44 protein-coding genes and 1 pseudogene are annotated in these 48,344 nt (G+C 30.7%); 26 read left to right on the top strand and 19 right to left on the bottom strand.

Annotated elements, in window-relative coordinates; all coding sequences use genetic code 11:
- Nucleotides 1–553: pseudogene (locus B0A78_RS05905) on the bottom strand (hypothetical protein); the annotation flags it as partial.
- 67 nt (nucleotides 554–620) lie between these two features.
- Here B0A78_RS05905 and B0A78_RS05900 point away from each other — a divergent pair.
- The 5 genes from B0A78_RS05900 to B0A78_RS05880 are packed head-to-tail and all read left to right on the top strand — an operon-like array spanning nucleotide 621 to nucleotide 4,997.
- Nucleotides 621–1,349, top strand: a complete 729-nt coding sequence (locus tag B0A78_RS05900; RefSeq protein ID WP_065213257.1) for a Kdo domain containing protein — start codon at nucleotides 621–623, stop codon at nucleotides 1,347–1,349.
- The gene (locus B0A78_RS05895; RefSeq protein WP_065213258.1) at nucleotides 1,334–2,530 is read left to right on the top strand and encodes a glycosyltransferase family 87 protein; all 1,197 of its coding nucleotides are present in this window, start codon (nucleotides 1,334–1,336) and stop codon (nucleotides 2,528–2,530) included. Before B0A78_RS05900 ends, B0A78_RS05895 begins: the two co-directional genes overlap by 16 nt.
- Nucleotides 2,520–3,464: a glycosyltransferase family 2 protein gene (locus tag B0A78_RS05890; protein WP_065213259.1), complete on the top strand. Its 945-nt coding sequence runs from the start codon at nucleotides 2,520–2,522 to the stop codon at nucleotides 3,462–3,464. The genes B0A78_RS05895 and B0A78_RS05890 overlap by 11 nt, the downstream gene beginning before the upstream one ends.
- 2 nt (nucleotides 3,465–3,466) lie before the next feature.
- Entirely contained in the window at nucleotides 3,467–4,243 is a 777-nt protein-coding gene (locus B0A78_RS05885) for a polysaccharide deacetylase family protein (protein ID WP_097609467.1), read from the top strand.
- A 1-nt stretch (nucleotide 4,244) separates the two neighbouring features.
- Nucleotides 4,245–4,997: a glycosyltransferase family 2 protein gene (locus B0A78_RS05880; RefSeq protein ID WP_097609466.1), complete on the top strand. Its 753-nt coding sequence runs from the start codon at nucleotides 4,245–4,247 to the stop codon at nucleotides 4,995–4,997.
- Here the strand turns inward: B0A78_RS05880 and B0A78_RS05875 are convergent.
- Together B0A78_RS05875 and B0A78_RS05870 are read right to left on the bottom strand one after the other, a co-directional pair.
- Complete coding sequence (locus tag B0A78_RS05875; protein ID WP_065213260.1) at nucleotides 4,979–6,094, bottom strand: glycosyltransferase family 4 protein; 1,116 nt, start codon at nucleotides 6,092–6,094, stop codon at nucleotides 4,979–4,981. The genes B0A78_RS05880 and B0A78_RS05875 overlap by 19 nt on opposite strands.
- Nucleotides 6,095–6,124: 30 nt before the next feature.
- On the bottom strand, nucleotides 6,125–6,940 hold the full coding sequence (locus tag B0A78_RS05870; protein ID WP_065213261.1) for a 2,3,4,5-tetrahydropyridine-2,6-dicarboxylate N-succinyltransferase: 816 nt from the start codon (nucleotides 6,938–6,940) through the stop codon (nucleotides 6,125–6,127).
- An 85-nt stretch (nucleotides 6,941–7,025) separates the two neighbouring features.
- Here B0A78_RS05870 and ruvX point away from each other — a divergent pair, with 85 nt between their 5' ends.
- From ruvX to B0A78_RS05840, 6 genes are all read left to right on the top strand, one after another.
- Nucleotides 7,026–7,442 (top strand): Holliday junction resolvase RuvX, encoded by a 417-nt coding sequence (gene ruvX / locus B0A78_RS05865; protein ID WP_065213262.1) that lies wholly within the window; start codon nucleotides 7,026–7,028, stop codon nucleotides 7,440–7,442.
- A 57-nt stretch (nucleotides 7,443–7,499) separates the two neighbouring features.
- Nucleotides 7,500–9,035, top strand: a complete 1,536-nt coding sequence (locus B0A78_RS05860; RefSeq protein WP_225556195.1) for a malate:quinone oxidoreductase — start codon at nucleotides 7,500–7,502, stop codon at nucleotides 9,033–9,035.
- A 48-nt stretch (nucleotides 9,036–9,083) separates the two neighbouring features.
- Nucleotides 9,084–9,665 carry a peptide deformylase gene (def, locus tag B0A78_RS05855; RefSeq protein WP_014165330.1) on the top strand — a complete coding sequence of 194 codons (582 nt, stop codon included), beginning with the start codon at nucleotides 9,084–9,086 and terminating at the stop codon, nucleotides 9,663–9,665.
- A gap of 52 nt (nucleotides 9,666–9,717) precedes the next feature.
- Nucleotides 9,718–10,260 carry a DUF5606 family protein gene (locus B0A78_RS05850; protein WP_014165329.1) on the top strand — a complete coding sequence of 181 codons (543 nt, stop codon included), beginning with the start codon at nucleotides 9,718–9,720 and terminating at the stop codon, nucleotides 10,258–10,260.
- Between the two features lie 100 nt (nucleotides 10,261–10,360).
- Nucleotides 10,361–11,137: a nucleoside triphosphate pyrophosphohydrolase gene (gene mazG / locus B0A78_RS05845; RefSeq protein ID WP_014165328.1), complete on the top strand. Its 777-nt coding sequence runs from the start codon at nucleotides 10,361–10,363 to the stop codon at nucleotides 11,135–11,137.
- A gap of 57 nt (nucleotides 11,138–11,194) precedes the next feature.
- A complete protein-coding gene (locus B0A78_RS05840; protein ID WP_014165327.1) occupies nucleotides 11,195–11,908 on the top strand; it encodes a hypothetical protein in 714 nt (237 codons plus the stop codon).
- A 30-nt stretch (nucleotides 11,909–11,938) separates the two neighbouring features.
- On the opposite strand, the gene B0A78_RS05835 is transcribed toward B0A78_RS05840, so the two are convergent.
- The 5 genes from B0A78_RS05835 to B0A78_RS05815 form a co-directional block, all read right to left on the bottom strand.
- Nucleotides 11,939–12,631 (bottom strand): MBL fold metallo-hydrolase, encoded by a 693-nt coding sequence (locus tag B0A78_RS05835; RefSeq protein ID WP_065213264.1) that lies wholly within the window; start codon nucleotides 12,629–12,631, stop codon nucleotides 11,939–11,941.
- Nucleotides 12,632–12,731: 100 nt separating this feature from the next.
- Nucleotides 12,732–13,328, bottom strand: coding sequence for a Crp/Fnr family transcriptional regulator (locus B0A78_RS05830; protein WP_014165325.1), 597 nt, complete (start codon nucleotides 13,326–13,328; stop codon nucleotides 12,732–12,734).
- Between the two features lie 2 nt (nucleotides 13,329–13,330).
- Entirely contained in the window at nucleotides 13,331–15,346 is a 2,016-nt protein-coding gene (locus B0A78_RS05825; RefSeq protein ID WP_097609465.1) for a protein-disulfide reductase DsbD family protein, read from the bottom strand.
- A complete protein-coding gene (tilS, locus tag B0A78_RS05820) occupies nucleotides 15,343–16,650 on the bottom strand; it encodes a tRNA lysidine(34) synthetase TilS (RefSeq protein ID WP_014165323.1) in 1,308 nt (435 codons plus the stop codon). Before tilS ends, B0A78_RS05825 begins: the two co-directional genes overlap by 4 nt.
- 320 nt (nucleotides 16,651–16,970) lie before the next feature.
- Entirely contained in the window at nucleotides 16,971–18,257 is a 1,287-nt protein-coding gene (locus B0A78_RS05815; RefSeq protein ID WP_097609464.1) for an anthranilate synthase component I family protein, read from the bottom strand.
- Between the two features lie 206 nt (nucleotides 18,258–18,463).
- On the opposite strand from B0A78_RS05815, the gene B0A78_RS05810 reads away from it, so the two are divergent.
- Nucleotides 18,464–19,768, top strand: a complete 1,305-nt coding sequence (locus B0A78_RS05810; RefSeq protein WP_065213268.1) for an NAD(P)/FAD-dependent oxidoreductase — start codon at nucleotides 18,464–18,466, stop codon at nucleotides 19,766–19,768.
- A gap of 101 nt (nucleotides 19,769–19,869) precedes the next feature.
- Here B0A78_RS05810 and B0A78_RS05805 read toward each other — a convergent pair whose 3' ends face one another.
- The 3 genes from B0A78_RS05805 to B0A78_RS05795 form a co-directional block, all read right to left on the bottom strand.
- Entirely contained in the window at nucleotides 19,870–20,292 is a 423-nt protein-coding gene (locus B0A78_RS05805; protein WP_041253398.1) for a DoxX family protein, read from the bottom strand.
- A gap of 52 nt (nucleotides 20,293–20,344) precedes the next feature.
- On the bottom strand, nucleotides 20,345–21,985 hold the full coding sequence (locus B0A78_RS05800) for a M1 family metallopeptidase (protein ID WP_065213269.1): 1,641 nt from the start codon (nucleotides 21,983–21,985) through the stop codon (nucleotides 20,345–20,347).
- A gap of 123 nt (nucleotides 21,986–22,108) precedes the next feature.
- Nucleotides 22,109–23,752, bottom strand: a complete 1,644-nt coding sequence (locus B0A78_RS05795) for an acyl-CoA carboxylase subunit beta (protein ID WP_014165318.1) — start codon at nucleotides 23,750–23,752, stop codon at nucleotides 22,109–22,111.
- Between the two features lie 162 nt (nucleotides 23,753–23,914).
- Between B0A78_RS05795 and B0A78_RS05790 the strand changes: the two genes are divergently transcribed.
- From B0A78_RS05790 to B0A78_RS05780, 3 genes are all read left to right on the top strand, one after another.
- Nucleotides 23,915–24,568, top strand: a complete 654-nt coding sequence (locus B0A78_RS05790) for a DUF47 domain-containing protein (RefSeq protein WP_014165317.1) — start codon at nucleotides 23,915–23,917, stop codon at nucleotides 24,566–24,568.
- A gap of 23 nt (nucleotides 24,569–24,591) precedes the next feature.
- Complete coding sequence (locus B0A78_RS05785; RefSeq protein ID WP_097609463.1) at nucleotides 24,592–26,217, top strand: inorganic phosphate transporter; 1,626 nt, start codon at nucleotides 24,592–24,594, stop codon at nucleotides 26,215–26,217.
- 288 nt (nucleotides 26,218–26,505) lie between these two features.
- Nucleotides 26,506–27,228: a DUF2490 domain-containing protein gene (locus B0A78_RS05780; protein ID WP_014165315.1), complete on the top strand. Its 723-nt coding sequence runs from the start codon at nucleotides 26,506–26,508 to the stop codon at nucleotides 27,226–27,228.
- Between the two features lie 91 nt (nucleotides 27,229–27,319).
- Here B0A78_RS05780 and B0A78_RS05775 read toward each other — a convergent pair whose 3' ends face one another.
- Together B0A78_RS05775 and B0A78_RS05770 are read right to left on the bottom strand one after the other, a co-directional pair.
- Complete coding sequence (locus B0A78_RS05775) at nucleotides 27,320–28,075, bottom strand: carboxypeptidase-like regulatory domain-containing protein (RefSeq protein WP_041253203.1); 756 nt, start codon at nucleotides 28,073–28,075, stop codon at nucleotides 27,320–27,322.
- 188 nt (nucleotides 28,076–28,263) lie between these two features.
- Nucleotides 28,264–28,683: a DUF1456 family protein gene (locus tag B0A78_RS05770; protein WP_014165313.1), complete on the bottom strand. Its 420-nt coding sequence runs from the start codon at nucleotides 28,681–28,683 to the stop codon at nucleotides 28,264–28,266.
- 139 nt (nucleotides 28,684–28,822) lie between these two features.
- On the opposite strand from B0A78_RS05770, the gene B0A78_RS05765 reads away from it, so the two are divergent.
- Nucleotides 28,823–29,224 carry a TerB family tellurite resistance protein gene (locus tag B0A78_RS05765; RefSeq protein ID WP_014165312.1) on the top strand — a complete coding sequence of 134 codons (402 nt, stop codon included), beginning with the start codon at nucleotides 28,823–28,825 and terminating at the stop codon, nucleotides 29,222–29,224.
- A gap of 340 nt (nucleotides 29,225–29,564) precedes the next feature.
- Here the strand turns inward: B0A78_RS05765 and B0A78_RS05760 are convergent, their stop codons facing one another.
- Nucleotides 29,565–31,019 (bottom strand): TonB-dependent receptor, encoded by a 1,455-nt coding sequence (locus tag B0A78_RS05760; protein WP_097609462.1) that lies wholly within the window; start codon nucleotides 31,017–31,019, stop codon nucleotides 29,565–29,567.
- Nucleotides 31,020–31,103: 84 nt separating this feature from the next.
- Between B0A78_RS05760 and B0A78_RS05755 the strand changes: the two genes are divergently transcribed.
- From B0A78_RS05755 to B0A78_RS05745, 3 genes are all read left to right on the top strand, one after another.
- Nucleotides 31,104–31,868: an MBL fold metallo-hydrolase gene (locus B0A78_RS05755; protein ID WP_065213272.1), complete on the top strand. Its 765-nt coding sequence runs from the start codon at nucleotides 31,104–31,106 to the stop codon at nucleotides 31,866–31,868.
- 3 nt (nucleotides 31,869–31,871) lie between these two features.
- Entirely contained in the window at nucleotides 31,872–32,339 is a 468-nt protein-coding gene (locus tag B0A78_RS05750; RefSeq protein WP_014165309.1) for a hypothetical protein, read from the top strand.
- A gap of 1,302 nt (nucleotides 32,340–33,641) precedes the next feature.
- Nucleotides 33,642–34,235 (top strand): non-canonical purine NTP diphosphatase, encoded by a 594-nt coding sequence (locus B0A78_RS05745; protein WP_041253397.1) that lies wholly within the window; start codon nucleotides 33,642–33,644, stop codon nucleotides 34,233–34,235.
- Between the two features lie 271 nt (nucleotides 34,236–34,506).
- Here the strand turns inward: B0A78_RS05745 and B0A78_RS05740 are convergent, their stop codons facing one another.
- Nucleotides 34,507–36,846 carry an ATP-dependent helicase gene (locus B0A78_RS05740; protein WP_373863154.1) on the bottom strand — a complete coding sequence of 780 codons (2,340 nt, stop codon included), beginning with the start codon at nucleotides 36,844–36,846 and terminating at the stop codon, nucleotides 34,507–34,509.
- Nucleotides 36,847–36,954: 108 nt separating this feature from the next.
- Between B0A78_RS05740 and B0A78_RS05735 the strand changes: the two genes are divergently transcribed.
- The 7 genes from B0A78_RS05735 (at nucleotide 36,955) to B0A78_RS05705 (ending at nucleotide 45,612) form a co-directional block, all read left to right on the top strand.
- Nucleotides 36,955–37,476: a DUF7935 family protein gene (locus B0A78_RS05735; RefSeq protein ID WP_097609461.1), complete on the top strand. Its 522-nt coding sequence runs from the start codon at nucleotides 36,955–36,957 to the stop codon at nucleotides 37,474–37,476.
- 80 nt (nucleotides 37,477–37,556) lie between these two features.
- On the top strand, nucleotides 37,557–37,907 hold the full coding sequence (locus tag B0A78_RS05730; RefSeq protein ID WP_077225732.1) for a hypothetical protein: 351 nt from the start codon (nucleotides 37,557–37,559) through the stop codon (nucleotides 37,905–37,907).
- Nucleotides 37,908–37,947: 40 nt separating this feature from the next.
- A complete protein-coding gene (locus B0A78_RS05725; RefSeq protein ID WP_065213274.1) occupies nucleotides 37,948–40,155 on the top strand; it encodes a TonB-dependent receptor in 2,208 nt (735 codons plus the stop codon).
- Between the two features lie 105 nt (nucleotides 40,156–40,260).
- Nucleotides 40,261–42,378 (top strand): prolyl oligopeptidase family serine peptidase, encoded by a 2,118-nt coding sequence (locus B0A78_RS05720; RefSeq protein ID WP_097609460.1) that lies wholly within the window; start codon nucleotides 40,261–40,263, stop codon nucleotides 42,376–42,378.
- A gap of 245 nt (nucleotides 42,379–42,623) precedes the next feature.
- The gene (gene ffh, locus B0A78_RS05715) at nucleotides 42,624–43,973 is read left to right on the top strand and encodes a signal recognition particle protein (protein WP_014165302.1); all 1,350 of its coding nucleotides are present in this window, start codon (nucleotides 42,624–42,626) and stop codon (nucleotides 43,971–43,973) included.
- Between the two features lie 73 nt (nucleotides 43,974–44,046).
- Nucleotides 44,047–44,934, top strand: a complete 888-nt coding sequence (locus B0A78_RS05710; RefSeq protein WP_014165301.1) for a bifunctional 5,10-methylenetetrahydrofolate dehydrogenase/5,10-methenyltetrahydrofolate cyclohydrolase — start codon at nucleotides 44,047–44,049, stop codon at nucleotides 44,932–44,934.
- A gap of 180 nt (nucleotides 44,935–45,114) precedes the next feature.
- Nucleotides 45,115–45,612, top strand: a complete 498-nt coding sequence (locus tag B0A78_RS05705) for a GNAT family N-acetyltransferase (protein WP_231138895.1) — start codon at nucleotides 45,115–45,117, stop codon at nucleotides 45,610–45,612.
- Nucleotides 45,613–45,759: 147 nt separating this feature from the next.
- Here the strand turns inward: B0A78_RS05705 and B0A78_RS05700 are convergent, their stop codons facing one another.
- From B0A78_RS05700 to B0A78_RS14675, 4 genes are all read right to left on the bottom strand, one after another.
- On the bottom strand, nucleotides 45,760–46,143 hold the full coding sequence (locus B0A78_RS05700) for a DUF4258 domain-containing protein (RefSeq protein ID WP_014165299.1): 384 nt from the start codon (nucleotides 46,141–46,143) through the stop codon (nucleotides 45,760–45,762).
- Nucleotides 46,144–46,182: 39 nt separating this feature from the next.
- Nucleotides 46,183–47,376 (bottom strand): alanine dehydrogenase, encoded by a 1,194-nt coding sequence (locus B0A78_RS05695; RefSeq protein WP_014165298.1) that lies wholly within the window; start codon nucleotides 47,374–47,376, stop codon nucleotides 46,183–46,185.
- Nucleotides 47,377–47,576: 200 nt separating this feature from the next.
- Nucleotides 47,577–47,987: a tRNA (adenosine(37)-N6)-threonylcarbamoyltransferase complex ATPase subunit type 1 TsaE gene (tsaE, locus tag B0A78_RS05690; protein ID WP_014165297.1), complete on the bottom strand. Its 411-nt coding sequence runs from the start codon at nucleotides 47,985–47,987 to the stop codon at nucleotides 47,577–47,579.
- 169 nt (nucleotides 47,988–48,156) lie between these two features.
- Nucleotides 48,157–48,344: hypothetical protein (locus B0A78_RS14675; RefSeq protein ID WP_211282044.1), on the bottom strand; the 188-nt coding region annotated here is incomplete at its 5' end.

Raw genomic sequence — 48,344 nt, 5'->3', positions numbered from 1 at the left:
TTAATATTACACCTATTTGATTCAATAAGTCAATTCTTTCGTCAATAGAACCAATGTAAATGAAATTCTGGGTTATATTCTCTGCGGATTTATTTTCTACAGTATAAATATAATTGGATGTTTTGACAAAGCAATGTTCTTTGCAATTTTTAATATCAAAAGAATATATTTTATCAAAAATATTAGACGGTAAATGGTCAATCGGATTTCGTTCTATGCTATCATATAGATATGCTAGATATTTATTGGTAAACTTTTTTATTTCTAAATGATACTCAAGCTCTATGAGTTCTGGATTTATAACTAAAATTTGATCTTGTTTCCCTAATTGTTTTAATGTTGATAATATATACTCTTGGCGTTTTTTGATTTTAGGGTTTTTGCCTAAAAAAACTTTAGAACAAGTATTGGCTAATCGTTCAAGGAAATTTTTGTATTTTAAATTTCCAATTCTTATATGATGACTTTCATGGCCTAGTTTTTGAAGTTCTGTAACAATATGACAATCATAATTCCAGTGATCAAAACTAATAACACAAATTTTTTGACTCATTTTATTCTAATAAAAAGCGTAAAGATATTAATTTTAAGTTATTTTTGTCCTCATTAAAATTTGTTTCATGGATAGAAAGATTCAAGACCTATTGCTACAACTAAAAGAAAAAGGAACCGATTTTACGATAGGAACAAGAAATCAGATAAAAATTATTCCATACGAAGGGAAAGTCTTGAATGTGAAAATCTTTAAAATTCCTTCGTTGTTTAACGGCGTTGTATATAAATTTTTTCGAAAATCAAAAGCAAGGCGTTCTTATGAATATGCTCATCTTTTAACAAAAAAAGGAATAGGAACTCCTTTACCAGTAGGTTATTATGAAAACTTTTCTTTGTTTACTCTGAAAGACAGTTATTATGTATGTGAACATATTCAATACGATTTTCTTTTTAGAGATCTACTAGATTTGCCAATAGATGAGCCAAATCATGTAACAATTTTAAAAGAATTTGCAAAATTTACTTTTTTACTCCATAGCGAGGGAATAGAGTTCTTAGATCACTCACCTGGTAATACATTAATCAAGAAAAATAACACAGGAGGATATAATTTTTATCTTGTAGATTTGAATAGGATGAAATTTCATACCAATATGACTTTTGATCGAAGAATGAAAAATATGGAGAGAATTACTCCAAGACAAGATCAAATAGAAGTCATAAGTGAAGAATACGCTACTCTTTATGGTAAAACAAAACAAGAAGTTTTTGAGAAATTAGTATATCATACATCTGCCTTTCAAAAGAAGGTAATTGCAAAGAAAAAGTTCAAAAAAAAATGGTTGAAAAGATAAAAAATATTTTCACAGTTAGTTTTTTTCAAAATCCAAAAAATATAGCAATAATTTGGATAATTATTTCGGCTGTTTCAGCTATAAAACAATTTGCAAGAGGAAGCTATAATAATTATTTAATCTTTAAAAATGTTTTTTGGCATACATTAGAAAAACAATCTTTGTATGCAGAGTATCCTAGTTTGTATTTTGATCATAACCATTATGGTCCCATATTTGGTTTGTTTATAGCTCCATTTGCCATTTTACCTGATGCCATTGGGATTGTGTTATGGAATTGTTTTAACGCTTTTTTGCTGGTATGGAGTGTTTTTAAACTCCCCTTGAATACCCAAAAAATAAATTTGATTTTATGGATTTGTTTAAATGAATTTATAACATCTAATTTAGGATTACAATTCAATCCAATTATGACTGCTTTGATAATTCTTACCTATGTTTTTATCATTGAAGAAAAAGAACTTAGGGCTGCCTTTTGTATCATTTTAGGTGTTTTTATTAAATTGTACGGAATTGTTGGATTAGCTTTTTTCTTTTTCATCAAGAACAAACCTAAATTTATTGGCGGACTTGTTTTGTGGAGTACCCTTTTATTTGTATTGCCCATGTTTATTTCATCACCTAGTTTTGTTTGTCATTCATACATTGAGTGGTTTGAAAGATTAGTAGTAAAAAATAGCGAAAATGCGTCATTTACTTCCAGACAAGATATTTCTGTAATGGGAATGTTTAGACGTATTTCAGGACATGCAGAATGGTCTAATTTACCTTTTTTAGGAGTAGGGGTCATACTTTTTGGAATGCCTTATCTAAGATGGTCTGCGTTCAAGGATAGAAAATTTCAATTACTCTTATTGGCTTCAGTCTTAATATTTACAGTAATATTTAGTTCAGGATCAGAATCACCCACCTATATAATTGCATTTTTTGGAGTAGCCATTTGGTTTGTATTAAAAGGAAAAGCTATTACTAAAGTAGATTGGTTTTTATTTGTTTTAGCCATGTTATTAACGAGTTTTTCTCCGACTGACTTATTTCCAAAATTTATAAGAGAAAAGTATATAAACCCCTATGCTTTAAAGGCGCTACCTTGTGTATTAGTCTGGCTTAAAATAGTATATGAAATGTTAGTACTGCCTACTTCAAATAATAATCATGTAAGGTTAGAAAATGACAAATAATAAAAAAATAGCTGTAGTAATTCCTGCTTATAATGAATCAGGAAATCTAAAAGTTATGGTTGATTCTTTACATCAAGTTTTTTCAACTCTTAATTATGAATACAAATTAGTTTTTGTAGATGATGGAAGTAAAGATTCAACATTATCCACATTAAAGAAATTTTCAGAAAAAGACGATAAATTATTTTACGTTGAATTATCTAAAAATTTCGGACATCAAAATGCGCTAAAAGCAGGAGTAGATACCGTAGTAGATACCGTAGATGCTATTATAACAATGGATGGAGATATGCAACATCCTCCTGGATTATTACCTCAATTATTAGCTAAATGGGAAGAAGGCTTTGATGTAGTATATACTATTAGAGAAGAAGATGAAAATCTTTCCTTTTTTAAGAAAAAAACTTCTCGAGGATTCTATAGCTTGATGAACTATCTCTCAGAAGTTAAATTTGAACCTGGGACTGCGGATTTTAGACTCATGGATCAACGTGTAGCAAAAGTCTTTTCTGGTTTTTCTGAAAATGAATTATTTATTAGAGGATTGATAAATTGGCTAGGTTTTAGACAATATGGAATTTCATTTCAACCTGCAAAACGATTTGCGGGACAAAGTAAGTATACAGTAAGAAAAATGTTCCGTTTTGCATTACAAGGCATTACATCGTTTAGTACACGTCCGTTGTATTTAGCGGTTCTATTGGGCTTGTTTATCACATTATTTTCTTTTATAGGGTACCTTTTTTACATACTATTTAGTATTTATCATGGACACGTAATTTCAGGATGGGCTTCTCTTATAAGTACAGTTGTGTTTTTTGGAGGCTTAAATCTGATTGTTTTAGGAATTATAGGAATTTATGTAGGTAAATTATTTATGCAGTCTAAAGGAAGACCTAATTATTTAATTCGAGACACTAATTATAAAAAATAAGTATGATTTTATTAAGTTTTGATATAGAAGAGTTTGATATGCCTTTTGAATATGGCAAAGAAATTACATTTGAAGAACAAATGTCTATTTCTATTGATGGGACTAATAAGATTTTAGACTTATTAGATAAACATCAGATTAAAGCTACTTTTTTTTCTACAGCCACTTTTGCTATGAATGCAAAAACAGTCATAGATCGTATCATTCAGTCAGGACACGAAATAGCCTCACATAACTATTATCATACCGATTTTGAAATAAAACATCTTAAAGAGTCAAAAGATAAACTAGAAGAATTAACAGGTAAAGAAGTAATAGGTTTTAGAATGCCTCGTATGTATCCAGTAGATGAAAAAGAAATTCAAAAAGCAGGTTACACATATAATTCATCTATAAATCCAACGTTTTTGCCAGGACGTTATAATAATCTAGACAAACCAAGGAACTATTTTTATCAGGACCAAGTTTTACAAATTCCAGCCTCAGTAAGTCCTTGGGTGCGTTTTCCATTGTTTTGGTTATCTTTCCATAATTTACCAATGTGGGTTTATAAACTATTGGCTAATTGGACATATAATAAAGATGGTTATTTAAATATATACTTGCATCCTTGGGAATTTATAGATTTAAATCAGCCAGAAAAGTTTAATTTCCCAAAATATGTTGTCAAAAACAGTGGTGATCCATTAATAAAACGATTGGATGATTTTATTCTTTATTTTAAGAAAAAAAATAAAATATTTGGAACATTTAAAGAATTTATAGCAACAATTAAATAAAATGAAAATATCTGTCTTTATTATAACTTTTAACGAGGAAAAGATAATAGCTAAATGTTTAGAAAAGTTATACTGGGCTAATGAAATACTAGTTGTAGATTCAGGAAGTTCCGATCAAACCGTTGCTATTTGTGAACAATATGGAGCTAAAATAATTTATAATAAATTTGAAAATTTTGGACAACAAAAACAATTTGCGCTTCAACAAACAACTAATAAATGGGTGTTGTCCTTAGATGCTGATGAGGTTCTTTCAGATGAGTTAATAAATGAAATTCAAAAATTAGATTTAGAACAAAGTACTAAAAGCGGATTTTTAATACCAAGAACACATGTTTTTTTAAATAAAGTCTTTCAATACGGAAATGAAAATAAAAAACCAATTTTACGACTATTTGATAAAACAGTAGGAAGTTTTACACCAGATAAAGTACATGAAACCATAAAAGTAGAAGGTAAAACAGGAGTCTTATCAAATGAAATGTTACATTACACGGTCTTTGATATTTCTATTGCCATACAAAAACAAATCAAATACTCTTTGTTAAGTGGTGAGCTCTTTTTTGAAAAAGAAAAAAAGGCCTCATTATTGAAGCCTTTCATTAAATTCCTCTTTGAGTTTATTCGAGTTTATTTTATACAACGTAACATATTAAATGGTTACGAAGGGTTTGTGTGGAGTATGTTTTCAGCCTTTGGAAGTTTTTTAAAATATGCAAAATTATATGATTTATATCAAAACAAAGAGAGATAACAATCCATTAAATTATTTGCAATTACCTCGTCAGAAAATTGCTGAGCATATTCAAAACCTTTTTTAGAAATAATTTCAGCTTCTTCTGGATTATTGAGTACCCATTCAATTTTTTCTTTTATTTCTTCTGGATTATTCGGGTTGATGTATAAACTATTTGGACCACCAGCTTCAGGAAAAACACCCGAATGAGTAGTAATAACAGGGGTTTTTGAAAAAAGAGCTTCTATAATGGGGATGCCAAATCCTTCAAAAATAGAAGGGTACACGAAAACACTTGCTAACTGGTAAATAATAGCTAATTCTTCGTTGCTTACATTTCTTAAAAAGCTTACTTTGTATTGAATTTGATGTTCATTTATATATTGATGAATTTGTTTTGTGTAAGGCGTTTCTTTGCCTATAAGGACTAAATGAGTGTCAATATCTCTTATAGCTTTTACTATATTGAGTGCGTTTTTTCGTGTTTCTAAAGTTCCTACATTTAATACAAACTGTTTCGGTAGATTAAATTTTTTCAAAACTTTTTCTTGTAATTCAGCAGCATAAATTGTCTTAAATACATCTTGACAGCCCTGATAAACAACTTTGATTTTAGACTCAGGAATTTTTAAAAAATGAACAATATCCTCTTTGGTCTGTTTGCTTATAGCAATAACAAGATCAGCTTCTTGAGCAGCTTTTTTGAATTTATAAAAATGAATTTTTCGATCAAAAAAAGAATACAACTCAGGATATCGTATAAAAATTAAGTCATGTATCGTTACAATGCTTTTGATCCCATTTTTTTGAAGACCGCTAGGGAGTTCTCCTGAAAGACCATGAAATAATTTTATTTCATCTTTTTTAAGATCAGATAAAATTCCAAATTGCCTCCATATATTGTAAAACTTCTTATAAAAGCTAGAAAAAGGAAGTTTTTCTTCTACATTACTTTTATTGAAAGGAAATAAAACAGTACTTGTTTTTTTAGGATTGTACAAAAAATACTGGTTTTCTGAAAAAAAAGTAGCAAGGATTCGAACGCAATCCCTGCTATAATTTCCTAAACCTGTTTTATTATGAAATACGCGTTTAGCTTCGTATCCTATTTTCATCTATTGAATGTTTTATGCTATTAATTAAGATTATACCGCTACGTTGTATTCTCTTAAAGCATCGTTTAAAGATGTTTTTAAATCAGTAGATGCTTTACGCTTTCCAATGATTAATGCACAAGGAACTTGGTATTCTCCTGCCTCAAACTTTTTAGCATAGCTACCAGGTATAACCACGCTTCTAGCAGGAACAACGCCTTTGTATTCTACAGGTTCTGGACCCGTTACATCTATGATTTTAGTAGAGGCAGTAAGACAAACATTAGCTCCTAAAACAGCTTCTTTTTCTACTCTAACTCCTTCCACAACAATACAACGAGAGCCAATAAAAGCACCATCTTCAATAATCACAGGAGCAGCTTGCAACGGTTCTAATACGCCTCCAATACCTACGCCACCGCTAAGGTGAACATCCTTTCCTATTTGAGCACAACTTCCTACTGTAGCCCATGTATCTACCATTGTACCCGCATCTACATAAGCACCTATGTTTACATAAGAAGGCATCATAATTACACCTGATGAAATATACGCTCCGTGTCTTGCTACAGCATTAGGAACTACTCGAATCCCTTTTTCAGCATAATTTCTTTTTAAAGGCATTTTATCATGGTACTCGAAAATACCCACTTCAAAAGATTCCATTTTTTGAATGGGGAAAAACATAACAACCGCTTTTTTTACCCATTCGTTTACTTGCCATCCATCAGAAATAGGTTCTGCTACTCTTAATGTTCCTGCGTCAAGTAAATTAATTACTTCCCTAATGGCTTCTTGTGTAGCGTCATCTTGTAGTAAAGATCGGTCTTCCCAAGCTTTTTCTATTATATTCTGTAAATTTTGCATGTGATTTATATTTTTAGCAAATATAAATGATTTGAACCAAAGCAAAAATCAAAGTTTTAGCTATTTTTGTTGAAATTTTTAATTCATGTCAAGGATTTTAGCGATAGATTACGGGTTAAAACGCACAGGTATTGCTGTAACGGATGATTTTCAAATAATTGCTTCAGGACTTACTACAGTAGCATCTACAGAAGTCTTAGATTTTTTGAAAACGTATTTTGAAAAAGAAAAAGTTGTAAAAGTTTTGATTGGCGATCCTAAACAAATGAATGGACAGCCTTCGGAAAGTGCTCCTTTGGTGGAAGCTTTTGTGCAAAAGTTTAGCGATCAATTTCCAGAAGTAAAAATAGTAAGAGTAGATGAACGATTTACATCTAAAATGGCTTTTCAAACCATGATTGATAGTGGTCTTAAGAAGAAACAACGCCAAAATAAAGCATTAATAGATGAAATTTCAGCAACTATTATGCTGAAAGATTATTTAACTAGAAAAATGATTTAACATTCTTTACAATTTTTGTAGAATTAATTCGTTACCTAAAAAAATTGTAAAAAAATAATACTTTTACGATGTATCTTTGCATCACAATTTACTAGAATGGCAGCAACAACTCAAAATCAAGAAACAGATGTAGTGTTAATTGGCGCTGGAATTATGAGCGCTACTTTAGGTTTGTTATTAAAGGAATTACAACCTGATATTAAGATTGAAATTTTTGAACGCTTAGACGTGGCAGCCGCCGAAAGTTCTGATGCTTGGAATAATGCCGGAACAGGACATGCCGCATTTTGTGAACTTAATTATACTCCAGAATTAGAAAACGGAACGGTAGATGTAAAAAAAGCAGTTAAAATTTCAGAAGCTTTTGAAGTATCACGTCAGCTATGGGCATACTTAGTTGAAAAAGAATTACTTGCCAATCCAGAGTCTTTTATCAAGTCTGTTCCACATTTGAGTTTTGTATGGGGTAAAGAAAATGTTTCCTATTTACGTAAACGTTTTGAAGCTTTACAACAATATGAATTGTTTAAGGAAATGGAATATACAGAAGATCCAGAAATAATCAAACAATGGGCTCCATTAATAATGGAAGGACGTAAATCCAATACTGATATTGCATGCACAACAATGAAATATGGGACTGATGTTAACTTTGGTGCTTTAACAAGAAATCTTTTCAAATATTTAGAAACGTTAGATGGAGTGAACATACATTTTAATCACGAAGTTAAAAAGTTGCGTAAAAAAGAAGAAGGAAAGTGGCGTTTGAAAATAACGGATCTCACTACTGGTGAAAAGAAAAGAATTTACACACCATTTGTATTCATTGGAGCAGGTGGAGGATCATTATTACTGTTAGAAAAAGCCAATATTCCTGAAGGAGAAGGTTATGGGGGATTTCCTGTAAGCGGACAATGGTTAAAATGTACTAACGAAGAAGTAATCAAAAAACACGATGTAAAGGTATACGGCAAAGCCTCAGTGGGTGCACCGCCTATGTCTGTACCTCATATAGATACACGGGTCATAAACGGGAAAAAAGAATTATTGTTTGGACCTTATGCAGGTTTTTCAACCAAATTCCTAAAAAATGGATCTTATTTTGATTTGATCTCATCCATAGAAATGGATAATATTAAGCCCATGTTACAAGCAGGTATTAAAAATATACCTTTAACTAAGTATTTAATAGAACAAGTATTTCAATCTACTAATGATAGAATGAAAGCCCTGAAAGAATATGTTCCTTCAGCAAAAAAAGAAGACTGGGTATTAGAAACAGCAGGACAGCGAGTTCAGGTTATAAAAAAAGATAAAAACGGAAACGGAGTTTTAGAATTCGGAACAGAAGTTGTAGCTGCCGCCGATGGATCATTATCTGTATTACTAGGAGCTTCTCCTGGAGCATCAACAGCTACCTCAATCATGATTGAATTACTCGAAAAATGTTTTCCTCAAAAAATGAAAAGTAATGCTTGGCAAACCAAACTAAAAGAAATGATACCTTCTTATGGTCAAGAGCTAAATAAAAATACGCAAATGGTCAAAGAAATTCGTCAAAAAACAAATGAAGTTTTAAAATTAAATGTTTAAAACTATTCGTACTTTTGCGTCCTTGATTTATTTTGAAAAAATAGAAGAATGATATATCCAATTGTAGGTTACGGAGATCCTGTATTACGAAAAGTAGGTGAAAATATTTCAGAGGATTATCCTAATTTGAAAGAAGTAATTGCTAATATGTACGAAACTATGTACAAGGCACACGGTGTAGGACTGGCAGCTCCGCAAGTAGGTCTAGCTATTCGGTTGTTTATTGTAGATACAGAACCCTTTAGTGATACAGAAGACTTATCTAAAGAAGAAGCAACACAATTAAAAGGGTTTAAGAAAACTTTTATTAATGCCAAAATACTGAAAGAAGAAGGAGAAGAATGGGCTTTTAATGAAGGTTGTTTGAGTATTCCAGATGTCCGTGAAGACGTATATCGACATGAACGGATAACTATCGAATATTTTGATGAAAATTTTGTAAAGAAAACAGAAGTATACGACGGATTGGTGGCACGTGTAATTCAACACGAGTACGATCATATAGAAGGCGTTTTGTTTACCGATAAAATTTCAACCCTTAAAAAAACCTTAATTAAAAAGAAATTACAAAACATTATGGAAGGAAAGGCTCGACCTGATTACCGTATGCGTTTTGCAAAAATGAAATAAAAGTAATATAATTGCCCTCCCAATTGAGGAGCAATAAAAATAATTTAACAAAATGAATTTAGAAAGAATATTAGCCATTTCAGGAAAGCCAGGTTTATATGCTTTAAAAATGCAAACAAGAACTGGTTTTGTAGCAGAATCATTAGTTGATGGTAAAAAAGTAACAGTGGGTATGCAAAGTAATGTAAGTTTATTATCTGAAATATCAGTATATACTTACTCAGAAGAAAAACCATTAGTAGAAGTAATGAGTGCTATTGCCAAAAAAGAAAATGGTGGTGAAGCCCCTCGTTTAAAAGAGGATAAAGCCGCTTTATTAGCATATTTTGGAGAAGTGTTGCCAGATTATGATCAAGATAGAGTATATCCTTCTGATGTAAAAAAAATCTTGAACTGGTATAATATATTACAAGCTAAAGGATTAGTGGTTTTAGCTGAAGAAGTAAAAGTAGAAGAAACTAAAAAAGAAGAAGTAGCTGAAGAAAAACCTAAAAAAACGAGAGCAACTAAAGCTAAAAAAGAAGAAACTACTGGTGAAAAAGAAGAAAAACCAAAGAAACCAAGAGCAACAAAAAAAACAAAATCTGAAGAATAATCAGTTGTAATTTTAACAAAAATATAAGTCCTGTATTTGAACAACAAATGCAGGATTTTTTGTTATTTAGTAAATCTATTATTTTCTATAAAAAAACGACATGAATACACGTTCAGAACAACTACAAGCTTTTAATCGTTTATTGGATATTATGGACGAACTTCGAGAAAAATGCCCATGGGATAAAAAGCAAACATTAGAAAGTTTGCGTCATCTGACCATAGAAGAAACCTATGAGTTAGGAGAAGCTATACTAGATAATGATTTAAATGAAATTAAAAATGAACTAGGAGATTTATTACTTCATATCGTTTTTTATTCAAAAATAGGAAGTGAAACCCAACATTTTGATATAGCGGATGTAGCCAACGCTATTTGTGATAAACTCATTCATCGCCATCCTCATATTTATGCAGATGTAGAAGTAGCAGATGAACAAGAAGTGAAACAAAATTGGGAAAAACTCAAACTTAAAGAAGGTAAAAAATCAGTTCTACAAGGAGTACCTAAATCATTGCCCGCCATGGTTAAAGCCAGTAGGATACAAGATAAAGTCAAAGGAGTAGGTTTTGATTGGGAAGAACCATACCAAGTATGGGATAAAGTACAAGAAGAATTACAAGAATTACAAGAAGAAGTAAAAAAAGGAAATCAAGATAAAATAGAAGCAGAGTTTGGAGATGTTATTTTTTCAATGATTAATTACGCTCGTTTTTTAAATATTAATCCAGAAGACGCTTTGGAAAGAACGAATAAAAAATTTATCAAAAGGTTTACCTATTTAGAACAAAAAGCAAAAGTACTGGGTAAAAACCTCTCGGATATGACACTTGCCGAGATGGATGTTTTTTGGGAAGAAGCCAAACGTATGCCCTAAAAAACTATTTTAAAAAAGAATAAGTCTTTAAAAAGGAATGATTTTTGATATATCCGTATGATGCGATACCAAATTTTTATAATTGTAGTTTTTGTATGTTTCAAGCTGAAAGCGCAAAATGATGGCAAACGATTGCCTTCGTTAAAAATACCGCGAATAGATATTCCCGAACCTAATAAAAATAAAGGCAAAGAAGAAACGGCTCCTCAATATTCATTAAATAAACCTTTTGAACCTAAATTATTCAAAGTACCTCCTAAAAAATATGATCCTCCCAAAACAGATAAAGAAATGCAGATGACGGGAGGAGGTAGTGATCTAGACCTAGGAAAGCTATATGCAGAAAAAATGAATGATAAGCTAAAGCCTCAGATTAAAGAAGGTGTTTTGGATCCAAAAGCTTTTAGAAAACATCAATATTTTGGAGATTTTACTATAGATTCAGAAACCATAACCTTAAACTATCGAGATTTCGGAGAGGTAGATGGAGATCAGGTTCAAGTTTGGGTAAATGGCAAAAATGTGACTGACTATTTATATTTAGAAGGATTTAGAAAAAAAATAATAATTTACCTTACAGAAGGGATTAATCATATAGAAATTGAAGCTCTAAACGAAGGAACTTTTACTCCTAATACAGGGGAATTTTTGTTTACAGATAGTCAATCTAAAATTTTGATGGGCGATAAATGGGGATTGGCTACAGGGTTTAAAGCAAAATTTAATATCACAAGAATTGTTAAAAATAGTAAGACAATAGAAAAAAAATAAAAAATTGTCTTACTATTTTTACTGAAAAGTTTACATGGGTAAATGTTTTTCAAATCCTTTGGCTACAAATTTTTCAAATTTTTTATCCTGATTGTAAAAAACAGGGCCATGTCCAAAACATAAGATATGTGGATTGAGTTTGGCTATTTTTTGTAGAGAATAAAGATTTTCTTTAGGATTAGAAGTAAATAGATAAGGAGGTAAATACAAACCTTTTTGAGTTGTAATTAGGTTCATGTTTGTAGCTACATCACCAGCAATTAAAACACCATCTTTTTCTCTAAAAAAAGCAATATGTCCATCAGAATGTCCAGGCGTTTCAATTACCTTAAATTCGCCCAAAGAATCTCCTTCTCTAAGTGTTTTATTTACTTTCATTCCTTTCCCTGACCAAAATTTTTGTTGTAATAAAGAAATCATATTTTTAGGCGAAGGATAATCTTTAGTTGCCAATCCAGATTCAGCTCTTTCTACCTCTTTTGTATGACAATACAAAGGGATGTCTAAAGTATGACAAATTAATTGCGATGCGCCTTGGTGATCAGGATGAGCATGTGTTAACGCGTGTGCATAAATAGGGATTTCTTCTGTTGCTTTTCTTATTTTAGAAAAAGAACTTCTTATGCCTGCATCTACTAATACTCCCTCTATAATATAACAGTTTACACTATTTCGGGGTAATAAAGGAATATGAAATACTTCGGGTGCTATTTTTTTTATCATATAAAAAGGAGTGTTTTGGGGTAAATATTCAAAAATGAATCTTAAAATTTATATGAGACGAAAATAGAACAGAAAAAATGAGTAAAAAAAGACATTTGTCTTATTCTTTTTGATAAAAATGTAGTTTAGCCCTATTTAATGTACGAGTAGTAATTCCTATAAAGGAAGCTATATCTTCTGTTTTAGCTCGGGTAAGAAGGAAAGGATAAAACTTAATTAGGTTTCTAAATTTTAAATTTGCTGATTGATGATGAAAAAGTTGTAAAAAACGTTCTTTTTCTAAATACTCTTTTTGTATAATATGTTGTGCAACTTTTCCCCAATTAGTACTTTTTTTAATAAGCAGGTTTAAATTTTCTAAGGTAATAGTAAGTAATAAACTATCTTCTATTGCTTGTATATTTTTTGTAGAAAGTGTTTTATTTTGAAAACTAGTTAAAATAGTTACAAAATCGTTTTCAATACCAAAACAATAAATGTTTTCTTTACCGTAAGCATCTACAGAGTAAGCTTTGACCATTCCTTTTGCAATAAAACCTAAGAGCAAGCAAGGCTCATCTTGTTTGATAAAAAAATCTTCTTTTTTTAGAATAATGATTTTAAAAAAAGAAGATCCCCAATTAATTTCATCTTCATTTAAAATGTGGAGAGAACTTAAATACTCCTTTAAATGATTTTGTATTAATTGGGGATTCATAATTATTTTTTAAAATTATTGATGCCGTTTTCTAACCAAGATTTATATTCATCAATACCTGAAAAGCCAATAGGTTTAGACAAGTCATTTCCATCAGAATCTAAAACTACATAAAGGGGTTGAGAGTTGCTTTTGTATCTCGTAATTTGGAAATCACTCCATTTATTACCAATTGTTATGATTTCTTTACCTGTTGCTTTTGAAACGTATTGTTGTTCTTTTGGCAATTCAATTTTTCGATCGCAAACTAAAGAAATGATAACAACTTTTTCTTGTAAGATAGATAATACTTCAGGGTTAGACCATACGTTATCTTCCATTTTTCTACAATTAGCACAAGCATCTCCTGTAAAATCTAGGAGAACAGGTTTGTTAACTTCTTTTGCGTATGCTAAACCTGTTTCGTAATCGTCAAAAGTAACAATGTTATGCGGTCCGTAATGTGCGTGTTCAGGTAATTCTGCTTTTGAAGCAGCGGAAGAAGAACCTAAACCATTAGTGCTTTCCGCATAATTTAATGGAGGTGTTAATCCGCTTAAAATTTTAAGAGGAGCTCCCCATAACCCAGGAATCATATAAAAAGTAAATGAGGTAACAATAATAGCCATTATGAGTCTTCCAATACCAATTTTATCAGCTTTTTCGTAATCATGAGGTAACATATATTTACCAAATAAATACAGTGCCCAAGCACCAAAAATACCAATCCAAATAGCTAGGAATAATTCTCTTTCTAATAGATGCTTTTGTAAAACTAAATCCGCATTAGATAAAAATTTAAAAGCAAAAGCCAATTCTAAAAATCCTAAAGAAACTTTTACGGTGTTTAACCATCCTCCTGATTTGGGTAAAGTGTTTAACCATCCAGGGAACATAGCAAAAAGCATAAAGGGAAGTGCAATAGCTAAAGAAAAACCAAACATTCCAACGATAGGAGCAATTCCTCCTTTTGTAGCAGATTCTACTAACAATGTTCCTACAATAGGCCCTGTACAAGAAAAAGAAACCACCGCAAGAGCTAGAGCCATGAATGTAATTCCTAGGATTCCTCCCTTATCCGCTTGTGAATCTAACTTTGTTGCCCAAGAACTTGGTAAAACAATTTCAAACGCGCCTAAAAAAGAAAGGGCAAATACAATTAATAATCCAAAAAAGATTAAGTTAAACCAAACACTTGTTGATAATTCGTTTAAAGCTTCTGCACCAAAAACACCTGTTATTAAAGAACCAAGGATTACGTAAATAACAATAATTGACAATCCGTATAGAATGGCATTTCTTATACCTTCTGCTTTTGTTTTGCTTTGTTTTGTGAAAAAACTTACCGTCATTGGTATCATCGGAAAAATACAAGGCATCAGTAAAGCAGCAAATCCTCCTAGAAATGCTAATAAAAAGATCGTCCAAAGACTTTTATCGTTATCTTCCGTTTTTGTAGTAGAGCTATTGTTTGTGTCAATAGCTGATGGCTTATTTTCTTTTGTGATCAAAGGAACAGCAATTATCTTATTAGTTGTGTCTTTTGGTGTTACTTCTGTGTTTGCAACGTCTTCTTTTGCCGCTTCTGTGTTTGTTAGGGGTAATTGTATATCAAATGTTTTGTCTTGTTGTATACAAGCTTCTTTACATACTTGATATTCAACATATACTTTTACATTCGTGTTTTTAGGATTAATAAGTTTTATTGTTTGCTTAAATTGTGCTTTGTTTTCAAATAAATATTCATCTACTTCAAAAACCTCACTATATACCTTTTTATAAGCACTTTCAGAGGTTTTGCCAACTAATTGGTAATTTCCTTTTGCATTTTTAAAAGTAAAAACAGTAGGTAAAGATCCACCATCAGGCGTAAACTGTGAAAATAGATGCCATTCGTGTTCTATTTTTGCATCGAAAGTAATAATAAATTCAGTGTCTGATTTTTTTTGTACACTTGTTTTCCAGCTTACTGGATTTAGTATTTGAGAATAAGCACCTAAAGAGCTTATAAAAAATAAAAAGGCTAGTAATTTTTTCATTCTGTGAAAATTATATTTAATATGTTTTTTGTATTTGAATGGGCAATAAAACGATTATCAGCTCTATGATTGATAACCCAAACAATTTTGTCGTCTGAAAGTAAAAGCCAAGTATCTTCTTTATCAACTAATGAAAATTTTTCATCTTTAAAGTATTTACTTATTTTTTTCTTACCCTTCATTCCAGATGGATAAAAATAATCACCTTTTTGCCATTTTCTAAGTTTTAAAGGAAATTTTAACGTTTCCTTGTTTACAAAAATAGAAGATTTTGTAGGTATTGTATTGTAACCTGAGTTACAAAAACGCAATTTTATTGGATTTTCAATGTATTTAGTTTCCTTAGAAATAAAGAACTCTAAAGTAAGAGAAGTTTGTTTTTTAGTTAGAATAAGAATATTTCTATCTTTTATTAATCGGTAGTGATCGGAAAGAATCTGTTTCCCCGATTGATTTTCTACTAAGTCATAAATAGCATCCCAATCATGAAAGCCGTACGATTTGAGCCATTCATATAAATAGGCTTTATAATTTGGTAAAGTTTGTAATTTTACAACATCAAAATAAATGTCGTCTTCTTTTTTAATTGCTATTTCTTCCAATTTATTATAAATAGAATGACTTGCAAGAGATTCAGTTTGTTTTAAATTTTTAAGTGTATTTTGAAAAGAACTTAATAAATTCGTATTCAATTCTTTTAGAATAGGAACTACGTGATGTCTAATTTTATTTCTGAAATATTTATCAGAAGCATTGCTTGCATCTTCTCTCCATTGAATATTATTTTCTGCTGCGTATTTTTCAATTTCTTCACGAGAAAAAATTAATAAAGGACGTATAATTTTATCATTGATTTGTGGGATTCCTGTTAGTCCTTCAATACCTGTACCACGGGTGAAATTGATTAAAAATGTTTCTAACGAATCATCTAAATGATGTGCGGTTAGCAAATGATCAAATCCTTGCGTGTTTAATAATTCATAAAACCAATTATAGCGTAATTCGCGTGCTGCTTGTTGAATAGAAAGTTTATTGTCGTTCGCATATATTTGCGTTTCAAAATTTTTAATAAAACTTTCAACTTTTAATTTTTGACTTTCAAATTTTACAAATTCTTCATCCTTATTACTTTCATCACCCCTTAATTGAAAATTACAATGTGCAATAGCTATTTGTAAGTTTAATTTTGAAAACAAGTTTAATAAAATCATACTATCAATACCACCACTAACAGCTAGAAGTAATTTTTTATCATTTAAAAAGGGAAGGTTTTGATTAATATGATTCTGTAATTGTATCAGCATTTTTTGTTCATTGAATTTTATTAGTAATAATTGAGATTGAAATTATAAAAAAACCTAAACTAGGAGTATAGATCTCTTTTTAAAATTTCATACAATATAGGTGTTTAAATTACGCATTGAGTGTTTTTATATTTTATAATCAAAAGATTTGTAGAAAAGCTTATTCTTATTTTGTTTAGGTTTTGTTGGAACCCGTATAGAAGTAATAGGAATAACATAATTCATTTTTTAATGGCAAACTATGAAAGTAAATAGGATGCTAGAGAGAAATTGTAAAAAAATAAATACTTTTTGATGGATTTATAAAAATATTTATTTTTTTAACTTAATACTTCACGCATGGCTTTAGCCTTTAATAAACATTCTTCGTATTCTTGTTCAGGGTCAGATAATGCGGTAATAGCACTGCCCACAGAAAAAGAAAGATAATGAGTATTAGAATTGTATAAAATGCTGCGAATGACTACATTAAAATCAAAATTACCAGAAGGAGTAAAGTAGCCTACGGCTCCACTATACAAACCTCTTTTGGTTTCTTCTAATTCTTCTATAATCCGCATAGCCGAAATTTTAGGAGCACCAGTCATACTTCCCATAGGAAAAGTGGTTTTTATAATATCAACAGGATTAGTTGTGCTTTTTACTTCAGAAATAACCGTTGAAATCATTTGATGTACTTGTTTGAAAGAATAAATTTTACATAATTCTTCTACTTGTACAGAACCTTTTGTAGCTGTTTGAGCTAAATCATTTCGGACTAAATCCACTATCATAATATTTTCAGACCGTTCTTTTGGATTCTGTTCTAATTCAGTTTTAGAATTTGTATCTAAAATGAGATCTTCAAATCGTTTAGAAGTTCCTTTAATAGGTTGGCTGATGACTTTTTGATTTTCTTTCCTTATATAACGCTCAGGAGAAGCACATAGCAAATAATGGATATGATTTTTAAAAAAACAAGCAAAAGGAGGTTCAGAAATTTTATTTAATTCTTGAAAAATTTCGGAAGGAATGATTTTACCGTTTTTAGCATAAAATTCCATGCAAAAGTTAGCTTCATAAAGATCGCCTCTATGAATATGAGTTAACATTTGGTTCACTTTTTTTATATAATGCTCTTTTGAAACACGTTGTTGGATTGTGATTTCAGATTTTTGAGTTTCGTTTTTCGTTTTTCGTTTTTCTAAAATTTCTTCAAGATCTGAATCAATTTCATCATCGCACATATTTAAATAAGCAATTTCTAGTTCATTTCCTCTTAAGAAAAATATCTTTTTAGGCTGAAAAAAAAATAAATCGGAAAAATTTAATCCATCATGATTTTTAGAATTTAGTGATTCAATATCATTTTTTAGGTCATAAGCTAAGTAACCAAATAGCCAATCATTGGTTTGTTGTTGGTATTGTTTTAAATCATCAAAAGCATTAAGATAGTCCGTTTTTAGGGAAGTAAAAGCATCTACAGCAACAATTAAGTCATAAGAACTATATTGTTGTGGATAATTATTACTGTTTAGATAGGCTACTTCACGGAAATTTTCTGCCCAAAGAAGTAATTTTTCTTTTATAGCTATAGGATTAACTTTTATTTTTTTTAAGATTCTCACAATATACTTTTTTCAAAAGGCTAAAATATTACATACTTTACAGAATAGAAAATCAGAACGCTTTAAATAGTTGTTAAAGTATATAAAAGATTAGATAAGCAGTAGTAATAAATAATTTGTAGAAAAGATTTAGAGCCCTCTTAATAATCTTTTTATAGAGATATTTCTTAATTTTAAAGCTTTAAAAATATCAAGTCCTTTAACTAATGAATATTCCACAAAGTTCAAAGAAAAGAGTTGTTATAATTGGTGGTGGTTTTGCAGGTATTGCGTTAGCCAAAAAACTAAGAAATAAAAATTTTCAAGTTGTACTGATTGATAAACACAATCATCATACATTTCAGCCTTTATTGTATCAAGTTGCTACAGGAGGATTAGAAGCAGGTTCTATAGCGTACCCTATTCGTAAAGTTATTCAAGGATGTACGGATTTTTACTTTAGATTGACTACTGTAAAGGAGATAGATCCTAATCATCAAAAAGTTTTGTCAGAAATAGGTGATATACATTATGATTATTTGGTTATTGCTACTGGATCTAAAACGAATTATTTTGGGAATAAAGAAATTGAACGTAATTCAATGTCTATGAAAACCATTCCGCAGTCACTAAATATTCGTAGTTTAATTTTAGAAAATTTTGAAGAGGCTGTTTTAACGAAAGATGAACTAGAAAGAAATGCTTTGATGAATTTTGTTTTGGTAGGAGGAGGACCAACAGGAGTTGAACTAGCAGGAGCCTTGGCAGAAATGAAAAAAGCCATTTTTCAAAAGGATTATCCCGATTTAGATATTCAAAAAATGCAGATTCATTTAATACAAAGTGGCGATCGGATACTCAATACAATGACAGAAAAATCGTCTATAGCTTCTGAAAATTTTTTAAAAGAATTGGGTGTTAAAATTTGGAAAAATGTACGTGTAACAAATTATGATGGACGCACAATTACGACTAATACAAACCTTGTTTTAGATGCGGCAACGGTTATTTGGACAGCAGGGGTTCAAGGAGCTTGTATACATGGTTTGCCAGAAGAATCTGTTGTAGAACGAGTAGAACGCATAAGAGTAAACGAATTTAATCAAGTAAAAGGATTTGAAAATATTTTTGCCATAGGAGATATTGCTTCTATGGAAAGTGAATTGTATCCGCAAGGACATCCTATGATGGCACAACCTGCCATACAGCAAGGGGATTTATTAGCAGATAATCTACTTAATTTACAACAAAATAAATCTATGAAAGCCTTTGTATATGATGATAAAGGCTCTATGGCAACTATTGGTAGGAATTTAGCTGTTGTAGACTTACCTAAATGCCATTTTAATGGCGTTTTTGCTTGGTTTGTATGGATGTTTGTTCACTTGTTTTCATTGATTGGATTTAAAAACAAAGCGGTTGTTTTTTTAAATTGGGTTTATAATTACATTCGCTTTGATCGAGAAGGACGTTTGATTATTCGTCCTTACAAAAAGAAAAGTTTTATTACATTTACTAGTGACGAGATTTAGTGAATTGTGGCTTAAGTTTATTTTTTTTAAACTTAAGCCGTTTTATATTAACTAATCACTTTTTTAGAGAATGTAAAGATGATGATATCTTTTTTAAATTATCATTGTCCCATTTTAAAGTAATAATCAGCAGAGTGTTTACCACTTCCATAAAAAAGAAAGAAAGAACAAACACATAGTAAAAAGAACGATAAAATTAAATTTGTAGGATTCATTTGGTCGATAAAATTAATTAAGAATGCGCCCAAAAGAATAGGAATTTGAGCTATAATGGACCAACGTGTTAATAACCCAAATACAATCATAATTCCACCCATTATATGAGCTGCCATGACATAATGTACAATTAGCATTCCACCACCAAAATTTTTTATGGGTTCAATTAATTGTGTGTAATAAAGGGTATTAGTCATAAAAGAAACCCCTTTCATGAATAAAAAAATACCTACAAAAATTCTCAACAAATCCAATGAATAATAAGTGTGCGCATTTGCCCACTTATTCAAATTTTTTACTGTTTCCATAGCTGTTAGTTTATAAAATTGCATCTAAAATACTAAAAATCAGCTTATTATTTTAATTTTTTGGATTATATTTTATATAAAAAGCGTTTTCATTGGGTTGTATGTCGCTTATTTTATTTATATCAAAAGGAATCGTTTGCCAATTATTGGAAACCAAGATCGTTTGTTTTTTACTTTTTATAAAGAGTTCGATAGGCATTTTAAAATTAGGCTCCTCCGTAACCCATCTAATTTCAAATGTACGGTCTTTTTTTTGAATTTCTAAGAGGGGAATAGTGGTGTATTTTAGATACTGATTAAATATAGGGGTTAGATTCATCTTAGATTCTTTGTTAAAAAAATCAATTACTGTTTTTCCTTCGATAATTTGTTTTTTGTATTTTTTAGAGAAATTTAACAAAATATCCCACCATTTATCTATGCCTATAACATGACGTAGAGTGTTAAGCATATTAGCTCCTTTATAATAAATGTCGCCGCTTCCTTCTTTGTTTACCCCAAAATCTCCTATCATCGGACGATCATGAGCTATGTTCATACGAAGTCCTTTGCAATATTCTAGTGCTTTTTCATATCCGTATAGACATTCTATAAAAACTATTTCGGAATACATAGTAAAGGCTTCATGTATCCACATATCAGCAATGTCTTTGCTTGTTATACTATTGCCAAACCATTCATGACCTGTTTCATGTATCGTTATATAATCAAATAATAGTCCAATCCCAGTTCCTGATAAATCCTTCCCTTGATACCCTTTTTTATATTGGTTTCCGTATGCTATTGCACTTTGATGTTCCATTCCCAAATATGGGCTTTCTACTAACTTATAGCTATCTTCCTTAAAAGGATATTCGCCAAATTTTGATTGAAAACAATCCAACATAGGTTTTACTTCTTCAAAGTGTTTTCGTGCTTTTGATTCATTATTTCGTAGGACATAATATTTTAGATCTAAGCCTTTATGATGATCTTCAATTAATACATAATCGCCTATATTCACAGTAATGTCGTAGGTGTTAATAGGATTTTTAACTTCCCAATCCCAACGAGTATAGCCATTTTTCAGATTTTCATTTCCTAGAAATCGTCCGTTAGATACATTCATGAGTCCATTGGGAACGGCCACCTTAATAGAAGCTCCTAAATCGGGCTCATCACTTTGTGAATCTTTTACGGGGTACCAAGAACTAGCCCCAAATCCTTGACAGCTAACAGCCACCCAAGGTTTGTTGTTTAGATCATGAGTAAAGGTAAAACCACCATCCCAAGGGGCTCTTTTGGCTACTTTAGGATTTCCGGAATAATAGAATCTGATTTTTTGGGTGCTTCCTTTAGGAAGTGTATTAGGAAAATAGATAAAAGTAGCTATTTCATCACGTTTGTAATTCAGTTTTTGGTTGTCATAAAGGATGCTATCTATTTTCATGTTTTCAAATAAATCAATTTGAATTTTTGAAGTATGGTTTACTACTTTAAAAGTAATATCATTATAACCTATTATTGATTTTTGATCAATATTGATTTTGATGTTTAAATCATAACGTTGTACATCAAAACAGCTGCGTTCTGTTCGTAATCCTCCTTGTAGAGAGTCTCGATGGCTATATTGTTCTTTGGCTACAGTTAGCTGTGCTGATATAGGTTGAGTTTTTAAAAAAAGGAATAATAATAATAAAATATATTTTCTCATAATAAAAAAAAATCTACCGCGTAAAGGTAGATTTTTATGAGTTTTAATAAAAAAATAATTTATTATTGGATGTTTTAAATAGACTATGAATAATTAAGAAACATAGATGTAGTTTTTTTATAACTAAACTTGAATGACTCCTAAATTAAAAGGTTTTTCTATAGGAGCATGATTAGCAGCTTCTATTCCCATAGAAATCCAAGTACGAGTTTCAAGAGGGTCTACAACAGCATCTGTCCACAAACGAGAAGCAGCATAATAAGGAGAAACTTGTTCGTCGTAACGTGATTTTATTTTATTGAATAGTTCTTCTTCTTTTTCTGGAGTAATTTCTTCGCCTTTGGCTTTTAACGAGGCGGCTTCTATTTGTGTAAGTACTTTTGCTGCTTGTGCTCCTCCCATAACGGCTAATTCAGCACTCGGCCAAGCAAATATGAGTCGAGGGTCATAGGCTTTCCCACACATAGCATAGTTGCCAGCTCCATAAGAATTGCCTATTACGACTGTAAATTTAGGAACTACAGAGTTAGATACGGCGTTTACCATTTTAGCACCGTCTTTTATAATTCCTCCATGTTCAGACTTAGAGCCTACCATAAATCCTGTTACATCGTGCATGAATACTAAAGGGATCTTTTTTTGATTACAGTTTGCTATAAATCGAGTTGCTTTATCAGCACTGTCAGAATAAATAACACCTCCAAATTGCATTTCACTAGGTTTTGTTTTGGCTCCCGTGGTTTTAGCTATCAAACGTTGATTTGCTACAATTCCTACCGCCCATCCATCAATGCGAGCATAACCTGTGATGATCGTCTGACCATAGCCTGCTTTGTATTCATCAAATTCAGAATTATCGACTAAACGCTTGATGATTTCCATCATGTCGTACTGTTCTGTACGCGATTTTGGTAAAATTCCAAAGATTTCGTTCGGATCTAAAGCTGGTTTTTCGGGTTTGATTCGGTTGTACCCTGCTTTATTAAAATCGCCTATTTTACTAACAATGCTTTTAATTCTGTCTAAAGCATCCTTATCATCTTTTGCTTTAAAGTCCGTTACCCCTGAAATTTCGCAATGTGTAGTAGCCCCTCCTAAGGTTTCGTTGTCAATTGTTTCGCCAATGGCTGCTTTTACTAAATAACTACCTGCTAAGAAGATACTTCCTGTTTTGTCAACAATCAAGGCTTCATCGCTCATAATAGGAAGATAAGCACCACCTGCCACACAGCTTCCCATAACGGCTGCTATTTGAGTGATTCCCATACTACTCATTAAAGCATTGTTACGAAAAATACGGCCAAAATGTTCTTTATCAGGAAAAATTTCATCTTGCATAGGTAGATAAACACCGGCAGAGTCTACCAAATAGATGATAGGCAATCTGTTTTCCATTGCAATTTCTTGTGCGCGTAAGTTTTTTTTAGCTGTAATAGGAAACCATGCGCCTGCTTTTACGGTTGCATCATTTGCTACTACTATACATTGTTTGCCTTGTATATAGCCCATTTTTATAACAACTCCTCCTGATGGGCAACCTCCGTGTTCTTTGTACATACCTTCCCCAACAAAAGCTCCTATTTCAATTGAATTTGTGTCTTTATCTAGTAAATAATCTATTCTTTCTCGTGCAGTCATTTTGCCTTCAGCACGAAGTTTGGCAATACGCTTTTCTCCGCCTCCTAATTTTACTTTTGCTAAACGCTGTTTTAATTCAGATAGTAGAAGTCTGTTATGATCTTCGTTTTTATTGAAGTTTAAATCCATAGTGTATTGTTTAATTTCGGTCTGCTAAATTACAAAATCTGTTTAACTATTTAAAAAGAGCGTTAAAATACTGTTAACAGAATTAATATGTAATTCATCTTGGGTTAACATTAACTTAACATACGAAGGGTATTTTCGTACCTGAAATTAAATTGATTAAAAATGGCATTTAGAGACGTATTGAAATTCTTTTCTCCAAAGGATACAACTTTTTATCCTTTATTTATTAAAGCAACAGCAGATTTACTTGCTTTATCTGAAAATTTACACGAAGCTGTAAATATAGGGAAAAGTGAAATGGAAAATAGAACTAATTACTACAAACAAGTAGAGCAATTAGTAGCAGATATTGAGAATGTAAACCATAAAATGAATATCGAATTGAGTAGAAATTTTATTACTCCTTTTGATCGTGAAGATATTCACATGTTAATCACTACTATTACAGAAGTAGCTAATAATATATATACGGCTTCTAACCGTATGAACTTATATAATGTGGTTAAAATTAATAAATCCATTCGCAAATTAACTGAAATCACTTTAGAAGCGTGTACTCATATTAACGGGGCTGTATTAGAGTTGAAGGATTTAAAGAATTTAGATAAGATTAACAGTGCTGTTAAAAAAATTAACAAATTAGAAAGTAAAGCTGATTTAGTATTTGATAAGGCAGTAGCTGAATTGTTTGAAAATGAAACAGATGTTGTTAACATTATTAAATATAAAGAAGTATTATATGCTTTGCATAAAGCAACAGATAAATGTAAAGATGTATCTAGAACTTTAGAAGCAATTTCAGTTAAACACGCTTAATCGCTCTAAATTATTTTAAAAAAATGGAATTTGCTTTATTAATTATAATAATTGTTGTAGCTATGGGCTTCGACTTGGTCAACGGTTTTCACGATGCGACCAATTCGATTGCTACAGTGGTTTCAACAAAGGTATTATCGCCAACTCAGGCTGTAATATGGGCTGCAATATTTAACTTCGCTGCTTATTGGGTTTTTGATATGAGTGTAGGTAATACAGTAGCAAAAACAGTGGATAACTCGGTTATTGACTTGTGGGTGATTCTGTCAGGTTTGTTAGCAGCTACAGTATGGAATTTGTTAACGTGGTGGCTAGGAATACCTTCATCTTCTTCTCATACACTTATTGGTGGATTTGCGGGGGCAGCCGTAGCGCACGCAGGTTTTGATGTGTTGAAGTTAGAAGAAATTACAAAGCCCTTGATGTTTATTGTTTTAGCACCAATCATAGGGGGAGTTATATCCTTTATTATTACACTCATGACAATTCAAAGAAATTTCTTTATAAAATTGTTCTGTTATATCCTGTTAACTGTTTTTACAGTTTATATGACTTGGGCCTATAAAGATATTTTTGATATCAAGCCCATTATGATTTGGATCATAGGCGTTTTATTGTCTTCGTTTGTGTTAATTTTTATCATTTTTGAAATAGTTGTAGGTAAAAACAATACGGCTATGAAAGAAGGTAATTTATATAAAAAATTACAATTATTGTCTTCAGCAGCCTTTTCATTAGGTCACGGTGGAGCCGATTCTCAAAAAGTAATGGGAATTATTTGTGCTGCTTGTATTGTATATGCTAATGGAGTAAGAAGAGGAGAGGTAAAAGGAGAAGTACCTAGTTTATTACAAGTAACAGAAGTTTTACAAGTAAAATATACTAACGACGAAGGTAAAATTAAAAAATTTAAACCAGCTATTGGTATTTTCGATAAAGATACAATTTATGTAGATGGAAAAAAGATTATTGATTTATCTACAAAACAAAATATTTATGAAGATGAAAAGTTAGTTGCAGGAATTAATTCTAGTAATCCTTTCCTTTTGCATTTGAAAAAAGAAAATATTGATTTGAGTAACTTTGAAAAAGCAGTCAAACAGTTAAAAACATTACATGTATATACTGATAAAAAAGATGTGCATGATACTGATACAAAAGAAGTTATTTTTAAAGACAAAGAATTAAATCCTGCGTATCGTTATGCTAAAATATTTGCAAAGTACGTAGATGAAAAAGGAAGGTTAAAAGAAGAGATTAAAGCAAAGGTTGAAACTAAGGTTACGAATAAAACAATGCCTATATGGATTGCTTTTGGGTGTTATTTAATGATAGGTTTAGGAACATTGATGGGCGGTTGGAAAATCGTAAAAACAATGGGAACTAAAATTACCAAAGTTACTCCTTTAGAAGGAGTTTGTTCTGAAACAGCAGGTGCTTTAACGCTTTTTACAGTTTCTCAAATGGGGGTTCCTGTGTCTACAACCCATACGATTACTGGATCTATTATAGGTGTTGGTGCAACTAAGCGATTGAGTGCTGTAAGATGGGGGATAACCATAAATTTAATTTGGGCTTGGATTTTAACCATTCCTGTATCAGCATTAGTTGCCGCAATTATTTATTATATTTTGTCAGTTTTTAATTAATTATATTATTTCTCTAAAAAGAGGCTATTTTTAGCCTCTTTTTTTTTAATCCAGATTACGCATTAGCAATTTATTACACATAAAAACGACCTTGAATCTAAAAAGTACTTCATTTTTTATCCTCAATATAGTAAAACTATGGAGGTGAGAAAAAAAAACTTGTATTTTTATCTTCTTTGCCCTTTTCGTTTTCATCACAAAGGCTAACGTATAATTTAGGTTAAAAGAACAACAGTTCAATATACAACACACAACTTTAATTTAATATTTTTTAATCTAACGCTAAACATGAAAAAAAATCTTTTAATCCTGTTACTGGTTTTTAGTATAGGAAATGTTTTAGGGCAAAACGAAGAACATTTGTCAGGGTTTTCTACACTTTCGTTGACGTATAAATTTAATAAAAAATGGTATGTTTATGGCGAGTTGCAAGCTCGGTCAATTGCTGATTTGACTACTGTTGATTATTATGAAGTAAAAGGAGGAAGTGGCTATAATATAAATTCAAGTAATCAAGCCTTTTTAGGTTTAGGAAGATATGCTAATTATAGAGAAAAAAGTATTTCAAACGAAGAATTACGCTTCTGGCTACAGTATACTTATGCAAAAACAATTGGACGTGTTAAATTTGAAAATAGAATGAGGGGAGAAAAAAGACTTTTTCATAATCCTATTACAGGTATAAATACAAATACAGAGCGTTACAGAGATCGAATAAATGTTATTATACCTATTAATAATAAGAAAGTTGATGCGAATACTTTTTTTGTAAATGCGTATGATGAGCTGTTTTTAGGCCCAGATAACCCTGTTATAAAAAGAAACAGAATGTATGCAGGAGGAGGTTATCAGCTTTCTAAAGATTTTGGAGTATCCTTAGGTTATTTATTTCAAAGAGATTTTGGTTTAAAAACAAACACAAATTTGCATTTTATATTTTGTGGTTTAAATTTTACAATTGATAAATCCAATAGTGCTCCTGTAGAAGCACCCACACCAGATCATGATTAGCTTTTTATTATAAAAACATAAGAGGTGCTTTAGCGCCTCTTATGTTTTATTATTATCTGTGAAATTTTAGGATGTTTCTAAATAAAAAAGATTATTTTTTCTTAAGTATTTTATATTCCTCATAACACCCATTGATGGCATCTAGAATCTGAAGGTCATTGGCCGTTTTCATAAAAGATTCAGAGTAATTACAACGTTCCAAGATTTCATTTAATTCTTTTTCATTGATACCAAACATTAGATAAATGGTTTGACGATCGTAACGATTTTGTAGTATATTTCTTATGTTTTCATCTTTTCTCAACTCTTTTAATTTCTTGAGTTCTGTTGGTTTTTTTCCAAAGAAATTATAAAGTGCATCAGCAGGATTAAATAAAGAACCAATTACCCTATTAAAAGCATTAGGAGAGTTTTCTCCTCCTTCGTATCGTTTGGTAAGACCTGCTATAGAGTACCAATAATTTTCTCGTTCAGGAATTAATTTAGAGTCTACTTCTAGATAACCTGTAAGTTCATAAGGTGGAATTACTATTTCTTCTAAAGCATACGCTTTTTCTGTTAATTTTATTCGGAAATTTTGATTTTTTAGCCAGTCATTGGTTACTCTAATTTCAATAGACTGAAAACCTAAACATGAAATAAGCAAATTATCATTTACATCAGCCTTGATTTCAAAATTTCCTTTGGCATCTGATATAGCACCACGGACTTTATTGGTATTCACTATATTAACATTCCAAATTGGAGTTAAGGTATTGTTGTTGATAATAGTTCCTTTTACGGTGGTTTCTTGCCCCAAAAAAGAAGAATTGAAAAAGCTTAAAAGTATAAATATAAAATATCTCATAACTAGAATTGTCTTTGCTAATGTAGTTAAACCTTATGATATTTCTTGTAGTTTAAAGTAAAATTAACAATGTGTTTAAGAAAAAGAAAAGTCAAAAAGAACGTTTTTTGAAATTTATCTAGAAAAAGAGAGTAAAATAATGATTAATGTTTCCTCTTTACGTAAGAGGTAAGAGGAAACGATGTTATTTAGCCTTTTTTCTTACCGTTTTTAAAACGAACAGGTTCGAAAACAGGATTCGAAGTTTTGGTGTTTTTTTTAAAAGAAGCTTGCTTGTTTATGGGCTTAAATATTTTGTCAGCTGGCTTTTTTTCGATGGACTTATCAGATGGAAGTTTTTTTATATTTTGTTTGTTTGCATTCAAAATTTCTAAAGGGTTTTTAGAAATTTCTTTATTTCCTCTTAAATAAATAATTAAGGCATTTAAGAAATTGCGTAGTATTTGATCTCCACATTCCATATATTTAGGGTGGTCTTCATTACGAAAAATATTCCCTAATTCACCTTTTGAAATTCTAAAATCTACGAGTTCAAGAATTTCTACTATTTGATCATCTCTAAGTTGAAGAGCAACTCTTAATTTTTTAAATATATCGTTGTTTGTCATGTGACGTTAAAATTTTTTCAAAGATACGGTTTTAATCTATATTATTTATCTTATAAAGGGCTTGTTCATACGATACAGAAATGTTAATTTTTGTATATTCAGTACAAAATTATAGATTTGTTAAGAAATGAAATAAGTTATGAATACCCAAAAAGAAAAGATTAATTTGTTAAAAGAGATGATTGCATTTGCAATTGTAGATGGAGAATTACATGATAGAGAATATGATTTCCTTTGGATAGTAGCACAAGAATTAGAGATAGATAAAGCAACATTTTTGGAGTTATTTAAATTAAAAGGAGAAAGACAAGTACTGAAGGATGAGTTCCAACGTGTTTTACAATTTTATAGATTAGCTTTATTAATGCACTGTGATGGTGTTTTACATATTAGAGAAAAAGAAAGAATAGTTGAAATAGGGATTAATATGGGATTGAATCCAGGCGCTATGAAAAGAGTGCTTTATTTAATGGAAAAGGCACCTAATCAAATGTTAGAAGCAGAGGTAGTTATAGGAGCTTTTCAAGAACAGTTGAATTGACGTGTTTAATAAAAATAAAATAGCTCTTTTGCTTTTTAAAAAAAAGACTCTTTTTGGAATTGTATCTAACCAGCAAAAAACGATTGATTTTAGGTATAGAAAATAACTACTATAAGTAGAAAAGGTACTCCTTTTTTAATTAGAAAGGGGTGTAAAGAAGGTGTAAGAAATATTGAAATTTTATAACCTAGACCATTGATTTCGTTAGTTTTTTGCTTGAAATGCAGGGGGATAATAATAAAATTAGAATTGTCTGATTTTTTTAGTTTTTAAAGAACCAAAAAAACAACTTAGGAAAAGTTTTCTAAGTCGTTTTTTTGGATAGTTTTATAGTGTAAAGTTATACTTTTTCAATCTTTTTATTTTCATCACAACCAAAAAGATGATCGCGTTTGATGAGTTCTGCAATACCTTTTGGGAGCATTTCTTCCCATCCTGGTTTGCCACATCCAATCATTTTTAGAACTTCTCTAGAAAATATTTTTAAATGTGATTTGTCAAAATCTGTAATGTCAATTACTTTTCCATTGTAGGCAAAGAATTTATATAATTCTTTCATTCTAGGATGGACTTTTAGGTTTTGAGAGGTAAGAATAGTTCCATCTTCATCTTCCATTGGATACAAATAAACTTTCATATCGCGATAGAATAATTTACCAAAAGCTTCCAGGATTCCGCCGCTTAAGTGACGATAGTACTTTTCATCAAAAATATCAATTAAGTTATTTACTCCCATAGCAAGTCCCATACGCTCTTTGGTATAGTTAGAGAAATATTCTACAACTTTATAATATTCTTGGAAATTTGAAATGAGAACAGTTTGTCCTAATGAGCAAAGTAATTCTGCGCGATCTAAGAAATCTTTTTCATCAATTTCGCCATCGGAACGTAAATTAGATAAGGTAATTTCAAAGACCACAAGAGTGTTTTCTTCTTTTACTTTGTTTTCTTGGAGAAACATTTGTAGTGATTTTTCATACATATCCATGTTTACTTTCGTAACAGGGCGGAAACTTAAAATATTTTTCTTATATAAGATTTGAGCGGGTAATACGTTTTTGGCATTAGGATCAAACATAACAGCATCAGTCATACCATTGCATACTAATTGTAAACTCATTAAGCGGTTGTCAACTTGGTTGAAACGAGGTCCTGAAAAATTTACAGTATCAATTTCTAATTGGTCTTTGTCTATATGATCGTATAAATAACGTAATAAACGTTTAGGATCATTGTATTTATAAAAAGCACCGTAAATTAAGTTTACTCCCAGTTTACCTAAAGTTTCTTGTTGTAGTTTGGCATCATTTTCTTTAAAACGAATATGAAGAATAATTTCATTATATGCTTCATCTGGATCTAATTGAAAAATAATACCTACCCATCCATGGCCTTTGTATTGTTTTGCAAAATCTATAGTAGCCACAGTGTTTGCATAACTAAAAAATAATTTATTAGGATGTTTTTCTCTTTTTAGGCGTTGTTCAACTAATTCAATCTCGTGTTGAAGCATTTTACGTAAGCGACTTTCTGTTACATAACGTCCGTCATCTTCTATTCCATAGATAGCATCACTAAAATCCTTATCATACGCACTCATTGCTTTGGCAATAGTGCCAGAAGAAGCTCCAGCTCTAAAAAAATGTCTAACAGTTTCTTGTCCAGCACCTATTTCGGCAAAAGTACCGTATATGTTTTCGTTCAGATTGATTCTTAGGGCTTTATCGCTGATGGAAGGGATTTGTTCAATCTCTCTATCTCCTTTTAATCTAATTTCGTTTTGTAGATCTTTCATCTTCATAATTAAATACGGTGTAAAGGTAGTAAAAGCCTTATTTTTTATCAAATAATATTTATTTTTGTAAAAAAAGGATTTCTATTGAAAATATATTTTTTAGGTACCGGAACTTCACAAGGAATACCCGTAATAGGGAGTGATCATCCTGTTTGTTTAAGTGAGGATGTAAAAGACAAACGTTTGCGTGTTTCTGTATGGATAGAGTGGGATCATGATTCATTTATAATAGATTGTGGTCCTGATTTTAGGCAACAAATGCTTTTGTCTAAATGTCCCAAAATTGATGCTATTTTTTTTACACATGAACACGCTGATCATACAGCGGGGCTAGATGATATACGCCCTTTTTTCTTTAAACAAGGAAATATACCTATTTATGCGCATGAACGGGTTTTGAAAAATTTAGAAAAAAGATTTGATTATATCTTTGAAACGGTTGACAAATATCCAGGAGCACCTAGTGTAGATGAACATACGGTAATTAATGGGCAGGTAATAAAAATAAATGATAAAATGATAGAGCCAATAAGTGTTTGGCACGGTAATTTACAAACCTTTGGTTATCGTTTGGATCGTTTTGCTTATTTAACCGATGTTAAAAGTATTGATCAAGAAGAATTAAAAAAACTTTTAGGATTGGAAGTTTTGGTGATTAATGCGTTACGAGAAGAATTACATGATACACACTTTAATTTAGAGGAGGCGTTGACATTAATAAAAAAAGTAAAACCAAAGAGAGCTTATTTAACCCATATAAGTCATTTGTTTGGGTTTCATGAAGAAATTCAAAAAAAATTACCAGATAATGTATGGGTTGCTTATGATAATTTAGAAATAACTATTTAATATATGAGAAAATTACTTTTATACGGATTTATCTTTTCGGTTTTAATGAATATTTTTCAACTGATGTATGCTACTAAAAAATTTAATCACGATAGCGAAACAACGGAAAAATATAAGAAAAAGATAAAAGATTCGATAGCTAAGATTGTTGCAGAAAAAGAAGAGGGGGACTATTTTTCATTAATGTACAATGACAAGGCTAGAGATTATTTTGAAGATCAGGATATAGATGAATTAATGCCTCGAATAAAAGAAGAATTAGTAGAAATGAATAATAACCCCAAAGGAAATCCTTTAGTTTCATACGAAGGGATGGTAATTAATAAAGTTCGTTTTTTAAATCACCGTTGGATAATTGCTGATTTTACAGGAGAATCAGGTTGGGGAGAGGTTCTTTTAAAATACTTTGTAGAACCAAAGGGAAAGGTATCTTTTGAGCCAGCCGAAATTTTGATGTATCCCAATGATTAAAAAAAGTAATATTTTATAAAGATCTATATACTTTTGTTGTAAATGTATTCGTTTTATTGTAATACTTTAATTGGTTTAAAGTGTTTGTTTTTAAAGGTTTGTTGGAATTTTTTTCAATAAACCTTTTTAGTTTAAAACGCTAAATAGGTGTTTGAATCCAGATTACGCATTAAAAAAATATTACAAATAAAAAATGACTTCGAATCTAAAAAAGCCCTTCATTTTTTCTTTTTAATGTAATAAAACTACAGTTGCGGTAAAAAAAATTCCGGGCGGTTTTACCTCCTTTGCTCTTTCCGTATTCGTTACAAGGGCTATCGCATAATTTGAGTTAATAATAATTTGAAAAATATTTTGTTTTTTGATCTGAATATGAATTGATTGTATTTCGTGTCATTTGCATTGCTATGGGGATGAACTTTGTATTATTTGTTTGTGAAACATTGAAAGATAGAAGGAGCAATGAGAATTGTGATTCAGATACATCAAAAGAAAAGGGGAAAAAGAATGTTTTGAAAAGAAAAAAGAAGAATTTTAAAACTTTTATTAGTAATTTAAAATGAGGATTTTGATTTGATGAACTGTTTTAGAAAGAAGGGGTTTGTTTAATTTTTTAAAGTTAATTTAGAATTGTTTTTTAATGATGGCATAAAATAAAAAAGAGGTTATCTTGTTATAGATAACCTCTCAAATATAAATTTTTAAACGATAATTTTATATCTCCCAAAAACAAAAAAAAGATAAAGTCATGGCATTTCTACTAACCAATAAAACTTTGTGAAGAAAATTACCCAATAAAAATACAAAACATGGTTAGTAGCTTACTCTATCTAAAGTTCGTTTAAAAATTTAGTTTGTTTACTTGATTAAGAACGTACCCCAAAGGTAGATAACTGTAATCTGATTTTGTTACGGTTTTACCGCATATTATGTTAAAATTCGTTTTTTTAAATTCTATTTGCTTAAAACTAAAAACAGCTGTGTAAAACATTACACAGCTGTTTTTTAGATAAATTTTTAAACGATAATTGTATATCTCCCAAAAACAAAAAAATAAGATAAAGTTGTAGTTTTTCTACTAATCAATAGAAAATTTTTAAGAAAATTACCCAATTAAAAATACAAAATATAGTCAGTAGTTACTTTATCAAAAATTCGTTTAAAAATTTAGTTTGTTTTAATTGATTAAGAACGTGCTCCAAAGGTAAGAGGTTGAATATTAATTTTGTTATGGATTTTCCGTACATTATGTTAAAATTTATTTTAAATTATAGTATCTTGCTTTTTTTTAAAAAAACAAAGATGAAAATAGTTTTTGCTTCAAACAATCAAAATAAAATAAAGGAAATCCAAAGGTTAATTCCTAGTAATATTCAAATATTAAGTTTAAAAGATATCAACTGTTTAGTTGATATTCCAGAGATAGCTACGACTATTGAAGGAAATTCGCGGATTAAAGCAGATTATGTTACTCAACATTATGGATATGCTTGTTTTGCTGATGACAGTGGGCTAGAAGTGGAGGCTCTTAATGGAGAACCGGGGGTTTTTTCTGCAAGATATGCTGGAGAAGAAAAAGAGGATCAAAAGAATATAGACAAACTGTTAAATGTATTGTCTGGAGAGCTGAATCGAAAAGCTAACTTTAAAACGGTTATAGCACTTAATTTAAAGGATCAACAGTTTTTGTTTACAGGGACGATAGATGGAAAAATAGCGTTTGAACAAAAAGGGCTTAATGGGTTTGGATATGATCCTGTTTTTATTCCTGATGGATATGAAAATACTTTTGCTGAGATGACGCTTGAAGAGAAATCAAAAATAAGTCATAGAGCAAAAGCGGTTAGAAAATTGATAGATTTTATAAATAAAGTTAATATTTCAGAAGAATTATAAAAAAAGGCTTTTGTAAATAGATATTGAGCTTGTTGATCGGATGAATTCAAAGAGGTTGTCTAAAAAGCGTATTTCTACGTTTAATTTATGACTTCAATCTAAAAACAGAAGTTGCCTAATTAGGCTTGTAATTTGCTTGGTTTTTCTCGTCTGTTTTTTCTTTAGTTAATTAGAGTTGAGTAACTGAGCGAAGAAAACAAGATCATTACAATTTTTTAGACAACCTCTTTTGAATTTTGATAAACAATTTGTTTTTTATTTAAGGGAATCGTTACCCTATTATATCTAATTTAGCAAAACGTAATAGTAATTTTTTAATGCCTCCAATTTCAAAGCGTATTTCCGCTTTTTTATCTGCCCCAACACCTTCAAGATTTAAAACTTGCCCTTTACCAAATCGTTCGTGCATAACAATATTGCCAATTATTAAACTTGTATTGTTACTTGTATTGCCAATTTCGGCTCCTGATGTAGGATTAGACAATGGTTTTAAGCGTCTAATTGCAGGGTTAGATGCAGACTCTGTGTTAATTTGTTTAGGTGGTGTACCCGCAATAGGTTTTTGTAAACGTAGTTTGGATTTGTCTACCTCTCCGAAAATATCAGTATTAATAGTAGGTTTGTATCGGTAATTCGTTTCTACTGGAGATAAAAATTCTAAATATTCCGAGTTTATTTCTTCTATAAAACGAGAAGGTTCAGAATCTACTAGCTTGCCCCATCTATAACGAGATTGAGCATAGGTTAAGTAGGCTTGATGTTCTGCTCGGGTTAAGGCTACATAAAAAAGGCGTCTTTCTTCCTCCAGTTCACTTCTAGTATTTAAACTCATAGCACTTGGAAACAAGTCTTCTTCCAATCCCACAATAAAAACAGTGGGGAATTCAAGACCTTTGGCTAAGTGAATAGTCATTAATGCCACACGGTCATCATCGCCCGTGTCGTTGTCTAAATCCGTAGCTAAAGCCACATCTTCTAAAAATTCGGATAAAGCACCTCTAGCACCATCTATTTCCTTTTGCCCCTCTATAAAGTCTTTTATACCATTTAGTAATTCTTCAATATTTTCTATTCTAGCAATGCCTTCAGGAGTTCCGTCTTTTTTCAGTTCTTGAACGAGTCCTGTTTTTTTAGTAACATGTTCTGTTAAATAGAAAGCATCTTGATTTTCGTTGATGACCTGAAAACTTTTGATCATGGTTACAAAATCACTTATTCGTTGTTTTGTACCTGAATTTAATTTTAAATCAATTTTGTCAACGTGTTCCATTACTTCAAAAATGGAACGCTTATAATAGTTTGCTGCTACCGTTAATTTTTCTACGGTGGTATCGCCTATACCTCGTGCGGGGTAATTAATAACGCGTACTAATGCTTCTTCATCTTTAGGATTTACTACTAGTCTTAGATAAGACAGTACATCCTTAATCTCTTTTCTTTGGTAAAAAGAGAGTCCACCATAAATTCTATAAGGAATATCTCTTTTTCGCAACGCGTCTTCCATAGCGCGAGATTGTGCATTGGTACGATATAAAATAGCAAAATCACTGTTCTTTTTTTGATTTTGCATTTTGTCCTCAAAAATACTAGATGCTACAAATCTTCCTTCTTCACCATCGGTTAAGCTTCGGTGTACTTTTATTTTAGGACCATTATCATTAGCAGTCCAGACTACTTTATCAAGTTTCGTTTTATTGTTATCAATAACGTTATTTGCCGCTTCTACTATGTTTTTTGAAGAACGATAATTTTGTTCCAAACGATACATTTGCACATTCTCATAGTCCTTTTGAAAATTTAGGATGTTGTTAATATTAGCTCCTCTAAAAGCGTAGATACTTTGAGCATCATCCCCTACAACGCAAATATTTTGAAAACGATCAGAGAGTGCTCTAACAATTAAATATTGAGAATGATTAGTATCTTGATACTCATCTACTAAAATGTATCGAAAGCGATCTTGATATTTCATCAAGACATCAGGGAAACGAGTTAAAAGTTCATTGGTTTTTAATAATAAATCATCAAAATCCATAGCTCCTGATTTGAAGCAACGTTCAACATAATTTTGATAAATTTCTCCTAATCGAGGCTTTTTGCTCATGGCATCTGCTTCTTGTAATTCAGGATTATTAAAGTACGCTTTTACTGTAACAAGGCTATTTTTGTATTGTGATATCCTACTTAATATTTGTTTGGGTTTATAAATATCCTTGTCTAATTGCATTTCCTTAATAATTTGTCCTATCAAGCGAACAGAGTCTTGAGAATCGTAAATAGTAAAATTAGAAGGATAGCCCAGTTTTTCGGATTCTATACGTAGAATTTTTGCAAAAATAGAGTGAAAGGTTCCCATCCACAGATTTTTAGCTTCATTGTTTCCTACAATACTTGCAATTCGGATCTTCATTTCACGAGCGGCTTTGTTTGTAAAAGTTAAGGCTAAAATATTGAAAGCATCTACTCCTTGACTCATCAAGTTAGCAATACGAACCGTTAATACACGTGTTTTGCCTGAACCAGCTCCAGCAATTACAATCATGGCACCGTCTTTTTGTAAAACAGGTGCTCTTTGTGCATCATTTAGTTTTTCTATTATCTCTTGAATCATAACCAAAAATCAAAGGGTCAAAAATACTGCTACTAAAATTGGATTACAATAATTTTTTTGAGTTTATTTGTATTCATATCATAAATTAATAAAAAGTATCTTATAAAAATGAATTCAGTAAACGTATTAGAGATTGCAGTGTACACAATTCCTTCTATAGTAACAGCAGGTGTTGCGTATTATTTTTTTCAAGCGTATTTCAAAGATCAGCAAAATATGCGCTATTGGTTATTACAAAAAGAAAATCAAAAAGACTCTTTACCATTAAAATTGCAAGCATACGAAAGAATGGCTTTGTTTTTAGAACGTATTAATCCCACTAAGTTGTTAATGCGAGTTGCTCCAATGAGTGAAGATAAGATGCTCTATGCTGTTTTTTTACTAGATCATATAGAACAAGAATTAGAGCATAATATTACGCAACAAATCTATTTAACAGATAATTGTTGGAATGTTATTTTAACTGCCAAAAATACGATTGCACATAATATACAAAAAACAGCTAAAAGAGATGATATAAAAGACGCTGATAATTTACGTCAGACCATTATGAATCAATTGGCCAATCAAGAATCCCCTACAACTGTAGCTCTTGCATATCTTAAAAAAGAAATTGGACAGATACTATAGTTTTAGAGGTTTCTTTTTTATTTTAAAAAATTATTATACGTATCTTTCTCTGTTAGAAAAGGATTTTTTATTTTCGTTGAATGAATAAAAGAATAAATATAGTTAGCTACCTACTATTGGGGGTGTTGTGGTTTGTCCTAGCATTCCAATCTTTGCATTCATTCGAACACTTAATAGAACAATTAAATACACCTCATTGTCAACATAAGTATGATCATTCGCATACGGTTGTTTCACACGATCATCAAGATTTTGATGACTGTTTTGTTTGCCATTATTCTTTTAGTGATTATTTAAAGACGACACTACCTACTATTGATTTTGAATCAATAGATTACAATGTTGCATATTTGTTTGGTTATATTGAGAAAATAAGTTTTTTCAATGGCAGTTTACAAAATACTCGCGCTCCTCCGTTTTTTATTGTTTAATTAATTGTATATCTCAATATTAACAATAAAAATAAAATAAATGAAAAATTTTTTAATAGCCCTATTTTTGGGGCTTAGTGCTATTGTATATAGTCAAAATAACTTAAAAGGAAACGTTTCAAATATAAATAAAGAAAAAATAAAAGGCGTTTTAGTAGCCATCCCTGAGTTGCATAAAGAAACGACAACGGATGAATTTGGAAATTTTAAATTTGATAAACTTGCATCGGGGTCCTTTTCTATTATCTTTTCTCATCCTAATTATGATGGATATACTTCAATAGTTGTGCTAAATAAAAAAGAAAATAGTTATGATGTCGTTCTTTTAGAGGAACATACACATCATATAGAAGAAGTAATTGTTTCTACTGCATTTAATAAAGCTCAGAGCCAAAATGTAATGAAAGTAGAACATAGTTCATTAAAAGCATTGCAACAAAAAGGCGGGGCTACACTTATGGAAAATATAGCCACAATACCAGGGATTTCCAATGTATCAACAGGATTGTCAATAGGTAAACCAGTCATTAGAGGATTAAGCGGTAATCGTGTTTTAGTTTATTCACAAGGAGTACGATTAGAAAATCAACAGTTTGGAGAAGAACATGGCTTAGGCTTGAGCGATAATGGGATTGAAAGTGTTGAAGTGATAAAAGGGCCTGCTTCTTTATTATATGGTTCTGATGCTTTGGGAGGAGTCTTGTATTTTAATCCAGAAAAATTTGCAACATCAGGGACTTATGTTGCTGATTTTTCACAAAAATATTTTAGCAATACCCAAGGAAGTTCTACAGGATTTGGTTTGAAGTCATCAGGCGAACATTGGAAGTTTTTTGTAAGAGGTGCTCATAATACCCATTCAGACTATTTAACAGGGAAAGATCAAAGGGTAACTAACTCACGTTTTAATGAAACAGATGCTAAGATAGCTTTAGGTTATTACCATTCGAAATTTTTATCAATACTAAGATATAATATTAATAATCTAGATTTAGGCTTACCAGAAGAATTGAGTGAGCAAAGTTTGTCTAAAAAAACGCTTGATCCAAAACAAGCAATAATAGCACAAATAGCTAGTTGGAATAACACTCTATTTTTAAGAAATTCTAAATTAGAAGCCGAAATAGGCTATGTGGCTAATAAGAGAAAAGAATTTGAAAATTCTCCAACAGCCTTGTTAAATATGAATTTACAAACCTTAAACTATAATTTAAAATATTATACCCCTAAGATAGGTAATCTAGAAACAATTGTTGGAGTTCAAGGAATGTTACAAACCAATAAAAATTCTGGTGATGAAATTTTAATTCCAGATGCCAAAACACATGATTTAGGGGTTCTTGTAACGTCTATGTATACTCGGAATAAAAATGTTTTGCAAGCAGGAGTTCGTTTCGATACAAGAAAGATAAAAACAGATTTGCATGGAGAAGAAGGAGAAGAAGGATATTTTAAGGCAGTTGATAAAAATTTTAAAAGTATCAATGCTTCTTTCGGATATAAAACTAATTTGTTAGATAATTTAATTATGAGGCTAAATGTAGCTAGTGGATTTAGAGCTCCTAATTTAGCAGAACTAACATCTAACGGGGTTCATGAAGGAAGTAATCGTTATGAAAAAGGAAACGAAAATTTAAAAAATGAGCAAAATATTCAAACTGATTTGAATCTAGAATATGGAAATTCTCATTTTGAATTATTTGCTAATGGATTTTATAATCATATAAAAAATTATATTTACATAGCTCCAACAGCTGATCGTATAGAGGACAAAGAGGTGTATACTTATGAACAGGCAGATGCTAAATTATATGGAGGAGAAGTGGGAGTGCATTTACATCCACACCCAATAGATTGGTTGCATATAACTTCTAGTTTTGAAATGGTGGTAGGAAAAAAACAAAATAACGAATTTTTACCATTGATACCTGCTAATAAATGGATGAATACAATAAAAGCACAATTTGATTGGAATAAAACAATGAAAGAAGGGTATATTTTTGCTAATTATGAAACAAATTTTGCCCAAAATACTGTTTCTGCTTTTGAAATAGCAACACCTTCTTATTCGTTGTTTAATTTGGGATTGGGAGGGAATTTATCTCTTTTTAAATTAAATTTTAATCTAAATATTACAGCAAATAATATTTTAAATCAAAAATACATAGCTCATTTATCACGTTTAAAAGCAGATAATATTCAAAATATGGGAAGAAATATTGTATTTGGAATTAATTTTAAAATCTAAAAACTATTGATTTTCAGCTAAAAAGCACTCTTTTTTAAGGGTGCTTTTTTTTTTAACGTATTTCTAACATTTGAAAATGTATTTTTGTTTAAAATAAATTAAAAAATGAAAATTTTAACATCTACAGTGATTTTGGCTACTAGTTTGGGGGCTATAGCACAATCTAAAATAAACATGAATTCTATGGAATATCCTGAAACAAAAAAAAAGGAACATGTTGATACCTATTTTGGAACAGCTATTCAGGATCCTTATCGTTGGCTTGAAGATGATCGTTCCTTAGAGACCGAGGCATGGGTAAAGACTCAAAATACCGCTACTTATAAATATTTAGATCAAATACCTTATCGGGCTGTATTGAAAGAGCGTTTGGAAAAAATGTGGAATTATGAAAAAATTAGTTCCCCATTTATAGAAGGAGATTATACTTATTATTATAAGAATAATGGTTTACAAAATCAATCCGTTTTATATAGAAAAGATAAGCAGGGAAAAGAAGAAATGTTTTTAGATCCTAATACATTTTCTAAAGATGGAACAACATCGTTAGCAGCTGTCAACTTTTCAGAAGATGGAAGCAAGGTAGCTTATCAAATTTCTATAGGAGGATCAGATTGGAGAGAAATAATTATTATCGATGCCAAAACCAAAAAAATATTAGATACCAAAATAATAGACGTTAAGTTTGGTGCTGTTTCTTGGTATAAAAATGAAGGTTTCTATTATTCCAGCTATGACAAACCCAAAGGAAGTGAATTATCAGCTAAAACAGATCAGCATAAGTTGTATTATCATAAATTAGGAACCAAACAAAAAAACGATCAAGTAGTTTTTGGTTTAGATAAAAAAAGATTATACGTAGGAGGATTTGTAACAAGAGATAATCATTATTTAGTCATAACAGCATCTAATTCAACCTACGGCAACGAATTATATATAAAAGACCTAAGGAAAAGCAATAGTCCCATCATAACTTTAGTAGATAATTTTGATTCAGATAATGATGTAATAGAAAATAAAGAAGATGTTTTTTACATAACAACGGATTATAAGGCACCCAATAAAAAAATTGTAACAGTGGATCTATCAAATCCAAAACAAGAAAACTGGAAAGATTTAATAAAAGAAACTACAGATGTATTAACTTCCACGGTAGGGGCTGGATATATTTTTACACACTATATGCAAGATGCTGTTTCTATGGTAAAACAATATGATTTTTCAGGAAACTTAATACGCATAATTAAATTGCCAGGAATAGGTTCAGCAAGTGGTTTTGCTGGAAAACCAAAAGATAAAACATTATATTTTTCTTTTTCTAATTATTACACTCCTAATAGTATTTATTCTTTACATCCAGAAACTGGAGAGACAACTATTTATCAGAAACCTAAAGTAGACTTTCAGAGTGATCTGTATGAATCAAAACAAGTGTTTTATAAATCTAAAGATGGAACAAAAGTTCCAATGATTATAACATATAAAAAAGGGACTAAATTAAATGGAAAAAATCCAACTATATTATATGGATACGGAGGATTTAATATAAGTTTAATGCCTAGTTTTAGTGTTTCAAATGCACTCTGGTTAGAAAATGGAGGAGTTTATGCTGTAGCTAATTTGCGTGGAGGAGGTGAATATGGAAAAAAATGGCATATAGCAGGAACTAAATTGCAAAAGCAAAATGTTTTTAATGACTTTATAGCAGCAGCAGAGTATCTTATAAAAAATAAATTTACATCTAGTGATTTTTTAGCAATTCGAGGAGGTTCTAATGGAGGCTTATTAGTAGGAGCAACCATGACACAGCGTCCTGATTTAATGAAAGTAGCTTTGCCAGCCGTTGGAGTATTAGATATGTTGCGTTATCATACCTTTACGGCAGGTGCAGGATGGCGATACGATTATGGAACAGCTGAAGAAAGTAAAGAAATGTTTGACTATCTAAAAAAATATTCGCCTGTACATAATGTAAAAAAAGGAGTAAAATATCCAGCAACCTTAGTAACTACAGGAGATCATGATGACAGAGTAGTACCAGCACACAGTTTTAAGTTTGTATCAGAACTTCAAGAGAAACAATCAGGAACAAACCCCACTTTGATACGTATTGATATCAATGCAGGACATGGAGCTGGAAAATCAGTCTCTGCTACTATAAATGAAAATGTAGACATACAAGCATTTACGTTATGGAATATGGGAATCAAAAAAATAAATTAAGATAAAAATATTTTATGTAATATAAGTATTTTAAAACCGTCTGAAAAAATCAAACAGACGGTTTTTTTTGATCGGAATTTATATGATTAAAATATTCTTTTTACAGAAACTAATTTACCCTATCTTTAGTTATATTATACAGAATATTTGATCAAATAAAAAAATAACATCTAAAAATTATTTTTAAAAATTTTAGATAATTCTTAATTATAGTATCTTTGCAACTTCTAAAAAAATAAGGAATTATGTTTAATAATTTATCAGAGAAGTTAGATAAGGCGTTTCATATATTAAAAGGACACGGTAAAATTACAGAAGTAAATGTTGCAGATACCTTAAAAGAGGTACGTCGCGCATTACTTGATGCTGATGTTAACTTTAAGATTGCTAAAGATTTTACAACCAGAGTAAAAGAAAAAGCATTAGGACAAGATGTATTAACAACCTTACAACCAGGACAGCTATTAGTTAAAATCGTAAAGGATGAATTAACAGAGTTAATGGGAGGTGACGTACAAGGAATTAATTTATCAGGAAGTTTCTCGGTTATTTTAATGTCTGGTTTACAAGGTTCTGGTAAAACAACCTTTTCTGGTAAATTGGCTAATTTCTTAAAAACAAAGAAAAATAAAAAGCCCTTATTAGTTGCTTGTGACATCTATCGCCCAGCAGCTATTAACCAGTTACATGTTGTAGGAGAACAAATAGGTGTAGAAGTATATTCTGAACCAGAAAATAAAAATGCGGTTGAAATTGCACAAAATGCTATCAAGTACGCTAAATCAAATGGTTTTACGGTTGTTATAGTCGATACAGCAGGACGTTTAGCTGTTGATGAGGAAATGATGACTGAAATTGCTAATGTTCATAAAGCAATTACGCCTAACGAAACCTTATTTGTTGTAGACTCAATGACGGGTCAAGATGCAGTAAATACTGCAAAAGCATTTAACGATCGTTTAAATTTTGATGGCGTAGTTCTTACTAAATTAGACGGGGATACACGCGGAGGTGCTGCTATATCAATTAAAACTGTTGTCAATAAACCTATTAAGTTTATTGGTACGGGTGAAAAAATGGATGCCATTGATGTGTTTTATCCAGAACGTATGGCAGACCGTATTTTAGGAATGGGAGACGTTGTGTCTTTAGTAGAACGTGCTCAAGCACAGTATGACGAAGAAGAGGCACGTAAATTACAACGCAAGATAGCCAAAAATGAATTTGGGTTTGATGACTTCTTAGCTCAAATACAACAAGTTAAAAAAATGGGTAATATGAAAGATCTGGTAGGGATGATACCAGGTGCAAGTAAAGCTCTAAAGGATGTAGAAATTGAAGATGATGCTTTCAAGCACATTGAAGCTATTATTTATTCAATGACACCAGGAGAAAGAAGTAAACCCTCATTAATTGATACAAAACGTAAGAACAGAATAGCCAAAGGATCAGGTAGAAAAATAGAGGAAGTAAATCAGTTGTTAAAACAATTTGATCAGATGAGTAAGATGATGAAAATGATGCAAGGACCAGGAGGTAAGCAATTAATGAAAATGATGGGAGGTATGAAAGGTGGGCTTCCAGGAATGAAATAGTAAAGAAGGTGCGTGTTTTCGCGCCTTTTTTATTTAAAAATAAATAGATAACAACACACAAAATAAAAAAAGAATGCAAATTTTAGATGGAAAAAAAGTTTCTGAAGACATTAAAAACGAAATAGCAATACAAGTTCAAGCAATGAAAGCAAAAGGAGAAAAAGTACCTCACTTAGCCGCTTTGATTGTAGGAAATGATGGCGCTAGCTTAACTTATGTAGCTAGTAAAGTAAAAGCTTGTGAAAGAGTAGGTTTTGAATCTACTTTAATAAAAATGCCCAGCACTACTTCCGAAACAGAACTACTAAAAAAAATAAAAGAATTAAATGAAAATAATGAAATAGACGGTTTTATTGTTCAGTTACCTTTACCAGAACAAATTGATACACAAAAAATTTTAATGGCAATTGATCCTAGTAAAGATGTAGATGGATTTCATCCTGAAAACTTTGGAAAAATGGCATTAGATATGTCTACATTCATTCCTGCTACACCATTTGGTATCTTAGAATTATTGGAACGCTATAACGTTGAAACCAAAGGAAAACATACAGTAGTTATTGGACGTAGTCATATTGTTGGAAGACCTATGAGTATTTTAATGGGAAGAAAAGGATTTCCAGGAAACTCAACAGTTACTCTAACGCATAGTCATACCAAAAATATCAACCAAATTACTTCACAAGCTGATATTATCATTTCTGCTTTAGGAGTTCCAGATTTCCTAAAAGCAGAAATGATTAAAGATGATGCAGTAATCATAGATGTTGGAATTACAAGAGTACTCGATGAAACCAATCCAAAAGGATATGTGATAAAAGGAGATGTAGATTTTGAAAATGTTTCTAAAAAAGCATCTTATATAACCCCTGTTCCTGGTGGTGTAGGACCTATGACAATTGCCATGTTGTTGAAAAACACATTATTAGCTCGTGAGTTTAAAATAGAAAGAACGAAGTAATCCTTTTGTAAAGGCAAATACTTGTTTGTTGTCTCGTGCACAAAAAAGGTGTTTTTATTACAGTTTCATTCGATTGGTTAAGTATAAAACAATTCAATAAAACAATTCAATAAAACAATTCAATAAAACAATTATAAGTTCAAGGATTTTTTAGCCATCCCTATTTACGCTATTAAAAAAATGAAGATGAGAATTATTGAAGCACAGAAAAAAGATATTGAAATAATCAGAAATTTAGCGTATACTATTTGGCCAGATACTTATGCTGAAATATTAAGCTCAGAGCAAATAAGTTATATGTTAGATTTATTTTATAATAAAGATGCGTTATTATTGCAAATGAATACTAATCAACAATTTTTATTAGTAAAAGAGGATTCTCAATATTTAGGTTTTGCCTCTTATGAAATAAACTCGAAATCTAAAAAAACAAAATTGCATAAAATTTATATACTTCCAAATTTACAAGGAAAAGGAGTAGGACGTTTTTTGTTGAATGAAGTAGAAAATAGAGCAAAAGAAGCCAACAACTTCTATCTTTATTTAAATGTGAATAAGTATAATAAAGCATTCTATTTTTATAAAAAAATAGGATTTGAAATTATTGAAGAAGAAGTAATTCAATTAGGAAAAGGGTATGTTATGGATGATTTTGTATTAGAAAAAAAAATAATTTAATAATAGCCTCCTTGAATTTATGGTACAATATAGTATTTATAAGAAAGGGCATTAGATATCAATGTATATCATTGAGGAATCTTTGATAAACACTCAAAAACGGGTTTGCAATAAAGGGGATTTTTATTAGTAAACCCGTTTTGTGTTTTATTTAGTTTTGATTATATTTTTTAAAACAGATTTATCTTCAAAATTTTCTACCTCTAATTCAATAGACTGTTTTTTAGTAGTAAATCCTTCTATTATGTAGCGTTTTCCACCTGATTTAGTTTGAATATTACTTCTGCTAAAATCTACATCACCATAAGTTAAAGTATTCCGGATATCCGTAGTGTCAATCCATTTTTCAGATAATATCTTAGAAGCTTCTTTTGAATAATGAAAAGGTTTTGAACGTAAGTTGTTTAAAACGCGATCATTCGGAAAATAACTACAACTTGTTTTTTTTTGATTTAATACAAAAAACAAAACAATACTACCTCCTAAAACACCAAATAGATAATAAGCCAAGCGATATGTAAATGTGCTCATTTAATTTTTTTTTTTTACAAAAGTAATAAATCTTATGGATTAAAATACGATTAGGTTAATATCTCTATATGTTAGATTAAACCATTCACCTATTGTTTTATTACTTAAAATACCATGATAAAAATAAATACCATTTCTTAATCCAGCATCACAGCGTATTGCACTTTCTATTCCTCCGTCATCCGCAATTTGTAGCAGGTAAGGAGTTATAATATTACTAATAGAAAGAGATGCTGTTTTAGCATAACGAGAAGGGATGTTGGGGACACAATAATGTGTTACGCCATGTTTTACAAAGGTTGGATTTTCATGGGTAGTAATTTCTGAAGTTTCAAAACAACCTCCAGTGTCTATACTAACATCTACTATAACAGAACCTTTTTTCATGTGACTTATCATATCTTCTGTTACAACGATAGGAGTTCTGTGTTTGCCTCGCATTGCACCTATAGCAACATCGCATCTTCTCAGGGATTTGAGCAGTGTTTTGTTTTGTATAGTTGAGGTAAAAATACGTTGCTGTAAGTTGTTTTGCAACCGTCGTAATTTTGTAATAGAATTATCAAACACTTTTACGGAAGCACCTAGACCAAGAGCTGTTTTAACAGCATATTCCGCTACGGTACCAGCTCCTAAAATGATAACTTCAGTAGGTCTTACTCCTGTGATATTGCCAAAAAGTAATCCATTACCCCCTTTGTTACAAGTCATCAACTCTGCTGCTATTAGTATAGAAGCTGTTCCTGCAATCTCGCTTAAAGATTTAACAGCAGGAAAAGAATTGTCATCATCTTTTAGATACTCAAAAGCAAGTGCTGTAATTTTCTTTTTTTTAAGAGACTCAAAGTATTCCTTTTTGCGAGTTTTTATTTGTAATGCTGAGATAAGAATTGTTTGAGACTTCATCATTTCAATTTCTTCTTGAGTAGGTGGTTCTACTTTTAGAATCATAGGACAAGCAAAAACTTTTTTAGTATCATTGGTAATTTCAGCCCCCGCATCGCTATAATCCTTATCACTATAACTAGCATTTTTACCAGCCCCCGCCTCAATTAGTACTCTGTGACCATGACTAACGATTGCATTGACTGCATCAGGTGTTAAACAAATACGTCGCTCTTGAAAAGCAGTCTCTTTTGGAATACCAATAAAGAGTTCGCTTTTGTGTTTGGTAACTTCCAATTTTTCCTCTTGTGGAAGCAACTCTTTCTTACTAAAAGGAGTAATGACCATGATGATATTTTATAAAGGGACAAATTACGAAAAAATCTTAATGGGAACAAAGCTACCTATTGTTTTATTTTTAGACTCATGATATCTGCTAATTCAATGTATTGTTAATCCTTATAACGAGTTTTTCTAAAATAATAAATATTTTTACTGTAAAGTATTAAAGGAATTTGTGAACGAATTATTATTTATACTCTTAAAGTTTAAGGAATTAATTCGAGTAATCTTTTTCCATCTTCTAGAATCGAAATGCTAATAACTGTGTGGTTTTCAGGAATTAGATCAGGTATTTTTTCCGCCCACTCTATAAAGCACCAATGACCAGAATATAGATATTCTTCTATTCCCATATCTAATGCTTCAGCTTGTGATTTTAGACGATATACATCAAAATGATATATGATTTGATGATTGTTCGTTTCGTATTCATTGACCAAACTAAATGTAGGGCTACTAGTTGCTTCTTTTACGCCTAAAACTTTGCATAAAGTTTTTATAAAGGTTGTTTTTCCAGCTCCCATTTCTCCATTAAAAAGGATCACTTTTTTTGGATTAGCCCTTAAAAAATCGTTTGCAATTTGTTCGATGTCCTCTAAGTAATATTCTAACTTCATTGTTTAGGTTTCAATTTTCTACCGCAAAAATAGATAAATGTAATTAAACTTAGAAAAAACAAAAAATATTAAATCCTTAACTCAGATTACGTATTAGAAATTTATTACGGATAAAGATGACTTTGAATCTTAAAAAAGGACTTAATTTTTTGTTCTCAATATAGTAAAACTAGACTTTGTGGGGGAAATCCCCTTGGATTTTATCTTCTTTGCTCTTTTGTTTTTCATCATAAGGGCTAATGTATACTCTGAGATTAATTGGGTAGAAGTTCTTTAGAATGTCTTTAGAAAGAGGGAAAAAAGCAAAGAAAAAAGGTTTAATACCATTTAAACTTTGAATTTTCTTTTTAAAAATAG

Source organism: Flavobacterium columnare NBRC 100251 = ATCC 23463, assembly GCF_002530675.1.
Taxonomy (GTDB): domain Bacteria; phylum Bacteroidota; class Bacteroidia; order Flavobacteriales; family Flavobacteriaceae; genus Flavobacterium; species Flavobacterium columnare.
The sequence above is the reverse complement of the archived record's forward strand: the minus strand, read 5'-3'. Positions and strand labels throughout refer to the sequence as shown.

Bases quoted from the DNA above. Each gene is read 5' to 3' on its own strand.
- tsaE (WP_014165297.1), bottom strand. From the start codon at position 47,987: ATGAAGTTAGAATATTACTTAGAGGACATCGAACAAATTGCAAACGAT.
- B0A78_RS05825 (WP_097609465.1), bottom strand. From the start codon at position 15,346: ATGAAAAAATTACTAGCCTTTTTATTTTTTATAAGCTCTTTAGGTGCT.
- B0A78_RS05730 (WP_077225732.1), top strand. From the start codon at position 37,557: ATGAATAAAAGAATAAATATAGTTAGCTACCTACTATTGGGGGTGTTG.
- B0A78_RS05830 (WP_014165325.1), bottom strand. From the start codon at position 13,328: ATGAATCCCCAATTAATACAAAATCATTTAAAGGAGTATTTAAGTTCT.
- ruvX (WP_065213262.1), top strand. From the start codon at position 7,026: ATGTCAAGGATTTTAGCGATAGATTACGGGTTAAAACGCACAGGTATT.
- B0A78_RS05785 (WP_097609463.1), top strand. From the start codon at position 24,592: ATGGAATTTGCTTTATTAATTATAATAATTGTTGTAGCTATGGGCTTC.
- B0A78_RS05875 (WP_065213260.1), bottom strand. From the start codon at position 6,094: ATGAAAATAGGATACGAAGCTAAACGCGTATTTCATAATAAAACAGGT.
- B0A78_RS05835 (WP_065213264.1), bottom strand. From the start codon at position 12,631: ATGATAAAAAAAATAGCACCCGAAGTATTTCATATTCCTTTATTACCC.
- B0A78_RS05735 (WP_097609461.1), top strand. From the start codon at position 36,955: ATGAATTCAGTAAACGTATTAGAGATTGCAGTGTACACAATTCCTTCT.
- B0A78_RS05740 (WP_373863154.1), bottom strand. From the start codon at position 36,846: ATGATTCAAGAGATAATAGAAAAACTAAATGATGCACAAAGAGCACCT.
- B0A78_RS05745 (WP_041253397.1), top strand. From the start codon at position 33,642: ATGAAAATAGTTTTTGCTTCAAACAATCAAAATAAAATAAAGGAAATC.
- B0A78_RS05725 (WP_065213274.1), top strand. From the start codon at position 37,948: ATGAAAAATTTTTTAATAGCCCTATTTTTGGGGCTTAGTGCTATTGTA.
- B0A78_RS05765 (WP_014165312.1), top strand. From the start codon at position 28,823: ATGAATACCCAAAAAGAAAAGATTAATTTGTTAAAAGAGATGATTGCA.
- B0A78_RS05890 (WP_065213259.1), top strand. From the start codon at position 2,520: ATGACAAATAATAAAAAAATAGCTGTAGTAATTCCTGCTTATAATGAA.
- B0A78_RS05850 (WP_014165329.1), top strand. From the start codon at position 9,718: ATGAATTTAGAAAGAATATTAGCCATTTCAGGAAAGCCAGGTTTATAT.
- B0A78_RS05870 (WP_065213261.1), bottom strand. From the start codon at position 6,940: ATGCAAAATTTACAGAATATAATAGAAAAAGCTTGGGAAGACCGATCT.
- B0A78_RS05790 (WP_014165317.1), top strand. From the start codon at position 23,915: ATGGCATTTAGAGACGTATTGAAATTCTTTTCTCCAAAGGATACAACT.
- B0A78_RS05900 (WP_065213257.1), top strand. From the start codon at position 621: ATGGATAGAAAGATTCAAGACCTATTGCTACAACTAAAAGAAAAAGGA.
- B0A78_RS05805 (WP_041253398.1), bottom strand. From the start codon at position 20,292: ATGGAAACAGTAAAAAATTTGAATAAGTGGGCAAATGCGCACACTTAT.
- B0A78_RS05710 (WP_014165301.1), top strand. From the start codon at position 44,047: ATGCAAATTTTAGATGGAAAAAAAGTTTCTGAAGACATTAAAAACGAA.
- tilS (WP_014165323.1), bottom strand. From the start codon at position 16,650: ATGCTGATACAATTACAGAATCATATTAATCAAAACCTTCCCTTTTTA.
- mazG (WP_014165328.1), top strand. From the start codon at position 10,361: ATGAATACACGTTCAGAACAACTACAAGCTTTTAATCGTTTATTGGAT.
- B0A78_RS05810 (WP_065213268.1), top strand. From the start codon at position 18,464: ATGAATATTCCACAAAGTTCAAAGAAAAGAGTTGTTATAATTGGTGGT.
- B0A78_RS05695 (WP_014165298.1), bottom strand. From the start codon at position 47,376: ATGGTCATTACTCCTTTTAGTAAGAAAGAGTTGCTTCCACAAGAGGAA.
- B0A78_RS05780 (WP_014165315.1), top strand. From the start codon at position 26,506: ATGAAAAAAAATCTTTTAATCCTGTTACTGGTTTTTAGTATAGGAAAT.
- B0A78_RS05880 (WP_097609466.1), top strand. From the start codon at position 4,245: ATGAAAATATCTGTCTTTATTATAACTTTTAACGAGGAAAAGATAATA.
- def (WP_014165330.1), top strand. From the start codon at position 9,084: ATGATATATCCAATTGTAGGTTACGGAGATCCTGTATTACGAAAAGTA.
- B0A78_RS05800 (WP_065213269.1), bottom strand. From the start codon at position 21,985: ATGAGAAAATATATTTTATTATTATTATTCCTTTTTTTAAAAACTCAA.
- B0A78_RS05775 (WP_041253203.1), bottom strand. From the start codon at position 28,075: ATGAGATATTTTATATTTATACTTTTAAGCTTTTTCAATTCTTCTTTT.
- B0A78_RS05895 (WP_065213258.1), top strand. From the start codon at position 1,334: ATGGTTGAAAAGATAAAAAATATTTTCACAGTTAGTTTTTTTCAAAAT.
- B0A78_RS05705 (WP_231138895.1), top strand. From the start codon at position 45,115: ATGAAGATGAGAATTATTGAAGCACAGAAAAAAGATATTGAAATAATC.
- B0A78_RS05885 (WP_097609467.1), top strand. From the start codon at position 3,467: ATGATTTTATTAAGTTTTGATATAGAAGAGTTTGATATGCCTTTTGAA.
- B0A78_RS05770 (WP_014165313.1), bottom strand. From the start codon at position 28,683: ATGACAAACAACGATATATTTAAAAAATTAAGAGTTGCTCTTCAACTT.
- B0A78_RS05720 (WP_097609460.1), top strand. From the start codon at position 40,261: ATGAAAATTTTAACATCTACAGTGATTTTGGCTACTAGTTTGGGGGCT.
- B0A78_RS05840 (WP_014165327.1), top strand. From the start codon at position 11,195: ATGATGCGATACCAAATTTTTATAATTGTAGTTTTTGTATGTTTCAAG.
- B0A78_RS05750 (WP_014165309.1), top strand. From the start codon at position 31,872: ATGAGAAAATTACTTTTATACGGATTTATCTTTTCGGTTTTAATGAAT.
- B0A78_RS05795 (WP_014165318.1), bottom strand. From the start codon at position 23,752: ATGGATTTAAACTTCAATAAAAACGAAGATCATAACAGACTTCTACTA.
- B0A78_RS05700 (WP_014165299.1), bottom strand. From the start codon at position 46,143: ATGAGCACATTTACATATCGCTTGGCTTATTATCTATTTGGTGTTTTA.
- ffh (WP_014165302.1), top strand. From the start codon at position 42,624: ATGTTTAATAATTTATCAGAGAAGTTAGATAAGGCGTTTCATATATTA.
- B0A78_RS05760 (WP_097609462.1), bottom strand. From the start codon at position 31,019: ATGAAAGATCTACAAAACGAAATTAGATTAAAAGGAGATAGAGAGATT.